Below are 57,671 nucleotides of genomic sequence, written 5' to 3'. Positions count from 1 at the left end.
ACGGCGATGCGCTCCGGCGCGCGGTCGCACTGCTGCTCGAAGAACTCGTGCGCGAGGCGCAGTTCCGGAAACGGCGTCGGTGCCGGTTGCAGACCGGCGAGTTCGCGATAGACGGCGTCGGAGACGACCGGCAGTGCGACCGCTTCGGTCATGGGCGCACGCGCCGCGTGACGCAGCAAGGTGGCATAGGCGTCGAGCCAGCCCTGCACGGTGGCGGCGTCGAACAGATCGGCGTTGTACTGGCACTCGAGACGAACTCCGCCCTGGACCTGCACGGCGTTGACGAACAGTTCGAAGTTCTCGAACTCGCGCGGGATGGCGTCCACGTCGAAACGAAGGTCCGGGAAAGCTGCCGTCGTCTCATCGAGCTGCGCATCCAGATTGAACAGCACGGCGACCAGCGGCAGGCGCGACGGATCGCGTGTAAGGGAGAGGCGGGCAAGCAGACTGCCCAGCGTGTAGCGCTGATGATCGAACGCGTCGAGCAGGTGGCCGCGTACGTCCCCGAGAACGTCCGCGAAGCTCGCGCCATCGTCGATGCGTGCCCGCAGGGGCAGCACGTTGACGCAGTGGCCCACGAGCGTGTCCAGTCCCTCGCCGGCCTGGCCCGCCGACGGTATGCCGATCACCACATCGTCCTGGCCCCCGACGCGGCGGAGCAGCACAGCGAATGCGGCGACCAGCGTGGCGTGGAAGCTGGCCCGGTGCGTCGCGCCCAGGCGCTTGATGGCCTCGACATCCGCGGTGTCCAGCAGACGGTCTTCGCGCCGGGAGGTGAACGTACGACGACGGGGACGGGGCCGGTCCACGGGAAGGTCCAGTGCGGGCGGCGTGTCGGCGAAGCGGCCCAGCCAGTACTGTTCGTCCGCGCGGGCGGCCACGCTGCCGACGTGCGTGGCTTCGTTCAGCGCGAAGGTCGAGAACGCGCATACCGGCGCCGGACCGGCGCCCTTGCCCAGGCGTTGCGCGTAAAGCGCGGCGAGATCGCGGACGATCACGCCGAGCGACCAGCCGTCGCACACGATGTGGTGCGCGGCGATGGTCAGCAGATGACGGTCGGCGGCCAGGCGAAAGATCTCCGCGCGGACCAGCGGGCCGTGTTCGAGATCGAAGGGTGTCGTGACGATGCGCGAGAATGCCGCCTGTAAACGTGCGTCGCTCTCGAACGGCGGCAACGGCGAAAGATCGTGACTCGCGATGGGCAGCGTCGTGTGGTCGGCGACGAGCATCCCTTCGCCGTCGCGGCTGAGCGTGGCCCTGAGGGCCTCGTGACGGTCGACCACCGCCTGCAGTGCCCACATGAGGGCCGCTACGTCGAGCAAGCCCTTGAACGTCAGCGAGACCGCTTCGTTGTACGCCAGCGAGGCTTCCGGCTCCAGCCGGGATGCCAGCCACACCTCGCGTTGGGGTTCGGTCGTCGGCAGCACGCGCGACAGCGGCGCGGCGGCGAACGGATCGTAGTCGACCGCTGTGGCGGCGGCCAGCTCGTTCGATATCATGCGGTCACCCTCAGGTACTTGCCCGGCGCATCCGGGTTGGGAACGAACCACGCGGGATGGCCTTCGGGATCCTTGCCCAGACGTGCGCCCGGGACGGGTGGGCGCTCAGCGTCGAAGGATGCGGTCTCGCGGCGGCGCGGCAGGAATTCGGCTTCCTGCATTTCGAGAATCGATTCGCGGAACGCGGTGGCGATGGCGGCGAAGTCGGCCTCGCCGTGTGCGGTCGTGAAGAAGCAGGGGAAGTTGTCGAGGATGTGGATGCCACGGCTGCGCATCATCGCGAACAGCAGATCCTGCAACGGATGGTCTTCCGCGAAGGTGGTCTTCCAGACGGAAGCGAAGTGCACGACGCGCACCGGCGCACCGACGCTCGCGCAGAAGGCGTTGAGCTCCTCCGCCATGGCGGTGACCTTCGCATTGAGGGTGGCCTGCAACTGGCCGCCTTCCTTCGCCAGATGCGTGAGCACGGCGTGCGCGGCCGCCAGGGCCAGCGGATGACGCACGAAAGTGCCGGCGAAATATGTGACGCCGACGGTCGGCGTGGAGTCATCACCGAACTGCCAGTGACCGCCGTCGAGCGCATCCATGAAACGACGCTTGCCCGCGATGACGCCGATGGGGAAACCGCCGCCGACGACCTTGCCGTACGACGCCATGTCGGCATCGATGCCGAGTACGGCCTGTGCACCGCGTGGATGGGCGCGGAAACCGGTGACCACCTCGTCGAAGATCAGTAGTGAACCCGATTCTTCAGTGATCGCGCGCAGCTCCTGCAGGAACTCCACGGGCTGGAAGTCCGGTCGACGGCTCTGCACCGGCTCGACCAGTACCGCGGCGATCTCGTGGGCGCGCTCGCGGATGATCCGTAGCGCTTCCGGTGTGCCGTAGTCGAGGACCAACACATGTTCGGAGGTATTGCGCAGGATGCCCGGCGCGGCCGGTACGGACTTCAGTTTCTTCGTGCCACGAACGATCACCTCGTCGAAGATGCCGTGGTACGAGCCGGTGAAAATGACCAGGGTGTCGCGACCGGTCACCGTGCGCGCCACACGCACGCAGCCCATGACCGCCTCGGAACCGGTGTTGCACAGCGCCGCGCGATCGAAGCCGGTGAGGTCGCAGACCTGTTTCGCCACGATGCCGGCCAGCGGATGCTGCGGGCCGATCTCGTATCCCTCGTCGAGTTGCTTGCGCACGGTGTCGAGGACGAAGTCCGGCTGCCAGCCGAACAGATTCATGCCGAAGCCGTTCAGCGCGTCGACGTAGCGATTGCCATCGAGGTCCCAGACGTTGGCGCCTTTGGAGCGCTCGATCACGATCTGGTAGATGATTTCCTTCAACAGCGGGCGAAAGCCGTTGACCACCCGCGGATCGGCCAGATGTGGTCGGTGTTCTTCCGTATACGCCTTGGAGGCTTTGGTGCGCTCGATGTACCGGCGCATGAAGGCATCCAGCCGCGCACGCTGGCGGGCGCTGAGGTCCGTCCCACCGTGGTGAATCCGTGCGATGGCGCCGAAGGCCTTCCTGACGTCGTACGTGGTATGCGCAAGCGCGGCCTCTTCGCCGTCGTTGGCCGCCACGGTTGCCTCAGTCGGTCCTTGCGCTCTGCCAGGAGCCGGGGCTGGCCCTGCCACAGGGCCTGCGGTTCCCGCCAGCAACGCCAACTGCTCCCGCATGATCTGCATCTGCTGGGTAATGATGTCCTGTACCAGTCCAGCCCCCGCGGTGCTCGGCGCCGCCGCTCCGGTAGGAGCCAGCCCCGCTGGCGACCCGGCAAAGCCGGCCAGACTGACGCCAGACCCACCGCCGGCCACGCTGGCTCCTGCAACAGCCTTTGAATCGGGCTCCGCCATTGCCTCAGCCGGCAACAACCGGTCGATATGCGCCGCCAGGCTTTCGAACGACGAACACCCATCCATCAGTTCACGGAAGGTGATCTTCAACGCGTACGTCCTCTGCAGCTGCAACGCCACCTGGGTCAGCGACAGCGAGTCGAGCCCCAGCTCAACGAAGTTCGACGCAGGATCGACGCCCTCGAGTTCAGCCCCCGAGACATCCTCGAACAGGGCGAGCAGCTCACCGACAAGGCGCTGGGGACGGGCGGACACGGGCGAATTGGGCATGGAGAGCTCCAGGGACTGGGGCGAGACGATGTCGTGGTGATCTGACTGGTCTGGCGAGGTGGTGTCCGGGTCGCGCGCGGGGCGCGCTCCTACGGGGCACGGTGCGTCGGATGGCTGTGCGATGCCTGCCATGCCGGCGGCAACCTGCGAAAGCGACACCCCCGCTGCGATCGCCGTCACCGAGGCCGCCACCCGCGCCTCCACCCAGTGCCGCTTCCGCTCGAACGGATACGTCGGCAAACGCACACGCCGCCGTTGCGCGCGGTGGTCGAGCGCCGCGATGGCGACCGTCACACCCGCGCTCCACAGCGCACCGGCGGCGCCAAGCAGGGCGGCGCGCTCATCGGAAGGGCCATCCCCCAGACTCGGAACGATCGTGCGACCGCGTGCCTGTGCATGCTGGCGACCCAGCACCGCGAGGCTCGGCCGGGGACCGACTTCGAGAAAGGCCGTCGAGGTGTCTTCCAGTGCATGCAGAAGCGCCGGCGAGAACCGCACGCTCTCACGCAGATGACGCGTCCAGTAGTCGGGTGAGGTCGCCTCGGCGTCGGTCAGCGGGACGCCGGTCAGTGTCGACACGATAGCGATGGTGGGTGAGGAAAGCGGCACGGCCGCGACCTCCGCATGAAACGCATCGAGCACCGGATCCATCATGCCCGAGTGGAACGCGTGCGAGGTGTGCAGGAGGCGGCAAGCGATCCCTTCCGCGTCGAGCCCGGCCCGGAACGCCTCGATCTCGCCGGAGGGCCCTGAAACGACGCTCGCGTTAGGCGCATTCTCCGCCGCAAGGGACAACGTGCCCGGAAGCCGCGCATGCAGTTCCGCCGCTCCCAGACGAACCGAAAGCATGCTGCCTGCGGGTAATGCCTGCATCATCCGCCCGCGACGCGCGACGAGGCGCGCGGCCTCGGCCAGCGGCATCACACCTGCCAGTGCGGCCGCGGTGAATTCGCCTACGCTGTGCCCGATCATGGCGACGGGATGGACGCCCAGGCTCATCCACAGGAGGGCGAGCGCGTATTCAAGCGCAAACGTCGCAGGCTGCGTGAGTGCCGTCGCCTTCAGGGCATCCGCATCGTCGTCGAACATCCGCTCCCGCAGATCGAAGCCCAGTTCGTCGCGCAAGGCGCAGGTGACCTCGTCCAGTGCCGCACGAAACACCGGCTCCGTCGCATGCAGTTCGCGACCCATGCCGGCGTACTGCGAGCCCTGGCCCGGGAACAGGAACACGATGCCGGGCGACGGATCGCTGCTGGTACGGCAGATCGCGGCAGCTGCCACGTCACGAAGCTGCGCTTCGGCTTCGCCATGCGACACCGCGACGACGTGCGTACGCTGTCCGAAGGATTTGCGGCCGCTGGCCAATGTCCAGGCCGTGTCGGCGAGATTGCTGTCCGGATGCATGGCGATGTGGTCGGCCAGCCGCGCCGCGGCGGCGGCGAGGGCGGCCGGCGTGCGCGCGGACAAGGTCAGCAACTGCGGGCCGGTCGCGGCATCCGACGGTGCACGCGCCGGCGCTTCGCCAAGGATCACGTGGGCATTCGTGCCGCCCACGCCGAACGAGCTGACGCCGGCCAGCAGCGGACCGGCGCTCTGCCACGGCCGCAGCGTATCGTTGACGACGAACGGCGATGCCGCGAGATTGAGCCGGGGATTGGGGGCGGTGAAATGCAGCGACGGCGGAAGACGACGCTCGCTCAGCGCCAGGGCCGTCTTGATGACGCCGGCCGCCCCGGCGGCCATGACCAGGTGGCCGACGTTGCTCTTCAGCGACCCGATCGCGCAGAAGCCCGTATCGTTCGTGGTCTGCCGGAAGGCCTCGGTAAGCCCTTCGATCTCGATGGGATCGCCCAGTGGCGTGGCCGTACCATGGGCTTCGATGTACGAAATATCACGCGCGGCCACGCCGGCGTCGTTAAGCGCCATCGTGATGACGGCTGCCTGGCCCGCGGCGTTGGGTGCGGTGAAGCTGGCCTTGACCGCGCCATCGTTATTCACCGCCGCGCCGCGAATGGTGGCGTAGATGGGGTCGCCGTCGCGCACCGCGTCCGACAGCCGCTTTAGTAAGACGACTGCCGCGCCATCGCTGAACACGGTGCCCCGTGCGTTCACATCGAACGTCCGCGTATGGCCGTCGGGCGAAAGCATCGAGCCCTCCTGAGCAAGGTAGCCGCTGTTCGGCGGGCAGGCGATCGACGAACCGCCGGCCAGCGCCATAGCGCAGCGACCGGCGCGCAGTGCGTCGAACGCCTGCACGATCGCTACCAGTGACGTGGAGCAGGCCGTGTTGAGACTGATGGCCGGGCCGGTGAGATTGAGTTTGTGCGCGACACGCGAGGCGACGTAATCCTTTTCGTTGCCCAGCATCACCTGGAAGGCACCGAGCTTTTCGATCAGGTCGGGGCGGCCGCTGATGTGCTTCTGAAAGTACGTCGCATTGTGCATACCGCCGAAGATGCCGACGGGTGCCTCTTGCCCATCCGGTACATAGCCGGCGCGCTCCATGCACTCCCAGCACAGTTCCATGAAGAGGCGCTGCTGCGGGTCGGTCAGCTCGGCTTCGCGCGGCGACATGCCGAAGAACGAGGCGTCGAAGTCGCCCACGCCGTCGAGGACGCCGCGCGCCGGGACGTAGCCTGGATCGTCGCGCTCCGAGGCAGGTATCGCGGCATCGAGTTCGTCGGGCGCGAAGAAGCGGATCGTTTCGCGACCTTCGCACAAGTTGTCCCAGAACGACTCCACATCGGGCGCGCCCGGAAACCGGCCGGCCATGGCGATAATCGCCACCGGCTCGCCTGCCGTCGACGTACCGCTGGCGAGCCGGCTCGACAGTGCGTGCCGCGAGGCGCGCCCCCCGATCACCGCGGCGACCGCGGCGGGCGTGGGTTCCGCGAAAAAACCGACGAGCGTTGGTACGGCGGACAACGCGTTGTGAATGCGCGTCATGACGCGCGTCGCCAGCAGCGAATTGCCGCCGAGGTCGAAGAAATTGTCGTCGCGGCCCACGCGCTCCACGCCGAGCGTCGCGGCGAAAAGATCGCACAGCGCGCTTTCGACATCGCCACGCGGTGCGACAAAGGTGGCAGCCAGTTCAGGACGCGAACGATCCGGGGCGGGCAGGGCATGCCGGTCCAGCTTGCCATTGCCGTTGATCGGCAGCGCATCCATCCGCACCCATGCCGTCGGAATCATGTAGGCCGGCAAAAGGACGCTGAGCTGATCGCGCAGGGCACGTGCGGCGATGCCCTCGCCCTGGCTTTGGTAGGAGCGAGCCTGCTCGCGATCGGAGATGCGGTCACCTCCCACCACGTAATAAGCCACCAACCGCCGATCCCCCGGCTCATCCTCGCGAGCCACCACGGCCGCGCTAGCCACCCCAGGCAACCCACGCAATGCGAACTCCACCTCACCACACTCGATCCGGTATCCGCGGATCTTCACCTGCCCATCGGCCCGTCCTATGAAGGCGAGATTCCCATCGGGAAGAAAGCGAACCAGATCGCCCGTGCGATAAAGGGTCCCGTGCTTCGATGAGACAAAGCGCTCGGCCGTCAGCTCGGGGCGGTTGAGGTAACCGCTGGCGACACCCGAGCCGCCGATATACAGCTCACCGACGTCACCGTAGGCTACCGGTTCACCCTGTTCGTTCCACACATGCAGCGAGGTCTCGCCGATCGCGCGCCCGATGGGAATCGCACCGGCATCCCCCGGAAGGTCACGCGGAATGCGATAGGTCGTAGCGAAGGTGGTGCATTCGGTCGGGCCGTAGCCATTGATCAGCGTGGTCGCCGGGAGAGCCGCGAGCGCCCTGCGCACATGAGGCACCGATAAGGCTTCGCCACCCGTAAGGACGCAGCGCAGCCCGGCAAGATGCGATGCATCGTCATCGACGATCGCGTTGAACAAGGCCGCGGTCAGCCAGGCCACCTCGGCACCGTGTCGTTCGACGGTGCGCGCGATGCCGCAGCCTGTCGGAACCCGGTCTCCATAAACCACACAGGTGCCGCCGTTCAACAGCGGCCCGAAGATCTCCAGCGTCGACGCATCGAAACCCAGCGGCGCCGCATGTAGCATTTTCAGGGCGTCGAAGTCGAGATAATGGGACTTCAGCACGAGCCGAAGAATCGACTCATGCCGGATCTCCACGCCCTTCGGCTTCCCCGTCGACCCCGAGGTAAACATGCAATAAGCCAGCGAGCTCTCCTGTAGGAGCGCGCCCCGCGCGCGACCGAAAACCGGGCCACCCACAAGATCCCTCAAGCCGAACACCGGAACCTCATCCAGCCCCGTCGTCCCGGGCCGTTCCGCGATCACGGCGGCGACGTCCGCGTCCGTCAGCGCGAAGCGAATGCGATCCTCGGGCCACGAACCATCGATCGGCAGATAGGCCGCACCCGCCTTCAACACGCCAAGGATCGCAACGATCGCTTCCGCCGACCGCTCCATCAGTAACGCGACATAGCTCCCGGATGCAACGCCGGCGGACCTCAGCCCGGCGGCGACCCGATCGCTTTGCGCGTCCAGTTCGGCATAACTCAGGCTCAGTTCGTCGGAGGCGACGGCAAGATGCTGCGGATAGAGCGCGGCAATACGCACGAAGCGCGCATGTACCGTGGTATCGGGAGTATCGGGGAAAATCGCATCATTCATGACCATGCCCTGCGCAGGTGGACGTCCGGCGCAATGGCATAGGCCGAACGGCCAGGGTCGAAGTGGTACGGCCGGCCTTGCCGGCTGGCGCGCCACCTTGCATCCCTTTTCCCCTCGTGCTCCACGCCATCCTGTCGGCCTTCATGCGATCCCCCGTGAACTACCGCAGGGCCAGAGGCACCTGCATTCGCGAGATCATTTATAGGCTTTGGAAAGCGCGGGGCCTATACAACCAGCGTGCTAGCCGGGTGAGGCATTTGGCCGATAAGCCAATGAAGACAACCCGCCGTATGGGCGGGTTGTCCTGGTCTTGTCGATCACCTCTTGAACTTGAAGAAGTCGACGTGGATCGAGTCCTTGCAGACAATTTCTATCCACTTGACCTTCTTCCCGGCAACGACGTCATTTCTCACTTCGGCGTACTGGCCGTTGCCGCTCCCCGCGTTGAGTGTCTTTTTTCCGCCGATGATGCTGCCCGATGCATCCTTGAACGAGATGTACACCGGATCGTCCATCGAACTGACCGCGAAGCGCACTTCCGTCCATTCCTCGAACAAGTTGAAGAGGACGGTTTTTAAGATAAGCTCGTTGTTTGTCGGGTGTCCGATCCAGAGGATGTCGCCCTTGTAGTAGTCGTCGAGGCCAGCGCCAGAGTAGGGCTTGACGCCGATGAACTGCTCTTTCTCGACATGGTGGTTCCTGTCGAACATGACGTGGAACACTTTGTCGAACTCAAGTTTGTCTTTCGTCTCGGACGATACGCTTCGCGTTTGCTCGCCGTCGAAATCGAACGTCGCATCCCATTGCTCGCCTCCTGCCGTGACGAACACGCTGAGCGGCGCGGAGACAGGTAAAGTCGTGCCGGCGCGCGTCACGGTGTACGTGCTCACCACGGTCCTGCCGCGCTCCGCCGCGATCATGGCGGCGGTGATCTTAAACGGATCCAGGGTCGGCGAGGCCGTCTTTGTCGGCAAGGCATGGGTACCGAATGACGCGGCTACGCTGTCACCGCTCAGCAAGGGCGCGGTGGGCGGGACCTCCAGGTCCGCGGACGTTCTGTTGCCGTCGAGCCGCGACGCGATGGCCTGCGGAATGACCGGCGCCGGGAAGGCCGGTGGCGCGACCGTGGCACGAACCGTATAGGCCAGCGAAGTGAATTTTCGTGCCGTCGCCTGCGCACCGCCATCGAAGGCGACTTCCAGTGTGAGGACGAGCGTTGTCTGGTCGGAGAGGGTGTTCAGCCACAGGCGCGGCAGCGGCTCCGAGAACGCGCTCCCGCCGGTGACCGGTTTGGCCGTGGCAATGACTTGCGAACCGTTTGCCGTCGACGCCGTAAGCCAGTACAGCTGCCCGGTGGCCATCAATGGCCATTTGGGTACGTCGATCAGCGCGTCGCCGACGAACTGGTTCAGATCGATCACGCTGGTACCGAGCGCTTGCCGGATGACCGGCTTGCCGACGCGCGGGTCGTTCGGCTGGAAGTCGAGCACGTTGAAGTTTGCGATGGGCGAGGACTTCGCTGCGCCGCCGGCCTTGGGCGTGACGCTGTATTGCACCGTGATCGCATGGGCCAGGTTCTTCGCCACGACTGCCGGCCCGATGTCGATCTTCATGCCTGACGGGTTGCCGGTTTGCGCGGCGGTGGTCTCCTGCCCACCTGGACCCGCCACGGTTACGATTACATCGTCGCTCGCGCGGATGTCGGAGGACGCCGGAATGGAGGCGGTGATTCCGTTGGGCGCCACAGCCGGATCGATCTGGCCGGCGACCGCTTCGACGATGCCGGGAAGGGGAAGGTTCGGCACCGCAGGGGGCAGGATGCCGAATTGATAGGGAAGCGACGTCGCGGAGTAGTTGGGCCCGGTTACCGTATACGTCGCCGTGGCAGGCGAGCCCGCATTCGGCGCGATGAACGCCGTTCCCGTCAGCGTGAAGTCAGGGGGTTTCGACGGATCGCTCATGGGTTTGGAATCTGTGAACGGCACAGGCGCGGCGATATTGGCGGTGACCTGGTTGCCCCTCGTCTGCGGCGGGATGACCAGGTGGGCGACGCCAAGTTCGGCGGGGATCGTGTAGTTGATCGCCTCATCCACCTTAGGAGCGGGTAGCTCGCTGCTCGCGCCGATGACACGCAGATCCCTGCGTTTCGACTGAACCGGCGTATCGCCAGGATTGGTCCGCTTGTACGCGATACTTGCCCTACCGCCGCCGGCCGTGCCGCCTAGCGCGGCGACTTCGGCATTCGGGATGATGAATTCAGGTACCTGGTAGTCGTAGGTGAGCAACTGGGGCGGCGGCGAATACGGGCGCGGCGTGGTCCCGTCTTCGGCCACGCCCGTCCATGTCACCGTGATGCTCGCGCCCTTCAGGCCGCCGTTGTTGACAGGCTGGACGGTAACGTCACCGGTACCCAGCGTGCCCAGGTCGATAACCGTCTGATCGGTGTCGGCTTCCTTCACGCGAGGCGCGGGCAGCGCACCCGGATCGGGCAGGGGCACCTCCACCTGCGTATGCGGCGCCCACTTCGAACTGTTGGTCACGCGGTCGAGGATGCGGTACGTGACGGTCGCCGTACCCGCGCCGATCTGCCTGATCTCGTCCTCGGGTATCGCTATTTCGAACGACGGCTTCGCCACGTCCGTTGACGACAGCGTGATCTCATGCTGGAAGCCATGCCACGACGCCGTGATCCTGTCGCCTGCTTCGATGTTGAGATACCTGGCCACGACGATGCGCACATTGCTCAGGTCCGCCCCCAGCGGCCAGGGGACGACTTCCGGCGGTTTGAGTCCCTCATTGATGGTTTCGGTGCTCGGGTCGGGGTCGAGGCCGCCCGGGACGCTCAGTTTGACTTCGACCGACAGGGAGGGTGAGTAAACCACCGTCCCCGATGCGCCCACATTTTCGTGCACTACATCGAAGGTGCCGGCGCCGATGGCATGGATGGCCGAAGCACGAACGGTGACCGGAATGGCCTTGCCGTTGTCCTCGGCGTTGATGAGCCGGCTCCCGACGACCGGTCCCGTCGTGCCGCCCCAGCGGATACGGGCGATGTCTCCATCGACGAAGCCGTCCCACGGGCCGACGATCACGCCAATGCTTCCCGCCGCGTTAGGGCCCACCAGGTCGTACCCGAGGCCGCCGTTGGCGTCGACCTCGTGAATGAGCGGGGGAGGTGGCGCCGCATCTGGCAGGATCGCGTGCGTGGCGGCACCACCGTCGTCGAGCGGCGGTGAATCCGGGTGTTCGTGTTCGGTTTGCATGGAACCTCCTTGATCCACCGTCGCTCGTACCGCATCAGTTTCCCGTGCGTACATCCATCAGCACGTTGTCCTGAACGGCGGCTCCCTTGCCGGCCTGGTTTTCGATCGTATAGTCGAAATAACCGTGACCGAAATTGACGGGCAGAAGAACGCCCGGGGCCAGCATGATGTCGACGAAAGCACGCTTCTCCGTGATCGGTTTTGCCGGTGGCTTGGGAAGCGAACTGTCGTCTCGTTCGACGAGATCGTTCTTTGTGATGATGTGCGATCCGCTGTCGCTTGTCGGCGCTCCCGGCGTGCCGACATCCGGCGTTCCCACGAATTCCCACGCGATGGTATCCCCTTCGCCGACATTGGTCTGGTCCAGGCGAATGCGCACGGGTGTCCCGTTTCGGGCGTCGTCAATGTTGATGCCATACGCCCGCCTGCCCGCGGCCTTCACGAAGGTGGCGGCATAAAGCGTGCCTCCTCCGGGCAGTTCGCCGGCCGTCTTGATGTTGATGGCCTGCGACGGGGAGAACGCCGTGACTTCCTCGCCGCTCTCGAGGATGCGGGTCGCACCGTAATAAAACTGGTGCGCGCCGGAATGGCTCTGGAGGTCGGCACGCTCAACCGTGATCTTGAGATCGGCAGCCTTGGTGACGTCGTCGCCGGTAACGGTGCGTGCGGCACCCACGGCGCCGCCGTCTTTCGCATCGATGTAGAGCTGAATGACATCGCCTTCCTTGAACGCTGCCACCGGCGTAGCGGAAAGGTCGAGCCAGGGCACGATGCCGGTAGCGTCCTTCTCGGCATCGTCCGCCGGAAGATCGTTGTCCGCGCCGCTCTCACCCCTGAGGGTAGGCCGTTGCAGATTCTCGTTGGGATTGTCAGGCAGGCCTGGCTCCGGGTTCGGCAGCGGGTCAGGATTGGGGTCGGGATTGCCGGGCAATGAAAGATCGAAGTCCACCGGTTTGATCTCGGACGGACTCGACAGACCGCTTCGCATGACCTGATAACGGACATCGGCGGTGAAAATCGGTGCGGGCGGGGTGCCATCGCCGGTGGACGGAAACAGCAGCGTGTAAGGGAAACCCAGCTCGAGTAACGGATCGTTGCCGATGTCTGAAGCCTTCAGCGGGCTGGTGACGACGCTTTGGTCGCCGACACTGACGATGAAGTAATCGCCTTCCTTAGGCGTTGGCGTGTACCTGGGAATCTGAATCACCATGGCGGGTCGAGCGTCGGGATCGGTGATCAGCTTGTCGTCTTCGGGGTCGAAGCGGGGGACAAGCGGTGCCGGAACAGTCTCCGGAGCGTCCTTGATCAGCATGTTGACCGGGGTTCCGGGAGCCGGCCCGTGTTGATTGCCGACGTCGTCCGTCGCGGCATAGTAAAAATCGACAATACCGGCCCCATCGACCTTCTCGAGTACCGTACGGTCGTAGGTGACCTTCGTGCCACTGCTTTTACTCGTGGTGACGACGGTTCCGGCGTCAATCTGAATGCCGTCACTACGAAGCTTCATGAAGAGGTTGATGGTGTCGCCTTCCTCCTGAAATTCGTAGCTGGGGATCGTACCTTCGAGCACACCACCGAGCTCACCGAGCAACTTGGCGAGTGTCAGGCCGTTATTGTCGATGTCCTCATCGAAATCGATCGCAGGCGGCAGATCGCCGCCCGGTGGCTGCTTATCGAAAATGACATCGGTGCCCTTATAGAGGTAGTCGATGCCGAGCACCGTATTGACTTTTATGCGCAGCGGAATCAGCGAGACGGCCCCCTCGGGGAGAGCATCCATGAACTCCTTGGACACGTAGAGTTCGATGGGGTCTGGGTACGGTGGAGCCGAGGGAAGGTCCACAAAGGTGAGTTCCTCGTCGACAAACATGACGCTGTAGCGGTCCAGCGGTTTCGATTCGGGCCACAATTTGCAGCTGATCTTGAGTGGCGCCAGCATCTTGGCGCGAGGAATTTTGTGGTTGGGCAGCGCATCGGGCACTTCCGTGGGAAGATCGATGTCTTCCGCCTGGGGATCGACCGATGCGGGAGCCGCGCTGGTCACAAGCTGCGCGCGACGGGTGGCTTTCCCTTGTGGCTTTCCTTGCATTTCGTATCACTCCTGTGATTTCGGTGATGGCACGTCATCGAGCGTACTCCGCCGCGTCATGCGGCTTCGATAGTCCGGACGTTGTAGGCGCAGCATGTCCGGAATCGGCAATGTGCGAAGCCAGGTGACAAAGCCCTGTGCGTTTCACATCGCGTGTACGCCTGCGTCGATAAGGATGCGACTCTTGCCGGATCACGCGCCGGAACCGCGCCCGGTCATCGCAACGAGATCGGAAAGGCTGGGAGGGCCGCACCACACCACATCCACTTTTAGGACCACGCCCAATAGCGAGGTCGGCCGCGAGTGGCTGTAATGCCCTCTCTCGTGGCGTCGACCTGTGTCCGCCGCGTCCGTCGTCTGGCTCTATAGCCGTCGACTCCTTGTCTTGGTTCCGAAGCAGGAAAACGCCATGCATTGCACTTTGTCCCGAGTTGCGCGCCGCGCGACGCTTTCGGCCGCGATCGTCGCGGCACTTTCGACGTCTTCCTATGCGATCGCGCGCGATGTCGGCGCGGGTCAGACCGTCGTACTCAACAACGAGAACGCCTCGCCGGAGGTCTTCAATGTGCGGGCGTCCGGTACGTTGCGTGTGCTGAATGGGTCGACCGCCGGCGCCGTGCTTACGACGTTCGGTACGCTCGTCATCGACCGATCGACGATCGCGTCCGCGTCGGGCGTCGGCGTGGATGGATACAACGGTTCGAACCTGACGATCACCGATTCCACGATTTCGCCGGGGACGACGGGTCGCTTCCAGCGAGGCCTCCTGCTGGCGGAAAGCAACCTGCCCGAAGGCAAGGGCATGGCGGCGCACGTGTCCGTCGCACGCAGCGTCATCAACGGAAACGACTACGCCGCCAGTATCGCGGGTAACGGTGTCATTGACGCTTCGGCCACCCGGTTCATCGGGCAGGGTGCCGGTTCCGCCGGTATCGCGATGTACAACGGCAGCCTGACACTGACCGACGGCAGTCTGGTGCAGGGGCAAGGTCAGGGCTTGCATGTCACGACAACGCGCGCTGTCTACGCGCCCTCCGTCGGCAGCACGCTCATCGTGGACGGCTCCACGGTACGTGGCCTGGGCGGCAGCGCCATCCAGGTGTTCAGTCAGGATGACACGCCAGTCGATCCGACGATCATTCTGCGTAACGGCGCATCGCTCGAAGGTGCCAACGGCGTCGCGCTGGGCATGAACGACGGGACGCACGCGACCATCCATCTGGACAATAGTCGAATCGCCGGTGACTTCCAGCTGGCGGGGAGTGCCTCCGCGGACGTTTCGCTGACCAATGCGGCGACGCTTACCGGTAGCGTGACGGGCGACGCGACGATGACGCTGGCATCGGGCACCGAGTGGGCCTCGACGGGAAATTCGACGATCGCTTCGCTGGCCCTGAACGGTGGCAGCGCATCCTTCACTCCGGTCAGCGGCGCGGCCTATCGAAGCACGACCGTGCGCGGCGACTTCTCGGGGAGCGGCGGCACCATCGGGCTCAACGTCCTCCTGAATGAGGGCGGCGCTTCGTCCCATCAGCAGACGGACCGGCTGTTGATCCTGGGTAACGTGACCACGACGGGCGTGACCGATATCGTTGTGACGCCGGGCGGCGTCGGCGCCGCTACCGACACCAACGGCAACGGGGTGATCGAAGCTGACGAGGGCATTTCACTGGTGCAGGTGGGCGGCGCTTCGCGGGCCGATGCGTTCAGGCTTCGCGGGGGCTATGTCGCCGTCGGTGCATTCCAGTACACCCTGCACGCGTTCGGCCCCGGGCAGGCCGATGCGGCGCAGAACCAGCTTGGTGGTGCACCCTTGAACTGGGACTACCGTCTCGCCAACCAGGTGGTGTGCGAAGGAGGCTGTACACCCGTGGATCCGGGTGGTCCGGGCCCTGGCGATGGCGGCGACCCGGGCAATCCCGAGAATCCCGGTATTCCGGGCGACGGCGGCGACCCCGGTATCCCCGAAACCCCGCGTGAGCGATTCGCCGTGGCTCCGCAGCTGCCTTCCTATCTCTCCGCCCCGGCCGCGCTGCTCACCTATGGCGACATGATGAACGACGGTCTGCACCAGCGGCTCGGCGACATTCGCCAGGGCGCATCGGACAACCCGGTCGGGGGCGAGGTATTCGCGCGCTACCTCGGTGGCCAGCTGCGCTACAGCTCCAACCTGTCGTTTCAGCGTTACGGCTACGACTTCGATCAGCAGATCAATGCGCTGCAGCTCGGCGGCAGCCTGATCGCGCTGGATGGCGACAATGGTTCGCTGCGTGCGGGCTGGGCCGCCGACAAGGGAACCACGCGCGTTACCCCCAACGCGGTCGATGGCAACAGCAGCGCGAAATACCATGCCAATGGCGTATCCGGCTGGATCACCTGGCAGCACGGCAACGGCTTCTGGGTAGACGGCGTCATCGGCGCCACGCGGTACCGCGGCGATGTAGGTACGGATCTGCGCGGCTCCGATGTCGGCAATCTCCGCGCGCACGGCTGGACCACGTCGATCGAGGCGGGTCTGCCGATCGCGATCGGTGGCGACTGGACGGTGGAGCCGCGGTTCCAGCTGAAGCACCAACAGCTGAACTTCCGGGACTTCAGCGACACCGATGGACTTGAGGTCCAACTGGGCACGGCGAAGCAGACCAGCGCCACGCTTGGCGGTCGTATTACCCGGACGGCGCAGCCGCGATTCATGCCCTATGCCAGCCTGGACCTGACACATACGAGCCATGGCGATCCGGGCGTGGACGTCTCCAGCGAAGCATTCAACACGGGCGACCGCTTCGGCTCGGGTCGTGTGGGCAATGCGTATCGTGTTGCCGCGGGTGCGGTCAGCCAGCTCGGTGAACATGTGCAACTGTATGGCGAAGGCACCTACCAGCACTTCGTCGGCAGCTACGGCATGCGCGGCTGGGCCGGCAACGTCGGTGTCCGCGTGTCGTTCTGACGCGCGGCCACAAAAGACCACGGCATGTCGCGTTGACGACATGCCGTGGAAGTATTGCGGTTCCCCAGTTCGATACCGCTAAACCGCTGACGAGCCACCCGGCGTCCGTCGCCTCTTCGTGATGCCCCGCGCCCTGCGCATCCCTGCACATCGTCGCCATCCTTCCGGCTTGCGCGGACGTGCTTCGTGCACGTCCAATGTCACATGTCACTAGCAGCGGTTCAGTGGTATCGAGAGTTCAGGCTATCTCTTTGTTCTGGTTATAAAAATAGGTCTTTGGTTGTAGGGGCGAACGTCCGGTTCCGGACACCTCGGCGCAAGTCTTGCCGTCTTCGCGGACACCGCGCCGGGGCACTTCAGCGGGGTAGCGAGGTTGCATCCGACTTGCCGTTTTTCACTGTCCGGATCCGGACGGTAAAACGCCGTCACTGGATGGCGATCAGCCACAACGCCGCGCCCTGAACCGGTGCCACGGTCCAGTGCACGCGGTAGGTGCCCGCGGCCTCCACCTGTCGCCATGCCACCGCTCCCTGCACACCGCTCTCGTCGGGCAACGTGACGAAGGCATCGATCAGCTGGAAGCCGTCGCCCGGACTCACGGTCATGCGCTTGACGCCACCGTCGCCCCACCAGAACGCCAGGAATGTGGCGGGTCCGTTCACCGTTACGGTGTCGCTGGCTACCTGCAAGGCGCCATCGGCGTAGGAACGTGCGACGGCAGCCACGCGTGTGCCGTGACGTACTTCGACGAAGGGCAGGGAGAGTTCGCCGCGGGGTTCGCCGCGTTTGTCGATCGATACCGAATGCGACGCGCCGCCTTTGCCGTCGGTGACGACATAGCCCTGTACCGTGAACCGGTCACCGTAGTTCGCGTAGGTCTGCGCCCGGCCCAGGGGCTTCCAACGGTTTCCGTAGGTATCGCGCGGCGTGGCATCGTTGCTGGCATACCCCGCGTTGAACGCGATGAACACGCTTCCACTGACCTGCGTGTCGACCGGCGCCGTGGTCGCGGGGGTAACCCCGAGACCTTCGCCCTGGCCGAGGAAAACGTGCGCGCCTAACGTGGGCGGCATGTCGGCGGCGGTGACGGCGCCGCTGCTCAGGACGAGCAGCAGCGTCGCGGGGAAGGCGACGCGATGGGGCAGGCGCATGCGTATTCTCCATAAGTTGTACTTGTCACGCCATGGTTGCTGCGCCACGCTCTTGGCTGCGGAGCGAAGGGAGCTCGACGGTGGCGGACGAAACCGATTTTCTGGATCTCTACACACGGCTCCGGCTGGAGCCTGGGTGCTCGCTGCCCGAGTTCAAGCAAGCCTACCGGCGCCATGTCGCACAGTGGCATCCGGACCGCCGTGCCGACGGGCATGCCGACGTGCTGGCGGCACGTCGCCTGCAAAGGCTTACCAGGCAGTATGGCGCGGCCATGGAATTCCACCGGCGACATGGCCGTCTGCCGGGGGGCGCACCGCTGCCAGGCGTAGCCGTCGCGACACCGGAACCCGCTGCCGCGATCGAGGACGGTACGCCGGCCACCACGGTGATCGCCGATACGGAGTCGTTGCCACGGCGACCGCTGGGCGCATGGTGGTGGCTCGCGATCGGCGCGATCGGCGTCGCGGTGCTTGCCTGGTCGCTGATGCCCGCTGCCAGCGAACCCGACGCAGAAGACAGCACGGAAGCGGCCATCGTTCGAACGGCCGGCGTACCGGCGGCGAACTCCGCCTTCGCGGTCAGCGGACCGTTGTCGCTGGGCATGAGCGAAGACGAAGTCATCGCACTCGAGGGCGAACCCACGCAACGCGCGGACGGTCGCTGGGAATACGGACCCTCCTGGGTCCGCTTCGACAACCACGCGGTCAGTGACTGGTACAGCTCGCCACTTCGCGGTCTGCACAGCGAGAGCCCGCGCCCGCGTCACTAACGCGCACCACGGCCGAACAGCACCACCTCCACCGTCTCGATCAGGATCACCATGTCGAGGAAGAGGTTGTGGTTCTTCACGTAGAACAGGTCGTATTTCAGCTTCTCGGCAGCATCTTCTTCGGAAGCTCCGTAGGGATAGCTGAGCTGCGCCCAGCCCGCCAGGCCCGGTTTGATACTGTGCCGCAAGCTGTAATAGCGAATCTTGGTTTCCAGGTCCGAGACGAACTGCGGGCGCTCGGGTCGCGGGCCCACGATGCTCATGTCGCCACGGATCACGTTCCACAGCTGCGGCAGCTCGTCGAAACGAAGCTTGCGGCAGATGCGGCCCACGCGCGTCACGCGATCGTCGTTGCTCTTCGCCCAGCGTGCCACGCCGTCCATCTCCGCATCGGTGCGCATGCTGCGGAACTTGTACAGCCAGAAAGCACGACCGCGCTCGCCGACCCGCTCCTGGCGATAGAGGATCGGCTGCCCGCGACCGGACTCGATGCGGATGGCTGCGACCACCGCCAGCATGATCGGCCAGCAGAGCAGGGCGATCGTCAGCGATGCACCGATGTCGAACGCGCGTTTCACGAAGAGCGCGAAAGGCGACGCGTTGAAGCCGCCTGAAAACACCAGCCAGGACGGATCGAGCATGGTCAGCTGCACGCGACCGGCTTCGCGCTCGACAAACGTGGTGAGATCGGTGATCTGCACGCCGAGCTGGCGGCAGGCCAGCAGGTCGTCCATGGGCAGGCTGCCACGCCGGTCGTCCACGCCGACGACGATTTCGTCAAGCTTCACACGGCGCGCATAGCCTGCCAGTGACTCACGCGTGTCGAGCAGCAGTTCGGCGGGCACCAGGACGTTTTCGTTGGGCCCTTGCACATATCCGAGCAGGCAGAAGCCTCGACGATCCGAGCGGCGGCGCATGCGATTATGGATCTGCGCCGCGCGTTGTCCGGCGCCCAGCACGATCACACGCCGTTTCAGGGCTTCCAGCTCGACCAGACGCATGAAAAGCGCACGAAACGCGGCCGTGGCGATAAAGCCCATCGCCAGCGCCATGCCGAGCACGCCGCGGCCCACGTACGCCTGCGGTACCACGTAATAACCGACCACAAGCACCAGGCCGCCCAGTGCGAAGGCGATGGCATGTCGCGCCAGCTGACCTCGCCAGCTCATGCGCAACGTGGACCGGTATTCGCCGAGTGCCGCCATGCCGAGGAAGATGACCAGCGCGAACATCACCGCGCGTGCGGTAAGCATCTGCATCGATGCTTCGAGGTCGTCCGGTGACGGTGCGAAGCGGATGTACGTGGCGACGTTGAGCGACGCGGCAAGCAGGAGCAGCTCGCATCCACCCATCAGGGTGAGCCAGCGTACGATCGGCTGTCGAAGCAAACGAATCATCGTGTTCCCCTTGCACGCCGCGTGTCGACGTGCCGATGACGGAAGGCTAGGCATGTGCGCCGGGAGTGTCGATTGCACTTCCGGTCGTGACGCGGCTAGGCCGTATGGCCGTGTGTAACGTCATCGTTACAGCGTGTGCAGACGAATGTCCCGGATTGCCGACGGAGCGGCAAGGGCCGCGACCCAGCGATCGCAGCCCTCGAGGTTGCGCGTGATGCAGGGCGGGTAGTGCGCCGCCTCCGGGGGCGGGAGCAGAAGATGCGTCGCGGGCGCCGGTGTCGTGGCGGGATCGGTAAGCAGTCCGACACCGAAGGCTTTCAGCAGCGCTTCTTTCCGCGTCCATAGTTCCATCTGTGCCCAGCGCCTCGCGACATCGTCGAGCACCGAAAGTTGTGCGATTTCCGCTCGGGTACAGAACACCGGCATCAGCGTGTCCAGATCCACGCGCGGAGGGTACGTCTCGATGTCGACGCCGATCGTCGCCGCCGGCGAGACCGCCAGCGCCACCACATCGCCGCTATGGCTGAGGCTGGTCGACAACGCGGTTCCGGGCAGGCGGGGCTGCCCATCGGCGGTGCGTGCCAGCGGCACGTCCGATGGCGCCAGGCGCAGGCACTCGCCGAGCACGATACGCCACACGGCATGCGCAAGAACGTAGACGTCGCGGTCGCGGGGGTAGTGGAAGCGAAGTGCCCGCGCCCGTTCGCTCCGGTCGAGCAGGGCGTTGGCATCGCACACCTCGTCGCGGAGAGCGAGGGCGTCGAACACGAGGACACAGGCCTGGTCGGCGCGCGGCGCATCGAAGCCAATGTCGGCAAGGCGCGCTACGACCCGACCGGAGAGGGTGTCCCTTGGGGACGCGTGGGCCAGTGCGGTCATCCGGCTATCCGAGTCCGCCCGTTTCGCAGGCTTGCAGCAAGGTCCGCAACTGACCGGCAAGACGCAGACTCAGCGCGATCAGCGTGAAGGTCGGAAACGCCCAGCCGCCGGTGGGGAAGACCGAGCTCCCCGCGACATGGAGATTGCCGACGCCGAACACCTTGCCGTTCGGGTCGACGACACCCTGAGCCGGATCGTTCGCCATGCGTGTGGTACCCATGTGGTGCGCCGTGCCATGTACATCCGGTGGCAGAGCGGGATCGATCGCCCACGCGGCCGGTTCGAACCGGCCGTCGCAGGCATGGGCCAGCCGGTCGCCGGTCAGCACGGTGAGCGTGCGATACGTGTGTCGGTCCAGGTCGGTGAGTCGCCAGTCCACGCTCACCCGTCGCAATCCGAGCGCGTCGCGGCTCGTATCCAGGGTGATCCGGCTGTCGCGGTTGGGCGCCTGCTCGAAGAAGCCGACCAGGGCGACGCGGTCGCTGTGGACGGTGGGGCGGTCGTTCGCCTTCTGGGCGACCGCCCGGACGATGTCGCCGATATGCAGGCCGAGGCGCATCGTGCTCAGCGCGAGGTTCCGCGGTGAGACGGCGACCGCGCCACCGGGCCCGTTCTGCAGCGCGGCGTTTAGACGGGCCTGGAGCAGCGAGCCTTCGTCGCGTACGGGACCACGTAAGGCGGCGCGAAGATCGCGCAGGGCGCGAATACCGCGCGGTACCTCGCCTTCCACCGCGAAGGGGTGCACGCGGCCGTTCAGGGTTTCGTGACGTTTCTGGGCCGCCATCGACAAGCCGATCTCGGGAGACACCGGTGCCCGTGCCTTGCCGATGGTGCGCTCGTAGGGCCGCGTGAGCCGGTCGGGCGTGTCGGAGCGGATGCTGCCGAGCGTGCCGCTGGGATGATCCATGAAATACCGTCCGACCAGATCGCGGTCGTTGCCCAGGCCGCGGGTCGCCACGCTGTCCGAGAGCAGCAGGATGCGCGCATTCTCGATGCCGCCAGCGGCAAGGACGTAACGCCGCGCACGGATACGGCCACGGCGGCCGTCGAGCGAGCCGATGCGCGCCTCGGTCACGTGGCTCGCCGTGTCGTTGGAACGCAGCTCCATCACGTTGGCATGCAGCAGAACGGTGATGTTGGCCGCCTGGCCGAGCGGCTCGCGGTAGGCTTCCCCGAACAGGATCGGACTCCGCGCGAAGATGTAGTTGGTCATCACGTCGGGATCGAGGTCGAGCGGCTTGCGTGCCACCGGCCCCTCGAACGATCCCTGGCCGAAACGGTACGACGCGTCGATGTGACAGAAGGCTCGCGCCTTCTCGTACCAGGGTGTCAGCTCGGCGTAGCGCAGCGGCCACCCACTCCCGGGCACCCAGTCGCGCGGGGCCATGTCGTCGTCGCCGAGCGGTATGCAGCCGCCACCCCACAGGGTGCAGCTGCCGCCGAACACGCGCATGCGCGAGGTGCCGGCATCGAAAGGCATGTCGCCGGCCGAGCGGCCGTTGTAGAGGTCCTGGCTGCGATCCTCACCCATCAGGCCGCCGCCCTCGACGAGGCAGACGGTGATCGACGACCCGATGAAGGACTGCGCGATGGCGATACCGGCCGGTCCCGCGCCAATGACGCACAGGTCCGCCTGAAGATCGGCAGGTGCCGACGGGTCGAGGTAATCGATGAGCACGGCGCATCTCCCAGGAATGTCGCGTCGCGTTGGAAAGTCTTCGTCGCCGCGCTAGGCCCGGTAATACGCGCGGTACCAGTCGACGAAATGTCTGACGCCGGAGCGGACATCCACCCGCGGCGCGTACCCCGTGGCCTGCACCAGCGCCGAGACATTGGCTTCGGTGTCGGGTACGTCGCCGGCCTGCAAGGGCAACATCTCCATGCGTGCCTTTCGGTCGAGACACTCTTCCAACGTGTGGATGTACTGCAGCAGCTCCACCGGCTTCTCGTTGCCGATGTTGTAGATGCGGTAGGGCGCGACGCCGCTGCTGCCCGGGTCGGGGCGATCGCCCGACCACTGTTCGTTCCTGCCGGGCAGCTGATCGAGTGTGCGCAGGATCCCCTCGACGATGTCGTCCACGTAGGTGAAGCTGCGCTTGTGGTGCCCGTGATTGAACACCCGGATCGGCTCGCCCGCCAGGATGGCCTTGGTGAACAGGAACAGCGCCATGTCGGGTCGGCCCCAGGGGCCGTACACCGTGAAAAAGCGCAGGCCCGTGCAGGGCAGGCCATAGAGATGCGCGTAGCTGTGCGCCATCTGCTCATTGGCTTTCTTCGACGCGGCATACAGGGTCAGCGGGTGCTCGGTCGGCTGATGCTCGGAAAACGGCATCCGCGTGTCGGCGCCATAGACCGAACTGGTCGACGCGAACACGAGATGTTCCACGTCGTGATGGCGGCAGCCCTCCAGTACATGCAGAAAGCCGGTGACATTGCTGGACATGTACACGTGCGGATTGGTGGCGGCGTAACGTACGCCTGCCTGTGCCGCAAGGTTGACGACGCGTTGCGGGCGGTAGGTGGCGAAGACATCTTCCACCGCGTCGCGGTCGGCGAGATCGGCGTGGATATGGGTGTAGCCCGGGTCGTCCGCGAAGCGTCGCAGACGTGCCTGCTTCAGCCCCACGTCGTAGTAGTCCGACAGGTTGTCCAGCCCGATCACCTCGTCGCCCCGCGCGAGGAGCCGTAAGGCGAGGTGGGAGCCGATGAAGCCCGCGGTGCCGGTGACGAGGACTCTCATGGATGCCGTCTCGCGGTCACAGGCGCCCGTCCACCGCGTCCCGCGGCAGTACGTACTTGACGTCGTAGACGACGGAGGCCGGCTTGCCGAACGCGCGGATGCCTTCCGCGCCCCATGCGATGAATTCCTTGTGGCCGACCGCGACCAGGACGGCGTCGTAGCTGCCCGCCTCAGGTACGTCGACCGGGGTGATTCCGTATTCGTGCCGCGCTTCGCTGGCCCGCACCCAGGGATCGTGTACGTCGACGTGCACGCCGTAGCTATCCAGTGCGCCTACGATGTCGACCACGCGTGTGTTGCGCAGGTCGGGGCAGTTTTCCTTGAAGGCGAGGCCCAGGATCAGCACGCGCGCCTGCACGGGGTTGATGCCCTTGCGGACCATCAGACGGACCAGCTCGCTGGCGATATACGGACCCATGCCGTCGTTGGTGCGGCGACCTGCCAGGATCACATCGGGGTGGTGGCCTACCTGTTGCGCCTTGTGGGTCAGGTAATACGGATCGACGCTGATGCAGTGCCCACCGACCAGGCCGGGGCGAAACGGCAGAAAATTCCACTTGGTACCGGCCGCTTCGAGGACTTCGAGCGTGTCGATACCCAGTTTGTTGAACAGGATGGCCAGGTCGTTGACCAGGGCGATATTCAGATCGCGCTGGGTGTTTTCGATGACCTTGGCGGCTTCGGCGACCTTGAGCGAACTCGCGCGGTGCGTACCGGCGGTGATGACCGAGCGGTACAGCGCGTCGACGGTATCCGCGGTTTCCGGCGTCGAACCCGACGTGACTTTGAGAATACTGGTCACTCGGTGTGTCTTGTCACCCGGGTTGATACGTTCCGGGCTGTATCCGACGAAGAAGTCCTTGTTGAAGACGAGGCCCGACACGGCGGCGAGAATGGGAACGCAGATCTCCTCCGTGCAGCCGGGATACACCGTGGACTCGTAGACAACGATGTCGCCGCGCTTGAGAACTTTGCCCAATGTTTCGCTGGCACGGCGCAGTGGTGCGAGGTCGGGGCGACGCGCGTCGTCGATCGGCGTCGGGACGGTCACGATGTAGATGTCGCAATCGGCCAGTTCATCCAGCGCGTCCGAGAAGCGCAGGCGCTTCGAGGCCGCCAGTTCGCCCGCGTCGACTTCCAGCGTGACGTCGCAACCGGCGCGCAGTTCATCGATGCGGCGGGAATGGATGTCGAAACCGAGGGTTGCGTATTGCTTGCCGAATTCGACTGCCAGCGGGAGACCGACGTAGCCGAGGCCGACCACGCCGATGCGGGCGGTAGCCAGCGCGCGTGGTGGCGCGGTCTCCGCGTCGGAATAGGGGCGAGCTTCGGCCGACGCCTCGTGTACGGCGCTACCGGCCTGACTGCGGCTAACGATGTCCATACGCGTCTTTCCCCTGATGGCCCGGAAACCCCGCGGAACGAGGCCAGATAAGGTTAGCAACGCGCCTTCGCCTTGCCTGTATGGCTTACGTGGGTGGACGAATGGCCGATGGCACCATGCCTGAACGTAGGGCTAGCGCGACATCGATTGACGTGTGAAGCAAGCGTTTACAAGGCTCGGTCGCCGCGATATCTTGCCGTCGGTCCCACTACGTATCGGTGGGCGTATGACTACAAGCCTCTCCCCATCTGGTCCACTCATGTCCGCGCGAAGCTATCTGGGCTCGGTGCGCGTGGCCTTACTGGACGACCATGCGCTCGTCCTCAAAGGGCTGGTCGCGCAACTGGAGACGTCCCCCTCCATCGTGATTCTCGGCAGCTTTTCGAGCAGCCGGCCTTTCCGTGCCTTGCTGGCCGAGACGCCTGCGGACGTCGTGCTGCTCGACTATTCGCTGGCTTTCGACGATCTCGATGGTGTCGCGCTGATCCGGCTGCTGCGCAAGGCGTACCCGCGCATGAAAATTCTCATCGTCTCGGCGCATGACGAAGGCCTGATCGTGCGCAACCTGCTTCAGGCCGGCGCGGATGGCTTCGTGGCGAAAAGCCAGGATCCCTCGGAGATCATCCACGCGATCGACGTGGTGATGACGGGTGGCGTCTACCGGCCGCCGCAGCGTGTCGGCATACCGGGCGAGGGCGCCGCGGGCAGCAAGACGGGGAAGCAGCTGTCGCTGCGCGAGTGGGAGGTGGTCCGCTGCCTGCTCGACGGACTGGGCGTGACGCAGATCGCGGTGAAGTTCGGCCGTAGCATGAAGACGATCAGCGCACAGAAGTCGGCGGCGTACCAGAAACTCGGCGTCCGCTCGGACAGTGAGTTTCACAGCCTGAAGGAACACATCCGCGCGCTGGCGAACCAGCCGCCGTGATGCGCCGTTTCGCATGGATGCTGGTTGGCTGCATGGTCGCAGCGGTGGCGGTCGCCCAGGACGTGCCGGACGAGGAGGCGCGCGCGCGCTGGGTGAAAGCGCACCCCGTGCTGCGCATCGCCCTGGATCCTCAGCAGGGCGCCGAGATCGGTGCCGGCAAAGCGAACCCCCTGGTGACGGAGTACCTCGCGCTTGCGGCGCGTAAGGCGGGCATGCGCTTCGAGCCGGTACGCACGCGCTCCTGGGCGGAGTCGGTCGCCGCATTCAGGGCGCATCGGGTCGATGTGCTGCCGTCCACCGCCGATCGCATGCTCACCGCCGATCTGGGCAGCTCGGCGCTGCTGTCGTCGCCTTTCTATGTCGGTCGTACGCTGATCGTAACGCGGACGGTTGGACCCGCCGAAATGGACCTCTGGCATCTGCAGGGGCGCACGGTGGCCTTCAAGGGCGGAGGCCAGTACGAGGCGTGGCTCGAGCGCGAGCATCCCTCCATCACCCGGCTTCCCCTGGCCGATATCCATCAGGTGCTGGCCGCCGTCGAGAGCGGCGTGGCCGATGCGGCGATCGGTGTGGACGTGGCCTATTACCCGATCGTGCGCCGCGATTACGCCATGAGCCTTCGCGTGGCGGGGACGGTGCCGGAGATGGCGGTGTCGGTCCGCGTCGCCGTCCAGCGCGACGAGCCCGAGCTGCTCGCCATTCTGGAGCAGAGCATGCGCGGGCTGTCCTCGGCGGACAACATGGCGGTGATCGAGCGGTGGCTCGAGACGGCGTATCTGCGTCAGCCCACCGTGTCGCAGGTGCTCTCGGCGTTTCGCGGCGAGCTGGGTCTGGGTGTCGCACTGATAGCCGCGCTGGTCTTCGCGCTCTGGCAGATGCGCCGTGCGCAGCTGGCGTCCCGTCGCGGCGAGCAGCAGAAGACCATGCTGCTCGCGGTGATGAGTCATGAAGTGCGCAACGCGGTGAACGCGGTCACGTCGTCGATCGACCTCATGGCACGCGAACCTCAGGATGGGCCCCAGCGTGACCTCATGGCGATCGCACAGGTCAGCAGCCGGAACCTGCAGAACCTTCTGAAGAGCGCCCTCGATTACACGCGCTCGGAAGTTGAGGGTTTCACCCCGGACCCGGTGCCCTGCGACGTGCAGGCGATCGCGCGTGACGCGATCGAGGCACAGCGGCTGGCGATCGAGGCCAAGAGCCTCGCGGTGCGTCTGGATCTGCCGATGGGGCCCTTGCCGTGGCTGCTGGTCGACGAAGTCCGGGTCAGGCAGCTTCTGGAAAACCTGTTCGCCAACGCGGTGAAGTTCACCGAGCGCGGCCACGTGGGAATCGCTCTCTGGCAGGGTGCCGGTGAAAACGAAGACGGGGTGCGTCGCCTGCTGATCGAGGTGTTCGACACGGGTATCGGTGTCCCCGCGAACCGGCAGCGTCAGCTGTTCAAGCCGTTCGCCCAGGTGCGTGGGCGTCTCGACGTCCGTCTTGGCGGCAGTGGCCTCGGCCTGGCGATCTGCAGGGATATCGCGACCAACCTGGGTGGCACCCTCGAATTCAACAGCGAAGCGGGCGTGGGTACGGCCGTCCGCGTCACCTTGCCGACGAGTCTGGTGCCCCGCACGACCTCGTCACCACCGTCGCCAGCCGCCGAAACGTCGATATGCGGCGAACCGGGCGGCATCGTGCTGCTGGTCGAGGATCACCCGGCCAACCGGCAGATCATCGTTGCCCAGCTCAAGTTCCTCGGTTACGCCACCGAAGCCGTGGATCATGGCCAGGCGGCTATCGACCGTTTCGTGCCCGGGCGCTTCGTGGGCGTTCTCCTGGACTGCGAGTTGCCCGACATGCAGGGTTACGACATCGCTTCCGAATTACGCGCGCGAGAGGCCGAGGCTCGCGTCACTCCCACCCGTTTTATCGCCATTTCGGCCAATCAGGGCAGCGACCATGTACGCCGCTGCGCGGAGAGCGGCATCGACATCGTGCTGGGAAAGCCGCTTTCGCTGGATGCGCTGAAGTCGGCGCTGGCCGGTCCCGTCTCGCCCATGGCGGAGCAGGCGGTTTCCCCCACGCCCGCCATGCAGGCCGCCTTTCGTGACGAGACCCGGCACGATCTTGCGCTGACCTGCGATGCGCTCGAGCGGGGCGACTTCGCCCGAGCGCTGCATCACGTCCATCGCGTGAAAGGGGCCGCGCTGGTCTGCGGCATGGTGGCGATCGCGGGCATCGCCGAGGGGCTGGAAGAATCGCTGGGGGCGGGTGGGGGCCTTGCCGATGCCGAGCCCTTCATGGAAGCCATCGCGCGGCACCTCGACGGTGACTGAGCCGCCACCACGCCCTTTAAACGTCTCATCGCGTACCAATGTGTGTCTGTGACTTTCCTCGTTCCACTCATGGAGTCATACGATGACAACCCCCAACGCAGCAGCAAGCGGCACGTTCAGCATCGGCGGTGATCTCGAGGTCAATCGCCTCGGTTTCGGCGCCATGCGTATCACCGGCAAGGGCATCTGGGGCGACCCGGCGGATCCCGCCAAGGCGCGGGCCACGCTGGCGAAGCTTCCCGAACTCGGGGTCAACCTCATCGACACGGCGGACAGCTACGGCCCCTACGTCAGCGAGGATCTGATTCGCGAGGTCCTGCACCCGTACAAAGGCCTCGTTATCGCGACCAAGGGCGGCCTTACGCGTCACGGTCCCAACGTCTGGCCCCCGCTGGGCCGTCCGGAATATCTGCGCCAGTGCGTTCTGATGAGCCTGCGCCGTCTCGGCGTCGAACGCATCGACCTCTGGCAGCTGCATCGCATCGATGCGAAAGTGCCGCGCGATGAGCAGTTCGGCGTGATCAGGGACATGCAGAACGAAGGGCTGATCCGCCACGTCGGCCTGTCCGAGGTCAACGTCGAGGAAATCGAAGCCGCCTCGAAATTCTTCAAGGTCGCGACGGTGCAGAACCTCTACAACCTCGGTAACCGCCAGAGCGAAGCGGTGCTCGACTACGCCGAGAAAAACGGCATCGGTTTCATTCCGTGGTACCCGCTGGCGGCGGGTGAGCTGGCGAAAGAGGGCTCGCTGCTGTCGAAGATCGCGAAGAAGCTCGGCGCGACGGACGGCCAGGTGGCTATCGCGTGGCTGCTGAAGCGTTCGAAGGTGATGCTGCCGATCCCGGGTACCGGCGATCCGGGCCACCTCGAGGAGAACGTCAAGGGTGCGAGCATCGAGCTGTCGCAGGAAGACTTCGAGGCGCTGGAGCACGCGGTGAAGTGACGTGCTTCGGGTGAGTTGAGGGATCCGGCCACCGCCAGCAGGACTGGCTTCCACCCAGGCCGCCCGGCCCAGGTGGAAGTCGGCTCCGCCAGCGAAGCCCGCTGGCCTCAGTGCAACTTCACCGGAGGCAGCGTCGTGTTCCGCAGCCAGTCCGCCAGCCACAGTGCCGTCGCACGGGGCCAGCCGTGCAGCGTCGCGCGATGCCTCTGCTGCAGTGACACGTACACCAGCTTCGCCAGCCAGCCGCGCATCGGGATCACCGACTTATGGCGGCCCGACGGCAATTCGCCGGTCGCCTGGCGTACGCCGAGGGAGACGAGCGTCCCCTTCGAATGGAAGACGAACGCTGCGGGCGTTTCGCCTCGCGACACCTTGATCAGCGCGTCCGACAGATACGTCGCCTGCTGATGCGCGGCCTGTGCCGTCGGCGGCACGCTGCCTCCGTCGGGTGTGGCGGTGAACGCGCAGTCGCCGAGAGCGTAGATACCCTCGACGCCCTTCGCCGCGAGGTGCTCATCGACGACGATGCGCCGGTCGCGCGACAGCTCGAAATGGCCGAGGCCCTTGACCATGTCATGCCCGGTGACGCCCGCGGCCCAGACCTTGATGTCGCAGGGAATGACGCTGCCATCGGACAGGTGGAAAGCGTCCGACTCGACGGCGTTGACGCCGACGCCAAGGCGCAGGTTGACCTTCATACGCTCCAGGATCTGCTGCGCGGAAGCCGACGTGTCCGGATCCACGGCGGGCAGCACGCGTGGCGCCATATCCATCAGGGTGACGTCGAGTTTCGCGGCGGAATCCAGTCCGCCATAGCGATGCATGTCGTTGAAGGCGTGGTGCAGCTCGGCCGCGAGCTCGACACCGGTGGCGCCCGCGCCGACGATGCCGACGCGGATGCGCTTGTCCGGGTCGCCCGCGCTACGCAGCGCGAGGGCCAGGATCTTGCGGCGTAACGCGATGGCCTGGGCCGGGCTGTCGAGCATGTCGCAGTTCTCGAGCACGCCAGGCGTGCCGAAGTCGTTCACGCGGCTGCCGAACGCCAGCACCAGGGTGTCGTACGTCAGGCTCCGCGGTGGCAGGATCAGCTCGTCCGTGTTGGGCAGGTGCACCGCCTCGAGGTCGATCGTTTTTTCCGCGGCGTTCAGGCCCAGCAGGGCCCCCGGTTCGAAGCGATAACCGTGCGCCTGCGCGTGCGCAAGAAAAGGCACCGCTTCTTCGCCGTCGCCCAGCAGGCCGGCGGCAAGCTCGTGCAGCCGCGGCTTCCAGAAATGGCTGGAATCGCGGTCGACGAGCGCGACATCGAAGGCCTGGCTCTTGCCCAGCCGGGTGGCCAGTTCGATGCCGGCGGCACCGCCGCCGACGATCACGACGCGATGTGCGCCGGGCCGCTTGGTTGAGTTCATTGCGAAGTCTCCGTATCAGTCTGAAACGAGCATACCCAGCGTATCGTTCGCGGCTTGCGAAGACCCACCGTGTCGTGTAAACAAAGCGCATGTCCCCGCGCATCCTTCTCCGACGACGAATCGCCCAGCTCGCACTGAGCTGAGCCGACGGCGCGCCATGCGCCGCCTTTCATCGTCCCTGGAGAAACCCATGTGCCTGTCCCCGGCGTCGCGGATCGACGTCCTGCTTACCGCTGCCTTCCTGTCGCTCGACCTGCCTGTGGCTCTCGCCAGGGCGGTGCCCGCCGCACGCCCGGACCTCGGCGATTTCCAGTGCAACGGCGCGCTTGCTGCCGCGGCGCTCGTCGGCCGGACGGGGCGCGCCATCGCGGAAGATATCGCCGTGTACCTGCGCCAGGAACCGGCTTTTGCCGAGGTTAGCGTTGCCGGTCCGGGTTTCATCAACCTGCGGCTATCCGCCGCGTTCATCGCGCAGGGTCTTGACGCCATGGCCGCGGATGACCGTCTGGGTATCCCGGATGAAGGCCGTGCGCGACGCGTCGTGCTCGACTTCGGTGGTCCCAACGTCGCGAAACCGCTGCACGTCGGGCATTTGCGCTCCCTCGTGCTTGGCGAGAGCCTGCGGCGGATTCATGCGGCACTGGGCTGGTCGACGCATGCGGATGCGCATCTCGGTGACTGGGGCTTGCAGATGGGCATGTTGAGCGCGGCGATACGCCGCACGGACCCGACCCTGGCGTTCTTCGATTCCGAGGCGGTGGCGCCGTTTCCCGCGACCGCGCCGGTCACGCTCCGTGAACTCGAACGGCTCTATCCCGAAGCCGCCGCGGCGTGCCGGGAGGACCCTGGCCGGATGGCTGAAGCCCGCGCGGATACGGCGGCCTTGCAGGCGGGCGACCCGGGACTCACGGCGTTATGGCGTTCGTTGCGTGCGCTTAGCCTGAGCTCTCAGGCAGCCGACTTCGAGCGGCTGGGCGTGCGCTTCGACGCTCTGGATGGCGAGAGCGACGTGCGGGATGCGATCGCGCCGCTGGTCGCCCGGCTGCGGTCGTGCGGTGTCGCGACAGCAAGTGAGGGCGCCGTAGTCATTGAAGTCGCCGAACCCACGGACAGCTCGCCGGTGCCGCCGTTGCTGCTGGCAAAGAGCGACGGCGCCGCCCTTTATGCGACGACCGATCTGGCAACGCTCGAGGCTCGTGCGTCGGTGCCCGGGTTGGCGCGTGTCGTATACGTCGTCGATCAACGGCAGGCACTGCATTTCGAGCAGGTCTTTCGCGCGGCACGCAAGGCGGGCATCGCGCACGATGTCGAACTGGTGCACGCCGGTTTCGGCACGGTGAACGGGCCTGACGGTAAACCCTTCAAAACGCGCTCGGGCGGCGTGGCGCGGTTGGCCGATCTGCTGGACGACGCCGTCGCCCGCGCCGCGGAGCGCCTTTCCTGTTCCGGCTACGGCATGGACCTGGACGGTGCGCAACGCGAGGCGCTCACGCGCCAGGTGGGCGTCGCCGCCGTGAAGTTCGCCGATCTGTCGGGGGATCGTCTCTCAGGGTATGTCTTCGACCCCGCGCGCATGGTCGCGTTCGAGGGGCGTACGGGTCCATACCTGCAATACGCCTGCGTGCGCCTGCGGTCGCTGCTCGCCAGGGCCGCCGGTGAGGTCGTGGGACCCGCGCAGGCGTCGGCGCCCGTGGAGCGCGACCTCGCGCTGCATTGCCTGTCGTTCGGTGACACGGTGTCGGAAGCCGTGCGGCTCTGCCAGCCCGGCGTACTAGCGGCCTATGCGTATACGCTCGCCCAGCACTTCAGCCGCTTCTACGGCGAGTGTCCGGTGCGGTCGGAGCCGGATCCCGCCGTGCGTGCTGCCCGGCTGGCGCTCTGCGCGCTGACCGAACGCGTGCTCACCCGCTGCCTCGACCTGCTGGGTATCGACGTGCCGCTGCGGATGTAGGAGGACCTATCGTCGCAGGCACCGCGCATCCGGCCTCCCCACGCGCGCGCGCCTGTTACCGTCCGTTCGACCTATCGCATCGGGGTAACTGAGATGACCGAGTTGCACGACGTCGCCACGCGCCACGGCTGCGTGGCCTGTGGGCTGCACGACGTCTGCCTGCCTGCCGGTATCGAGGGCGAGGCGCTCGCGCGCGTCGACCGCATGACCCGGGACCGCCGCACGCTGGTCAGGGGCGAGCCGCTGTTTCGTCAGGGCGAGGCGTTCCAGTCGCTTTACGTCCTCCGATCGGGCGCGACGCGCAGCACGATCGCCGACGCCGAAGGCGTGCATCAGGTCATCGGCTTCGGGTCGCCGGGCGATATTCTCGGCGTGGACGGGCTGCTCGACGAGGCGTACCGGACCGAGGCGATCGCGCTGGAGCGCAGCACGCTGTGCGAGGTACCGTTCGCCCGGATGGAAGCGGCCCTGACCGAAGTGCCGTCGTTGCACCGGCGCATGCTACGTGTGCTCAGCGGCGAGGTCGCGGCCGATCAGGATCATCTCGTGGCCATGGGACGGCAGTCGGCCGTCGAACGCGTCGCCTTGTTCGTGCACGGCCTGGTCGAAAAACAGGGCAGGTTGTCGCGGCAGGGCGATTGGCTCCGGCTGTCGATGTCACGTGCGGACATCGCCAATTACCTTGGTCTTGCCGTGGAAACCGTGAGTCGTGCGTTGGGGCGCATGGAGGAGACGGGGATGCTGCAGGCCAGTGGTCGCACGCTGCGCATCCTCGACCGCGCGATGCTGTCGGCGATGGTTTCCGCGGCGCCGTTGCGATCGCAGGAAAAACTGACCGCGATCAGGAAACGCGCGGCAATGAATTCCTAACCTTTGTCTGCCGACCGGTTGCGGTCGGGACAGAATGAAGGAGTTTTCCGTGCGTAACCTGAAGAACGTCGCCATCGCCGGCCTGCTGTGCATGGCTCCCGTCACCGGTACGATCGCCCAGTCCGTCGACAATCCCTGGATCCTGCACATCGGAGCGCATGTCGTCGACCCGCGCTCCGACAATGGTCACCTCGCGGGCATGAAGGCCAGCGTCGGCAGCAGCACGCGTCCGACGCTGAGCCTCGAATACCTGTTCACGCCCGAATGGAGCGTCGACGTGCTCGCAGCCGTGCCGTTCCAGCACAGCGTCCGCCTCAACGGGCAGCGCGCCGCCACCGTGAAGCAGCTGCCGCCGACCGTCGGCGTGAATTATCACTTCCTCGCTGGTCGCCCGGTGTCGCCCTTTGTCGGCGTCGGCGTGAACTACACGCGCTTCTTCGACACGAAGGGTCGCGGCGCCTTGCAGGGCGCCAACGTCGACCTCGACAGCAGCTGGGGCATCGCCTGGCACGGTGGCGTGGATATCACGCTCGACCCGCGCTGGACGCTCACGGTCGACGCCCGTTACATGGACATCGATTCAAAGGTGAAGGTCGGCGGGGCCTCGGTGGGTACCGCGCATATCGACCCGTGGGTGTATGGCTTCAGCTTTGGGTATCACTTCTGACGACAAGATCCGGATGGCTGCCTCGCCGCCCGGATACTCCCCATCAGAGCTTATAGTTGAGCCCGAACATCACCGTGCGCCCGTACGTATCGAACTCCAGCGGGCGTGCGACCTTCACGTTGTTCGGCAACGCGGCGATCTGCTGCGTCTTCATCGGCGAATCGGTCAGGTTGTTGACCTGAAGAAGAATCGACAGCCCGTTCCATGTGCCATGGTCGAAGGCGTAGCCGAGCTGCAGGTCAGTCTGCTTGTCCGCCAGCACCTGGGTGTATCCCAGCTGGTCGAACAGGGCGACGGCCTCACCGGTGAAGGACGAGCGGTAACGTTCCGCCACGCGTACCGACCAGCCGTACTTCTCGTAGTACAGGGCGAGGTTGGCGACTTTGCGGGACAAACCGGGCAGGGTCGACGGGCTGCCCGGGATGCTCGACACGGCGCTGACCGGCAGGGTGCTGTTGGTCAGCGAGAAATTGGCCTGCACGCCGAAGCCGTCGAGGGCCGGGGTGACGAGACCGCCTTCCAGCGACCCGGACAGTTCCAGGCCCTGCATCTTGCCGCCGGTACCATTTTCCGGGCGTGTGAACGAGCCGATGGTGCTGGTCGGCGTGAGTGTCGGGTTGTCGTTGACGTAACGCGAGAAGTCGTAATCCAGCGTGGTCTGGTTGTAGATGTAATTCAGCAGATTCTTGTTGAACACCGCGGCGGCGACGTAGCTCGCCGTGCCGAAGTATTTTTCCCATGACAGATCCGCACCCACGGCGATATACGGCTTGAGCTTCGGGTTGCCGCCGCTGCCGGACCAGAGCACCTGACCCGCGCCCGGACCGTCGAGGACTTCCGCAACGCCCGCCGAGGTGGCGACCTTTTCGTCGTCGATGCGTCCGCGCGCCATGGTCTTGGCCAGGCCGAAACGCAGGAACTGCTTGTCGGCGATCTCGGCGGCAAGGTTCAGGCTGGGCAGGATCTTGCTGTATTTCGCGCCATCGGAGATGCGGCCGACCAGCGTGTTGCCGTTGGTCTGGAGGGCTTCCGACGACTGATCGGTCTTCACACCCTGCACGCCGACGTTGCCGCGCAGCGGAATGTCGCCCAGATGCGTGTCGATATTGAACTTGACGTAGGCGACAGGGACTTTCTCTTCGACCGAATAGTTGCGACTCCAGTCCGATTGACCGTTGCGCTGGGTCTTGTAGTACTGGCTGTTGAGGGCCTGCAATACGTCGTAGTTGACGACGCCGGGAAAGCCGCCATAGCTCAGATCGGTGATGCCGCTGAGCGCGGACGGATCGATGGGAGCCGCGAAACCGGGGAGGTAATCGGCCGACGTCGATCCGTTACCGTTGAGCCAGGCAAAGTACACGTCGGCCTGCTTGGTCTTCTTGCGGTCGGAGTAGTTCACGCCGATGTTGACGTCGCTGAAGATCCAGCCCACGGGATGGCTCACCTCGAGGCGGAACGCCTTGATCGTGTCCTTCTGCTTGTCGAACTCTTCGCGGCCGTCATAGCCGTAGTTGTTGGGATCGGTGAAGAACATCGCCGAGGGATCGGCGAAATTCACCCCGGGACGAAAATCCGGAAAGTGCTCGTGGATCGGCGTAGCGAAATCGGTCGACGATGTCGCCTGATCCGGAAGGCCGGCGAACAGGTAGGCGTCGTGCAGGTCCTTCTTCGCGCTGGAATAAGACAGATCGGCCGTGAGGGCCCAGCCGTTGCCGAAGTCGTACTGGTTGTTCCAGCCCGCGGAGAAGAGCTTGTCGTGTTCTTTCGTGTAGTCGTTCTGCAGGATCGACTTGAGGCCGTCGATGTGGCCGGTAGTAACGATCGGATAGGGCAGTGCGGGGACCACGCCCACGTTCGAATACGAGACGTTGTCGTAAGGGCTGCTCGACCACTGCGCACCATTGAGGTACGTCTTCTGATTGAACGTCGAGTAGTACAGATCGAGCGTGGAGTGATAGTGGTCGTCCGGAGCCCACTCGAGCACGGTCATCAGGCCGTTACGCAGCTGGTTCTCCGATTTTGCACGCAACTGCGCGCCTTCCTGAGAAAGCACGTTGTCCGGCAAGCCTGGTGTATGCGGCGCGCCCCAGTTGTTCTCCGCGCCCTGCGATCCATTGTTGAGACTCCACCACCACGCCTGATACTGCTTTTCCTGTACGGGCGAATCCAGCTGCGCGAAGCCGACCGCCAGTCCGAGCGTGTGGTCGAAGTACTGGTCGATATACGAGAAGCTGACGCGATGACCCGCATCGCCCACGCCGGAGCCGTGGTTGAGGCTGCCGTTGGAATTGGTCTCCCCGCGCACGTTGGCGGCGAACGTCCGCTTCGGCAGATCCAGCGGCTTGATCGTGTGCAGATCGACGGTGCCGGAGAGGCCCTGGCCGATGAGGCTCGCATCCGGTGTCTTGTAGACGGCGGCGCCGCTGATCAGTTCGGACGGATACTGGTCGAAATCGACACCACGGTTTTCGCCGATCGTCGCTTGCTCGCGGCCGTTCAGCGTGGTGCCGGCGAAGTCGGGCGACAGGCCGCGAATGGAGATCTGGTTCGCGCGCCCATCGACACGCTGCGTCGCAAGGCCGGACAGGCGCGCCAGACTCTCGGCGATGCTGCTGTCGGGAAGCTTGCCGATGTCCTCGGCAGAGATCGCTTCGATGATGTTGTCCGAATTGAGCTTGGCCTTGAGTGCGCTCTGGATGCTGCCCTGAATACCCGTGACGACCACCGCGTCGAGGTTGCTCGCGGCATCCGGATTGGCGGCGCGCTTTTCCTTGTCGCTCTGCGGAGCCTGCGCGGCGGTAGCTGGCGTGGCTGCCGGCTTCGTGGCGGCCTTCACGGCTGGCTTCGCCGTATCCTGCGCCGTGGGCGTTTGCTCCTGGGCGGTGGCGATGCCGCCGCACAGCAGCGAGAGCGCGGCGGCGCATGCGACGGCCAATGGCCGGCGTGGGGTGGCGGGCACGGCACGGCCCTGCGTCTGTCGACGATTCATCGAGATCCCTGCGATTACGTTGAGTGAGCGGCGCACCCCTGTTCACGCCGCCGCGCGAGAATGCGCGCCCCTTGCGTCGGTGTCATCGTGCGTCGCAGCAGAATCCTGCGGCCTGGTTCATACGGGCGCAAAGTCTCGTGGTGCGTTGCAATAGGCGGACGTCTATGCATTTTTGGCCGTTGACGCCCTTTTTACAGTGCGCTATATGTTGCTCCACGCGGTGCGTTCAACGAACGTCATACCGCGTATTCCTCCGGCATCCTTGGGGTATGCCGGCACGCAGCTCGCGATGAATGACGGACAGACCGCTACGATGCGTCGCCCCGATTCCAATCAGAACGCCAGCTGCGCCTTCGCAGGTCGTCCGTTCGTGCATGTGAGGGCCGATGGCCTTCCGATCCTTGCGCGAAACAAACTCAGCGCCCTGCGTTCCCGCGGCAAGTGTGTCGCCGGCTACTCGCCCCCGCGAATCTCCCTCTGATCGTCCGACCAAACTGATCGGCACGTTCACCCGTCCGTCGTGATGTCGACGCATGCCCGCTGACGCGAGCGTGCACGAGCCTCCATGTCCGGACCGCGCGACGAACCCGCTGGTCAGCCTTTTTCAGAGCACTTTCGGGGTGGGGGTGGATCGTGGGTATCGATAAGGTTTTCAACAAGAAGTGTCTGGTCGTGGCCGTGTGTGCGGTACTGGCCAATGTGGCGTTTGCGCAGGACGCTGCGCCAGCGTCGTCAACGCCGCCGCCGGTCAAGGCGGCTACGGATACGAAGGACCCAGCCGCCAAGCCGGACAAGGCCGTGCAGATGAAGGCGCTCAGCGTGGTGGCCAACCGCTACGACGCCACAAACATGCGCATGGATTCCATCAACACGGTGGACGTGCTGTCGGCGGCCGACCTGCAGCACACCGCCGTGCACAACGTGGCGGAGGCGCTGGGCCTGATGTCGGGTGTCAACGTAACGACCACGGGCTCCGGCTACTTCGGCGGCATCGACGGCGCGGCGCGCGGCGAGGGCATGTTCACCTCGGTGCGCGGCCTGCCGTCCGAGTACAACGTCAACCTGGTGAACGGCAGCAACGTGGCCCAGGGCATGCCATATAGCCGCAGCGTCCAGCTGAGCCTGCTGCCACCGTCGGGCTTGCAGACCATCGTACTCAACAAGACCTCGACCGCCGACATGGACGGCGACGCGATCGGCGGGACGATCGACTTTCGCACGCCGAGCGCGTTCGACTTCAAGAAGGATTTCAGCGGCAGCGTCACCGCCAGCGGACGCGTGGAAAGCCGTGCGCGCGACTACGGCGGCAGCGGCCTCGGCAGCGGTCTGGCCGGGGAACTGCAAGGCAAGTTCGGTGCCGAGAAACAGTTCGGCATTTACGTAAGCGGCTATTACGACTACCGCAACATCGCCAACAGCGAGATCGGTGCGGCGGAAAGTGCGTCCAACGACGGTTCCTGGGCATTTCTTCACGCGACCGCGGAAGGCGACAGCGCGCCCGGGTACGACCCCGCTCACAACCTGACCAGCCTCGGCAGCAATGTCGGCATCGCGTCGGGGTTCGAGCGCCGCTACGGCGGCAATATCTCGTTCGACTGGAACGTGGATCCGACGCTCAAAGCCTATGCGCGAATGACTTACGCGTATGCGCTGACCGAGCAGAACACCACGTATAACCAGCTTCTGCCCCAGGACGTGACGTACGTACCGACCTCCACGCCGGGGGTGTACACGCCGAACATCGGGCGCATCGCCAATCGCTTCTGGTTCGAGACCAACCCGGAGCGGGCAGACCTGGCCACGATCCAGTTCGGTGCGGACAAGACCGCCGGCGGATGGACGATTTCGCCCAACGTCTTCTGGAGCATCGGCCGCAACGACCGACCCGAGCACGTCGAGATCGACGGGCGCGAGGACAAGTATTCGCAGGACAACTTCGCGTATAACCGCAGTTCGCTGCTGAGCTACGGCGGCAACGGCTTCCCGTACCCCGTGCTGACGCCGGGTCTGCAGAACTCCGTCAACAATGTGCAGAACATGTACGCCAACGATTATGGCGAAGTCACCGACATCCGCTCCGGCCAGAAGCGCGGCGGCGCCAAACTCGATCTGCGCTACGACTTCGACAGCGGCGTGCTGCAGTCGGTCAAGTTCGGCGTGAAGTACAGCGACAGCTCGCGTGAGTTCACCAACCGCGACTGGTCGACCGGCGGCATCAACGACGGAACGACGACACTCGACGACCTCGGCATCTTCAAGGGCTATTACAACCAGATTTTCCCCGGCAAATTCGACTGGCGGACGCCGGAAGTCAGTCGTGCCGCGGTCGCGGCTCTCATCGCCGCCCACGTCCAGCCGTCGGATCTGGATACCTGCGGCCAGCTGGACTTCAACAACTACAACTGCGACACCATGCGCGGCACGGAAGCGGTCAGTGCCGCGTACGGCATGGCCACGTTCCAGAGCGGTCCGTGGGAGATCATTCCCGGTGTGCGCTTCGAGCACACCTCCATCCACAACACATTCTGGACGACGCCGACCGATGCCGACGGCAACGAGGCGCCGGGCTACTTCTCCAATAACCGGACCATCTACAACGAGCCGCTCGGTAGCCTGTTCATCAATTTCCGCCCGGACGGCAACATCGTCTATCGCGGAGCGATCTGGCAGAGCTACACGCGACCGGCCTTCGTGCAGCTGGGCGGCGGTTCGCAGATCAGTGTGTCCGATGGCGTGACGACGATCACCAGCGGCAACCCGAACCTGAGCCCGATCAAGGCCACCAACGTGGACCTGGGCGCCGAGTGGACGACGCAGAGCGGCGGTTACGTGTCCCTGGCCAGCTACTACAAGAAGCTGCGCAACTACATCTACGACAGCGGCGGCGGCCAGGCCAATCCGAACACGTCCGGTGTGGGTACCGTCCTCACCAAGACGCCGACCAACGGCGGGGACGGGCATGTCTACGGTCTCGAAGCCACGTACAGGCAGAAGTTTCAGAATCTGCCTGAGCCCTTCGACGGCCTGGGCTTCAGCGTCAACGCCACGCGGCAGAATTCGAAGGTCGACCTGGGCCGCGACGGCTTCGAGAACGAAAGGCTGCAGTCGGCTCCACAGCGTATGGCCAACGCCGAGCTGTTCTACGAGAAGGCCGGTTTCTCGTTGAACCTCAGCTACCACTACACGGGCTCCTACCTGTCGACCTACGACTTCCTCAATCAGGGCAATCCGTGGGACGACCTGTGGATCCGTCCGATCCGCCGCGTCGACCTGCATGCGGGTTACCTTATGAATAACGGCCTGCAATTCGATTTGCAGATCAGCAACCTGACCAAGCAGTACTCCTACTGGTCGCACATCGGCAGGAACAGTCTGGCCAACTCCGATATCGTGGATGCGGGCATGACCACCCTGTTGACCGTGAAGTACTCGTTCTGAGCATGCAACGACGTCGGTTCCTCGCTCTGTCCTTGCTCACGCCGCTGGCGTTCGCCGGTCGCGCGTGGGCGGGGCCGTCTGGTGTCGCCGCTTCGGCGGTGGCACCGGACGGGCGCGGACATGCGTTCGCCTTTGGCAAGCGTACGTTTCTCCTCGACGGGAAGCCCTTCCAGATACGCAGTGGCGAGATGCATCCGGCGCGGATCGCGCGTGAGCACTGGCGCCATCGCATCCGGATGGCGCGTGCGATGGGTCTCAATACCGTGGCGATCTACGTGATGTGGAATCACCATGAGCGCGAGCCCGGCGTGTTCGATTTCGAAAGCGACAATCGCGACATCGTGGCCTTCATCCGCTTGTGCGCGGAGGAGGGGATGTGGGTGTATCTGCGCCCGGGTCCGTACATCTGCGGTGAGTGGACGAACGGCGGTCTGCCGGCATGGCTCCTGCGCGATCCGGATACCCGCCTGCGCACGCGTGACGATCCCCGTTACATGGCGGCGGTGCGTCGCTATATCGCCGCGCTCGCACCGCGTATCGCACCGCTGATGGCAGGGGCGGGTGGTCCCGTGCTGATGTTGCAGGTCGAAAACGAGTATTCGATGTTCGCCGACGACGTCGGCTACCTGGAGGCGCTGCGCGACCTGTGGCGGGAGCACGGCATCGCGGGACCGTTCTCCGTGTCGGATGGCTGGAAGGACCTGCGGCGGCGCAAGGCCTATCCGAAAGGCATGGCGCTTGGCCTCGACGGTGCGGACGTCGCGGACATGCTCAAGGGCCGGAGCTTCGCGGGCGAGTCGCCCGTGTGGCTGGGCGAGGGTTATCCCGGCTGGCTTACGCACTGGGGTGAGCCAGCCTTCGCGACCAGGGACCTCGTCGAGCCGCTTCGGGAGATCATGCGCGCCGGGTATTCCTTCAACCTGTATGTGGTGCACGGCGGGACCAACTTCGGTCTGACCGCGGGAGCCAATGCGGAGGACGACGGCTCGCAGTTCCAGCCCGTCATCACCAGCTACGACTACGGTGCACCCATCGATGAGCGGGGGCGTGCCACGCCGCACTACGCGGCGTTGCGCCGGGTGATCGTGGAGAGCGCGGGAGTCACGCCGCCCGCGATGCCCGAGGCTCCTCCCTCGGCCACGTTTTCACCGGTGACGCCTGTACCGTTCGCGTCGCTCTGGGACAACCTTCCGGGCGAGCCGGTCAGGCTGCCATCGCCCGGTCCGAACGAGATTCTGTTCAGCCAGGATCAGGGACTGGTCGTTTATCGCAAGCGGATCGCCGCCGGCAGCGTTCTGCGGCTGGAGAACGTGCGCGATTATGCCGTCGTGCATGTCGATGGGCGTGAAACGGCTATCTTGTCACGGGTCGAGCATGCGTCGCTCAATTCGCGGCCCGATGTGACGCTGCCTGCGCGTGCCTCGGGCGAGGCGACCGTCGAGGTCCTGGTCGATACCTTCGGCCACATCAATTTCGGGCCGCGGCTGGGTGACCACAAAGGCCTCATCGGGCCGGTGACGCTCGATAGTGTCGCGCTGCATGAGGTCGAGGCGTGGCCGTTGCCGCTGGACGATGCGTGGGTTCGCGGTCTCAAGCCGTTGAAGGAGGCACCGTCGCGAGGTGGGGTGTTCTTCAGGTCGGCGCTTCACGTGGATGTATCTGGCGACGTTTATCTCGACATGAGTGGGTGGGCGAAGGGGTATCTGTGGGTCAACGGGCGGTTGCTGGGGCGGTACTGGAGCGTCGGGCCGCAGCTTCGGTTGTTCTGTCCGGGTCCGTGGTTGAATGCGGGGGAGAACGAGGTGCTGGTGTTGGATCTGCATCGGGTGGAGGGGGCGGTGATTGCTGCTGCCGATAGTTTGCATGGGGTGGGGCAGGCACCGGTCGCCAGCAGGGCTGGCTCCTACCAGGAGCAGGACCTCGCAGCCCGGTGGGAGCCAACCCTGTTGTCGTCAGGTGCTTGCCGAAGCTACCCGGAAACGGGCCGCGAATCATGAGAGCGACAGCCACCCCGACCGCGAACGCGGTAGCGCCAGGAACATCCGCCATACCGCCGCGAGCCATCGGCTTCTGGGGCGGGCTTTCCGCCAACGTCCTCAACATGATCGGCATCGGGCCGTTCGTGACCATCCCGCTCGCCCTCTCGGCCCTGGCAGGACCCTCGGTGCTGCTGGGCTGGGTCGCCGGCGCACTGCTGTGCCTCTGCGACGGCCTGGTCTGGGCCGAGCTCGGCTCCACCATTCCCGAATCCGGCGGTCCCTACCATTACCTGCGCGAGGCCTATGGCCGCGACAAGGCCGGCCGTCTGTTCGGTTTCCTCTACCTCTGGCAGACGCTGCTCACCGCGCCGCTTTCCATCGGTTCGGCGGCGGTGGGTTTCGCCCAGTACGCGGGCTTCCTCATCCCGTCCCTGGGGGAAACGGGCAGGGCGCTCGTCGCCGCCGGCTTGTGTCTGCTCAACACGGCCGTGCTCTATCGGCGGGTGGGTCAGATCCAGCGGCTGTCCGTGCTGGTCAGCGCGATCGTCGTGATCGCGTGCGCATGGATCGTGATCAGTGGCATCAGGCACTTCGACATGACGATCGCAAGCCACTTCTTCCAGGCACACGTCGACTCATCTCACGGGTTCTGGCTGGGCCTCGGCGCGGTCGCCCTGATCGCGGTGTACGACTACGGCGGTTACAACAACGTCTGCATGCTGGGCGGTGAGGTCAAGCGGCCGCGGCGCACCATTCCGATGGCGGTGCTCGTTTCCATTCCGCTGGTGGCCGTGCTGTATCTGGGCCTCAACCTCAGCATTCTCGGCGTACTGCCCTGGGAGCAGGCGGCGCACTCGAAGGCTGTGGTGGCCGACTTCATGCAGGCGATCCACGGTCGCACGGGCGGCACGCTGGCCGTGCTCCTGATTCTTCTGGCCAGCTGGGGATCGGCGCTGGTGGTGTTGCTGGGCTACTCACGCGTGCCCTACGCGGCGGCGGCGGACGGCCAGTTCTTTCCCGTCTTCGCGCGCCTGCATCCGCGGGGCGGGTTTCCCACGGTGTCGCTCCTGTTCGTAGGCGCGACATCCGCCGCGGCCTGCTTCCTGTCACTGGAGCATCTGATCGCGACGCTGATGGTCACGCAGATCCTGTTTCAGTACATCGCGCAGTGTTTCGCCGTGGTGGCCCTGCGTCGACGCCGCGCCGACGCCGACGTGTTTCGCATGCCGCTGTATCCGCTGCCGCTGGTCGTCAGCGTCATCGGCTGGCTGTATCTCGTGGCGACGGCGGGCACCTCGTCCATCGTCGCCGCCGTGGTCGCGGTCCTCGCGGGCACGCTTCTTTTTCTGTGGCAAGCACGGAGGTCCCGCACGTGGCCCTTTCCCCATCGCTGAAATCATGGGATGTCGCCGTCGTCGGAGAGATCTACGCCGATCACGTCTTCAGCGGCTTTCCCTCCTGGCCCGGCCCCGGCGAAGAAGTGATCGCCGAGAACTACGTGCGCGAACTCGGCGGCGGCACGATCAATACCGCCTGTGCCTTGTCGCGGCTCGGACGCCGTGTCCGCCTGGTCGGACTGATCGGCGATGCCGATCTCGACTGGTTCGAAGGCCGTCTGGGCGAATTCGGTGTCAGCATGGACGGTATCCGGCTGGGCAGCGACGGCACCGGCATCACCGTGAGCGTCTCGACGGTGGAGGATCGATCGTTTTTCACCTATCCCGGCGTCAACCGCTCGCTCCCGGAACTGCTGGCGACGTCGGAGATCGTGGCGGATCTGTCCGCCGCCCGTCATGTGCATTTCGCCATGCCGCTGCCGCGCGACCTTGCCTCGACCCTGCTTCCGCTGTTGCGTGAGGCGGGGTGTACGACCTCCCTCGACGTCGGCTACAGCCCGGCGTGGCTGCAAGACCCTGTCAACCGGCTCAGTTGCCGCGATGTCGACCTCTTCCTGCCCAACGACAAGGAAGTCGCGCTGTTATGCGGCGACGACGCCCCCTCGTCCTATGAGGCCTGGTCCGCCGCGGCCGGTATCGCTCGTGCCGTCATGAAACAGGGCGCCCGTGGTGCGTGGATCGCCGATGCACGCGGTCTGCGCCGGGTGCCGGCGCCGCGCATCGAAGCGGTCGACTCCACCGGTGCGGGCGATGCCTTCGACGCGGGCGTCATCGACGGGCTGCTCGATGGCGAGTCCATCGATGGCTGCGTCGAGCGCGGTTGCATCTGCGGGGCGTTGTGTACGACGGCCGCCGGCGCCCTTGAATCGCTTCCCCATCCCCAGCCATTAAGGACACTTCGTGAGCAAACGTACGGATCGTAAGATCGCATTGATCGGAGGCGGCGGTGTCCGGTCTCCGCTTGTCGTGTTCGGCGTCAACGAAGCCGCCGAGGCGCTCGGCGCGGCCGAAATGGTCCTCTACGACCCCGATCCCGAGCGGCTGCGGATCATGGTCGGCCTGGGCAATGCCGTGATTCGTCGCTCGGGCGGCGCGCTGCGGCTACGTGGCGGCACCTCGATGGAAGACACCATCGAGGGCGCCGACTTCGTGCTCAACAGCATTCGTATCGGCGGTATCGCCGGTCGCGCCGCCGACGAACGCGCATCCATCGCGCAGGGATATCCCGGGCAGGAGACGACGGGCCCCGCCGGCGTCGCCATGGCCCTGCGCACCATTCCTGTCGCGATAGAACAGGCGAAACTCGTCGAGAAGCTGAGCCCGCAGGCGTGGCTGGTCAACTTCACCAATCCCGCCGGCCTGATCACGCAGGCAGTGACCGACCATAGCAAGGCCCGCATCGTCGGCATCTGCGATACGCCGACGGAGCTGTTTCACAATATCGCGCATGCGCTGGGCGAGCCGGCCGACGAGGTCGAATGCGACTACGTCGGCCTGAACCACCTCGGCTGGGTACGCGGCGTGCGCGTTCGGGGCGAGGAGGTCATCGACACGCTGCTTGCCAGCGATGATCTGCTACGTCAGCTCTATCTGGCGCCGTTGTTCGACTTCGACATGATCCGCACGCTGCGGCTCATTCCCACGGAGTACCTTTTCTTCTACTACGAGCGGCAGCGCGCGCTGGACAACCAGCGCAGGCAGGGCGGGAGCCGCGGTGGCGAAATTCAGCGACTCAACGACGATCTGCTGGCGACGCTGACCGCGCGTCTGGACGCGGGCGACGGCGACGCGGCCGTGGATATCTACGCCGCGTACCTCAACCAGCGTTCCGGCTCGTACATGAAGCTCGAAGCCGAGGGTGGTTCCGCGTTCGATCAGGGGGTCAGCCTGCAGGTCGACCCCTTCCGTGTAGCGACCGGCTACCACCGCATCGCCATCGACGTGATGAGCGCGCTGACCGGTGCGAAACCGGCGCGTATCGTCGTCAACACGCGCAATCGTGGCGCCTTGCCCGATCTGCCCGATAACGACATCGTGGAGATCGCGTCGGATATCTCGCTGGACGCGATCGTGCCCCGTCCTATCGCGCCATTGCCGGATGCGGTGAACGGTCTGGTGCGCTCGGTCAAGGCGTACGAACGTGCCGCGATCGCATCGGTGCTCAACGACCGCCGTCTCGAAGCACGCAAGGCGATGCTGATTCATCCGGCCATCGGACAGTGGACGCCGTCCGGGGACTTGCTCGACGCCTTGCTGGGTCATGCGAACGAAGACGGCGAATGTCTCTGTCAGGGACCCGTCCATCGCCATATATGACGCGATTCATCTCATGCACACATTCGGATCATTAGCTTTTGTCGGTCTTTTTGTCTGGCATCGGCATGATCGAATCCTCCGCAAGGGAGCGCCTGGACGCGCTCATGGAAGGCAGCGGACGCCGCATCCTCGGCATCGCGGGACTACCGGGCGCCGGTAAATCCACCCTCGTGGCGCAATTGCTCGCATACGCCGGCGACGTCGCCGTCGGCGTACCGATGGACGGTTTCCATCTCGCCAATGCCGAGCTCGCCCGTCTGGGCAGGGGCGCCCGTAAGGGCGCCTCCGATACGTTCGACGCGGCGGGCTATGTCGCCTTGCTGCGCCGCCTTAGCTCGCCGGTGCCGGGCGAGACGGTCTACGCACCGGCGTTTCATCGTGAAATCGAAGAGCCGATCGCCGGCGAGATCGCCGTGCCGTCCGATGTACGTCTGGTCATTACCGAAGGCAACTACCTGCTGCTGGATGAAGGTCCCTGGCAAGACGTCCAGGGCCTGCTCGACGAGGTCTGGTTCGTCGACGTCGACGACGCACAGCGCCATGAGCAATTGCTCGCGCGGCACATGCGCTACGGCCGCGACCGCCAGGCCGCGCTCGACTGGATCGAAAACACCGACGAGCCGAATGCCCGCCGCATCGCTTTGACGGCACCGAAGGCGGATTTCCGTGTGCGCGTGAGCGTGGCGGCGTGATCTCGTTCAAGAACAACTCGCGGGGGCGAGGGCTTCTTCATCCTCCCAGGAGAAACGCATGCATGCGGTAACCCCATCCAAGGTCGACAGCGAGGGCGGCAGCACCGCCCTGGTCGTCGGTATCGCGGTCATCGCCGCGCTCGGCGGCCTTTTGTTCGGCTACGACACCGGCGTGATCGGCGTCGCGCTTCTGGGCCTCGGTCGTGAGTTCGCTCTCGACGACACCACCAAGCAGCTCGTCACCGGCGCGATCATCTTCGGTGCCTTGTTCGGTTGCCTCGGTACCGGCCCGCTGTCCGACCGGTTCGGTCGCCGACGCATGGTGATCTTCGTCGGCGTGCTGTTCGCGCTCGGCTCGATCGCCTCGGCCATGTCGGGCAGCGTCGAGATGCTGATCGCGGCGCGTTTCCTGCTCGGCCTGTCGGCCGGCAGTTCCACACAGATCATTCCCGTCTACATCGCCGAGGTGTCGCCGCCGAAGCACCGGGGCAAGATGGTGGTCCTGTTTCAGTTCATGGTGGTGTTCGGCATCACCGTGGCGTACTTCACCGGATTCCTGCTCGGCGAACACTGGCGCTGGATGTTCGGTCTCGGTGTGGTTCCGGCGGTGATCCTGCTGGGTGGCATGTTCATTCTCCCGGAGAGCCCGCGCTGGCTGGTGACGCAGGGTCGCAAGAATGAAGCCATCGACGTGCTCGAGCGGGTTCGCGGCGACCGTCGCGCGGCCGAAGCGGAAGTCGTCGAGATCGAGGGCGTTTCCCATAACGAGGAAACCGGGCGCTGGAAGGATTTCGCCAAGCCCTGGATCCGTCCGGCCATCATCGTAGGCGCGAGCATTTCCATGTTCTCGCAGATCACCGGCAACAACGCGCTGATCTATTACGCGCCGACCATCCTCACCAAGGCCGGCTTCTCGGACAAATGGGCCGTTCTCGGCACCGGCGGCAGCACGCTGCTCGTGGTCGTCATGACGGTCATCGGAAGCATCCTGGTCGACAAGATCGGGCGCCGTCGTTACCTGCTGTGGATGATTCCCGGCTCGATCGTGGCGCTCGTGGTGATGGGCATCCTGTTCGAAGGGCAGGGGCCGCAGACCGACGTGAGCCGCGTGCTGGTGGTCGCCTGTCTGGCCGCGTACCTGATGTTGAACTGCGGTGGCTTCGGCGTCTGCATCTGGCTGATCAACTCCGAGGTATACCCGCTGTTCGTTCGCGGCAAGGGCGCGAGCCTGGGCGCCTTCAGCCACTGGTTCTTCGATCTGCTGGTCACCCTGAGCACGCTGTCGCTGGTGACCTGGCTGGGCGCGTCGCATACGTTCTGGCTCTACGCGGTGATCTCGCTCGGTGCCCTGGTCTTCATCTACTACCTCGTGCCCGAGACGATGGGCAAGAGCCTGGAGCAGATCGAGCACGAACTGCGCGAAGAGCGGTTCTACCCGTTCCAGCAAAAGCGCATGAAGAAGAGCTGAGCTCAGTTCCGGTAGCGGCTGTTGTAGGAGCCAGCCCTGCTGGCGATGGGTGCTCGCCGTACCCCCCCATCCCCAGCAGGCCTGGCTCCCACAACAGCCGCTGCCGGCCAAAGCTCCCACCGGCCCCCGATTTGCCACCAAAAACGCAGAACCATGCGGCAGCATGGCGCCTCGGTCATCCCCCCCAAGGCGCTCCCATGCTGAAGCACACCTTCCTCGCGTTATCGCTGGCCCTGGCCGCCGGCTCGGCCATCGCCGCCGACAAGTCCGCGACGCTGCAGGCCTCCCTGCAAAAGCTCGCCGATCAGGCCAAGCCCGCCAAATTCGGCATCATCGTCGTCGATCTGGATGGCAGCGCCTCGGCTAAGGTCAACGACGACCGGGCCTATATGCTGATGAGCACCTTCAAGGCACCCGTGTCGGCCGCCGTTCTGCATCAGGTGGATGCAGGCAAGCTCCGCCTCGACCAGAAAGTGCACGTCACACCGGCCGACGTCACGGCCGGTTCCGCCGTCCCGTCGATTGGCGCGCGCGCCGCTAAGGGCCCGATCGATGTCACCGTCAGCGAACTGATGACTGCCGCGGTTACGCAGAGCGACAACACGGCCGTGGACGCGCTATTGAAACTGGTCGGTGGCGGCCAGGTGGTCACGGCATACCTCAAGGACAAGGGCGTCGAGGGCATGCGCATCGATATGGATGAGCGCGCGGTGGGGCATGTGTTCGAAGGTCTGGCCCAAGGCGCGGAGCCACCTCTGCACGAAACGACCGTGCAAGAATCGACGCGGCTGCTGAAGGGCTACGAGGCCGCGATCGTGATGCAGGAGAACACGACGACGCTGGACGGCGCCGCGACGTTCCTGCGCAAGTTGCAGGCTGGCGAGTTGCTCTCGGCTGCATCGACCAAGCGCCTGCTCGACATGATGCAAGCTCAGGTCATTCCGAATCGCATCCGCGCGGGGCTGCCAGCGGGCTTCAGCATCGCGGACAAGACGGGTACGGGTGCCAGCAATGGCGATCGTATCGCCGCGTGGAACGATATGGCGATCATTACCGCGCCCAACGGCAAGCGTGCCGTGGTCGGCGCCTTCCTCCGCGACACCACCTCAACGGATGAGCAACGCGCCGCGTGGTTCAAAGAGCTAGGTACCGTTGTTTCGAAGCAGCTGTAGCAGGAGCGAGCCCGCTCGCGAACCCTCACGGATAAACGTGGCGAATGAGGCTTTGCACCTCATCGCGCCAGCGTTATGCCCTGAGGGTGTCGCGGGCGGGGCCCGCTCCTACAGAAAGCGCGTGACGTCAGGCATGTCGCGTGACGTCACGCTTCGCGCCACATCAGGCCTTGATGAAGTCCAGCAGGTCTTTGTTGAGGACGTCCGCGTGGACGGTCAGCATGCCGTGCGGGTAGCCCTTGTACAGCTTCAGCTGCGCGCCCGGCACCAGCTTGGCGGAGAGTACGCCCGCGTCCTGGTAAGGAACGATCTGGTCGTCGTCGCCGTGCAGCACGAGCGTCGGCACCGTGATCGCCTTGAGGTCTTCGGTGAAGTCGGTTTCCGAGAAGGCCTTGATGCAGTCGTAGTGGGCCTTGGCACCGCCCATCATGCCCTGGCGCCACCAGTTGTCGACCACGCCGTCGAGGGTCTTCACGCCCGGACGGTTGAAGCCGTAGAACGGGATCGGCACTTCACGGTAGAACTGCGCGCGGTTATCGGCGAGCGCCTTGCGGAAGCCGTCGAACACCGAGATATCCAGGCCACCCGGATTGGCCGCGGTCTTGAGCATGATCGGCGGCACGGCGCTGACCAGCACGGCCTTGGCCACACGGCCTTTGCCATGACGGGCGACGTAGCGCGCCACTTCGCCACCGCCGGTCGAGTGACCGATATGCACGGCGTTCTTCAGGTCGAGGTGCGCGGTGAGTTCCGCGACGTCGGCCGCATACGTGTCCATGTCGTTGCCGGTCGCGGTCTGCGACGAACGGCCGTGACCACGACGGTCATGCGCGATCACGCGGAAGCCATTGTTCAGGAAGAACATCATCTGGGCATCCCAGTCGTCCGAGCTCAACGGCCAACCGTGATGGAAGACGATCGGCTGACCGGTACCCCAATCCTTGTAATAGATCTCGGTGCCGTCTTTGGTCGTGATGAAAGACATGTCGCCTACCTTCTTGCTGGTTTTGGAAGAGGAATGGGTCGTTGCGGCCGGCGCGGCATTGACGCCGGAGGCAAGCACGCTCGCGCCAACGAGCGTGCCCGCGGCGAGGGTCCCCGCGCCGACGACGAAATTGCGGCGGCTGGCATCGTGGCCAGCGCCGAGGGAGGTTGAATCGCTCACGGGGTGTCTCCTTGATTGTCCCGTGACATCTTGCGGAAGCGGGAAACGTTCCGGCTAGAACGCAATTGCCTCCATTTTGACGAGGCGTGACTTTTGATCAACACAAAGTGTCGCCGCAGACGATCAGCGCTGGGCGAGGCGCTCGCGCTCGGCCATTTCCTCGACGGTGTAGCGGGTTTCCGGAACGGCTTCCAGGCGCTCGCGCGGAATGGGCTCACCATTGCCATCCGAGATGCCATAGGTGCCATCGGCGATCTTCTCGAGGGCGCGGTTGATGTCGCCGAGGCGGTTTTCGTTGTGCGACAGCAGGGCTTCGTCCGCATCCTGCTGGGCGAAGCGATCGCCGTCGTCGCCTTCGTCCTGCGGCTCGCCACCGGCGGCGGTCTGAAGCGCCGACTCGTCGGCTCCCGCCGCATCGCCCGTGGCGATCAGCTGGGCGCGCAGGTCTTCGAGGCGCTGTTTCTGGTGTTCGATAAAGGCGGCATCGAGCTTCGACATGAGTGGATCCTGTCCGTGTGGGAATCCTCCATGGTGTACCCCTTGCCGCGTTCAGGGATTGTGCAATCGTGCGTTTCAGCGGCTCGCCGGTCGGCCGCTTTGTCAACGCACCGCGGCGACCCCTCGATCCGAAAGGACGGTCGCTACGGCGGATACCCGCGTGGCGCTGACGAAACATCCAAGCCCGGGTGTGGTGCAATGCACGATCATTCACACGGCACCACCGACCCGGAGCTTTCACGATGAGTAACGCCACACAGGGTAGCGGCCTGCCGCGTAGCACCCTGTATGCCATGGCACTGGCCGCCGGCCTCGCCGTCGCCAACATCTACTACAACCAGCCGATGCTCGGCATCATGGGCCGCGACCTGCACGACGGCGCCGTCGAGCGCTGGGTGCCGATGCTGACGCAGCTGGGCTACGCGGCGGGGCTGTTGTTCCTCGTGCCGTTGGGTGATGCGTTCGAGCGCCGCCGCCTGATCGTCCTCCAGTTCATCCTGCTGGCGATCGCGCTGGTGATCGCCGCGCTGGCGCCCGGCCTTGCGACACTGGCCTTCGCCTCCGTGATCGTCGGTGCGGCCGCGACGGTGGCGCAGCAGATCGTTCCGTTCGCGACCATTCTGTCCGAGCCGTCGAAACGTGGTGCGGCGGTGGGCACAGTGATGAGCGGCCTGCTCACCGGCATCCTGTTGAGCCGGACGATCGCCGGCTTTGTGTCGAGCGCGGCCGGCTGGCGAGTGATGTTCTGGATCGCCGTGCCCATCGCGCTCCTGGCGGCCCTGCTCATGGCGCTGCGCCTGCCGGAGCACCGCCCGCCACGCCGTGTGGGTTTTGCCGAGCTGTTCGGTTCACTGGTCGGTCTGTGGCGCGGCGAACCGCTGCTGCGTCGTGCCGCACTCACGCAGGCCATGATCTTTGCCTCGTTCTCGGCGTTCTGGACGGTCCTTGCGCTCCGCCTAGAACAGCCGCCGCTCAATCTTGGCGCCGCCTCCGCCGGCTTGTTCGGCGTGGTCGGTGCCGTGGGTGTGGCGATGGCACCCCTTGCCGGACGCGTCGCGGATCGTAAAGGTCCGTGGATCGTCATCTCGCTGGGTGCGGCAGCGACGGTCGTGGCGTGGGGCATCTTCGCGATCTGGCCGACGCTTGCCGGTCTCATCATCGGCGTCATCGTGCTCGACTTCGGCGTGCAGATCGCGCTGGTGTCGCATCAGCACCTGATCTACGGTCTGCACCCCGAGTTCAAGAGCCGTCTCAACACGCTGTTCATGACCACCATGTTCGTTGGCGGAGCGATCGGTTCCTTCGCGTCCGCCGAGGCATGGCGCCGCGCCGGGTGGCCCGGCGTGTGCCTGCTCGGCGGTGGTTTCGCTTTGATCGCGCTGGTGGCGCGGCTGTTACATCGGCCGACATCTCTCCCAACGCATTGAAAGCGGTCCCATTCCATCTTTACATGGGCGCGCGCCGCACACTGTGCGCCCGCTCGCATCCGGATCAAGGCACAGGCTGCCTTCACCCACCGTTCCATACTTTTCCATCTCTGTCTCCCTGATGAGTGAGCACTAGACAGCTCTGGTGGGAGCCAGCCCTGCTGGCGATCCCACCCGCCCCGAGTGGTGGCATGCCTCAATTCCACAGACATGCCACCATCGCTCAAACGATGACTCTCATCGGCCTGCCCGAGACCGGGCACCGGGCGGTGTGATCGAGAAGTGGATTGCGACGTCCGTCACTGCCAGCCGGCCACACGGCTACGCGCCGGATGCTGTCGGCAAGAAAAACCTCAGTGACAACGTTCCGCGCTCTCACCGCTCTGAGCGATGGTTGCCTGCGATGCGTGGAATGCGATTCCGCAGGCAACAGGCATAAGCTAGTAAAAAAGCTACGCGGTGTATTGAGAATCGCGACCAATATTCCCTTTTTTCGTTCTTTGAGAATAGCTGTGTCAGCGTCCGCGGCTTGACGTGTTCCCATAGACTTCTTCATCCTTCAGCCCCTTGGAGAAAGGGAATGCACCGTACGCCGCGAGGCGACTGGAAAGGGATGAAGAAGTCCGAGTACAAATTCGCTACGTGGCCGCTTGCGTGCCTCCTGCTGTTCGCCAGTGCGTGCAGGCAAGAAACGACTGCACCAGCACCTGGGGATATGCCGGTACGGCGCGCGTTCTACCTCGACAAAGCCGGAAGCACATTGACGGTCGACTTCTGGCTGCGCGAAGGCGACGCTGACCTGTCACGACATTTCATGGTTGCTGTCGAACATCCGCACATACTGCGGAATGTTACGCGTCTCATTGGGACGACAACGCCTACAGTGCACGCGGAAATCTGGCGGGTGAGTGGCGAGAAACATGCGCCTATCGATATCTTCAACGCGGTGCCTCTCACGGGGGCTTGTCGCGTGAATGTGGCGAAGACGCGATTGCCATCGGGTTCATTTCCATCGGAATTGCACCTCCACCCCTTCGTTGGCGATGAGGTGCGTGAGGGGAGTGTCTTGGGCTCTTTCTGCGCCGACGGTTATGGTCACTACGTGGCACGAATCAAAACCGTGCTTGACTTGGATTGGTTGAAAAATGTACCTACAGAAATCGTGATTGGCCAGGCGTACAACACAGCGAAGTAGGAGATAGGGATGTCAGACACATCACTTAGAACTAGCCGTCGCACGCATTTATTTGGGAACCTTTTCTGCTGGTTAGTGGTTTTGATGCTTGGTGCACTTTGTGCTGGTTGCGGTAATCGTTCAGCAGCGCCGGTAGCTGGCGGCATACCCATAAGACAAGGCTTTTCCTTGGCCAAATCAGGGAACACAACGACGATCGATTTCTGGTTGCGTGAGGAAGAGGCGGATCTGAGTCGGCGCTTTATGCTGGCGGTCGAATTTCCGGTCGCGCATCAGGCAACGATTGAGTTTGTAAGAAAGGCGAGTCCCGCGATACGTGCTCAGGTGTGGAAGGTCGACGGTGATGTTTTATCGCCGATGAATGTCCTGGACATGAGCGGCATGTACGCTGCTTACGGCAAGTCGAGGCTATGGCATCCGTCGACGTCACGGCCAGTGCAGTCCCTGCTTCATCTTCAACCCGATGGCAACGACGGGAGCATGGAATACGTTGTTGCCGGAGGCTTTTACGCGGAAGGCTACGGGCACTACAGGGCGAGAGTGGAAACCGCCTTCGATTTGCCTGTCTTCGAAGGCGTTCATGCGGAGCTTGTAATCGATCAGTTCTACAACACAGGAAAGTAGGAGGAAATGGATGCCAGAAAGAAAGTATGCCGTGACGATTTATGTTGCGGCACCCGGAACGCCACTGTTGCTAGATGGCGGTACATCGTTGCCGGGACATATGTATTTCAGTACCGAGGACGCAACGGGTAACAAGAGAAGCTTTGGATTCGCGCCCATCGAGCATGGAAGCGCTTCAGGCCCGGGTCGCCGTTATGACAGCGATGTCGATAACTACAGCAAGCCGGTCTATGCAAGGACCATGGAGATCACAAAGGACCAGTTCGATCGCTTGAACGAGTTTGGCCATGATGCTGGAAAATTTGGTTTCAACATGCAATACCAGGACGTCCGAAACAACTGCGTCGACTTCACCTGGGCTGCCTTGAATCACGCCGGAATCCACCGCGAGAAGCATATTGTTTTACCCGGAAGTGGTGGCCCTGGCTCCGAAGTTCGGGTTCGTGCGCCGGTTGATGTGTCGGGAAAAAACGCACTTCGTCCCACCCATAATATCGAAGACATTCAGAGCATCGAGAATCCTGTGCCGCACAGCCCGGTGAACACGGAGAAGCGGAATCCGATGCCGAAGGACCAGTCTCCGATGCAGTGGCTTCTGAGCGATAAACACCGGCTCGACCAGCCCGCTCATCCAGCGAACGGTATGTTCCGCCAGGCGATGGATGGCGTCGCCAAGCTGAACGCGGAGCACGGTGTTGCGCCCAGCCCTCGCGATTCGCGCTTTGCAGGCTCACTGACCGTGGCCGCCACCGCGGAAGGCATGCGCGGGATCGATCACGTTATGCTGAGCGACGACGCGAGCCGGGCGTTCGCGGTGGAAGGCAACCTGCAAAGCGTGCATGGCCTCGACCGGAAGATGGCGTGGGTAGAGACGATGCAGGCTTTGGAGACGCCGTTGGATCGAAGCAGTGCGGCGTGGCCGCAGGCCGAAGAGCAGGGCAGGGCTCTGGTGCAGCAGCAGGAACAGCAGCAACAACAACAGGCTCAGCAGGAAGTAGCGCAGGCATCGAAGGCGCCGTTCATGAGCCTGAGCTAAGACAAACTTTCCGCCTTGGCTCAGTAGTCCCCAAGGCGGACCTTCAGGTAAACCGGCTTCTGGCCCAGATTGATCCCATAGTCCGTCTCATCGCCATTCCACCAGCGACGCGCCTTCCAGATCCCACCTTCGTAAGCGCCTTCCTCCACCCGCAGCACCTGACCCATCCGCTTGTCGGAACGATCCCGCTCGAACTCCACTCGTGCATGGAACCCAACTAGCAAATACGCGTCCTTACCCAGCGGAATAAACAGCACATGCCCATCGGCGGCGGGGTTACCCGGCAACTCCGGCGGTGCGTCACCCCACGCAGGTGCCCCATACGACACATGCGCCGTCCAGCCACCACCCAGCGACACATCCGACTTCGCCTGCCCACGTTGCTCGACGGCAGCTTTCAGTGTCCCGCGAAACGCTGCGTCGGCAACCAGCCCCTGAATCGGCCCAACCAGCGCGAAGTTCCGCGCATGCGCCTCGATAGCCGCCTTGACCTCAGGCGTATCCGCCGGATGATCGATACCGAAGATCGAAAAACCCACGCCGCCCTGCGCAAGTACATGGAACAGGTAAGGCGCATTCGCCGCCTCGAACCCGGTCTCCGAGATCCACGGCGGGTTGTCCGCCCGCGTGTACTGCCCCACGACCTTCGTAAACTCGTTGTAGTCGGTGCTGTAGAGATCGGTGCCGATGAAATCGATATGGGGCGCGCTGGCCTTCCAGGTGTCGAGCACGTTCCAGGTGGCGCCGCCGCTGGGGTAGTCGTAGCCGGGCATGTGTTTGCCTTTGTAGCGCAGCCATGTGTTGACGTACATCGGTAACGGGTAGCGCGCCTTCCCGGCGGTGGCGACCTGATCGATGTAGCGCGAGATGCCATAGGCGTTGAACTGCTCGTCGGCGTCGGCGCCGAACGTTGCCATCCAGTTGCCACCGGGAGGACGACGGAGCGCCCGCGTCAGTGCATCCGGCACCGGCGCGGCAAAGGCCTGCTCAGCGGCCGGCGAATGGTCCCGGATCGCACCGATGCTTCCCGGTTCGTTCTCCACCTGCACCATGATGACCGTATGCCGGTCGCCGTCGACCTTGCGCAGGTGATCCATGAGTGCGGCGAATGCCGTCTCATCAGCATGCAGGTTGGATTCCGCGTACGGCGACATGTCTTCCTGCGGCGTGCCGTGTTCGTCGAGCGCCCTTGGATAATGCACCGGGTCGGACTTCATCCATTCCGGCACATAGTGCATCTGCCCGTTCTTCCAGCTGCCGAACCAGAGCACTACCAGACGAAGCCCATGCGAGCGAGCGCCCGCGATAAGCGCATCTAGATTGGTCGTATCGTATTTGCCGGGTGATGGCTCGAACTGCTCCCAGTACACCGGCGCCTCAAGTGTATTGGGATGCAGGGCAAGCACGTCGTCCCAGACCTCGGGCAGCACGGCCGGCCACGCACTGGAGTTGTGCAGCTGCACGGCGAGCACCGTAAACGGCTTGCCGTCGACCTGCAGCGCATGCCGCCCGTTCGCGTGTACGACGCTGGGCATTTCCGTGGCGAGCGCGGAAGCGCTCGCCACGGCAAGGCAACACCCGGCCAGAAAGGTGCGGATCAAAACGACACCGTCGCGCGGACCCAGTAATAGCGGCCGAGCAGGTCGTAGGTGGCGACGTCGGTATTGGCGTTGGTCACGTTATTGGAATAGTAGAGGGGCGGCTGTTTGTCGGCGACGTTGTCGATACCCAGGTCTAAGCGGGTATGCCATGGCTTCACGTTATAGCCTACCTGGATGTTGTGGTAGACGTACGCGCCCACTTTACGCTCGACGCCCGCGACATCGGAGTCGGCCGAGAGACCCTGGGTCAGATCGTCGCTGCCGATCTGCGAGCGGCCGACGTAACGCATGCGCCATGACGCGCTCCAGTCACCCATCGACCAGTTGAGGGTGCCGAGGCCACGCCACCGCGGGAAGTTGCCATACGAGTACGTGTACATGCCCGCGTTGTGGATCACCACCGAGCTGGGATCGGTCGTATCCGGGTTGACATCGTAGCGCTTCATGTACGTGCCGTTGAGCGACGCGTTGAACTTGCCGAAGCTCGTTTCAGGAAAGCGATAGGCCAGGCCGAAATCGGTTCCCGCCGCCGACAGCTTGCCGAGATTGACGGTGGGCTCGGCGATGTAATTGATCGTACCGTTGCCGTTGCGGTGGATCAGGGCGCAGAACGCGCTGGACGGGTTGGAATAGCACTGGTTCATCACCGTCTGCGCGGACACCGTGGAAATCGTGTCTTTCAGGTTGATCTTCCAGCTG

At 64.7% G+C, this 57,671-nt stretch carries 35 protein-coding genes and 1 pseudogene (2 of these 36 only partly in view); 20 read left to right on the top strand and 16 right to left on the bottom strand.

Going from position 1 to position 57,671, the window contains the following annotated elements; genetic code table 11:
* The 4 genes from B5X73_RS12420 to B5X73_RS12405 form a co-directional block, all read right to left on the bottom strand.
* On the bottom strand, positions 1-1,499 hold the beginning of the coding sequence (locus tag B5X73_RS12420) for a non-ribosomal peptide synthetase (RefSeq protein ID WP_079521941.1). Its footprint begins 4,879 nt before the window's first position; the window shows 1,499 of its 6,378 coding nt (coding positions 1-1,499); the start codon lies at positions 1,497-1,499; the stop codon falls past the left edge of the window.
* Complete coding sequence (locus tag B5X73_RS12415) at positions 1,496-8,272, bottom strand: polyketide synthase (RefSeq protein ID WP_254857287.1); 6,777 nt, start codon at positions 8,270-8,272, stop codon at positions 1,496-1,498. Before B5X73_RS12415 ends, B5X73_RS12420 begins: the two co-directional genes overlap by 4 nt.
* Positions 8,273-8,589: 317 nt before the next feature.
* The gene (locus B5X73_RS12410; protein WP_079521939.1) at positions 8,590-11,535 is read right to left on the bottom strand and encodes a hypothetical protein; all 2,946 of its coding nucleotides are present in this window, start codon (positions 11,533-11,535) and stop codon (positions 8,590-8,592) included.
* A gap of 34 nt (positions 11,536-11,569) precedes the next feature.
* Positions 11,570-13,624, bottom strand: a complete 2,055-nt coding sequence (locus B5X73_RS12405; protein ID WP_079521938.1) for a hypothetical protein — start codon at positions 13,622-13,624, stop codon at positions 11,570-11,572.
* Positions 13,625-14,033: 409 nt separating this feature from the next.
* On the opposite strand from B5X73_RS12405, the gene B5X73_RS12400 reads away from it, so the two are divergent.
* Complete coding sequence (locus B5X73_RS12400; protein WP_079521937.1) at positions 14,034-16,571, top strand: autotransporter family protein; 2,538 nt, start codon at positions 14,034-14,036, stop codon at positions 16,569-16,571.
* A gap of 425 nt (positions 16,572-16,996) precedes the next feature.
* Here B5X73_RS12400 and B5X73_RS12395 read toward each other — a convergent pair whose 3' ends face one another.
* The gene (locus B5X73_RS12395) at positions 16,997-17,722 is read right to left on the bottom strand and encodes a hypothetical protein (RefSeq protein ID WP_079521936.1); all 726 of its coding nucleotides are present in this window, start codon (positions 17,720-17,722) and stop codon (positions 16,997-16,999) included.
* Positions 17,723-17,802: 80 nt separating this feature from the next.
* Here B5X73_RS12395 and B5X73_RS12390 point away from each other — a divergent pair, with 80 nt between their 5' ends.
* Positions 17,803-18,492, top strand: coding sequence for a J domain-containing protein (locus tag B5X73_RS12390; protein ID WP_079521935.1), 690 nt, complete (start codon positions 17,803-17,805; stop codon positions 18,490-18,492).
* Here the strand turns inward: B5X73_RS12390 and B5X73_RS12385 are convergent.
* From B5X73_RS12385 to tviB, 5 genes are all read right to left on the bottom strand, one after another.
* A complete protein-coding gene (locus B5X73_RS12385; protein WP_079521934.1) occupies positions 18,489-19,889 on the bottom strand; it encodes a TIGR03013 family XrtA/PEP-CTERM system glycosyltransferase in 1,401 nt (466 codons plus the stop codon). The two genes, B5X73_RS12390 and B5X73_RS12385, sit on opposite strands and share 4 nt — an antisense overlap.
* Positions 19,890-20,015: 126 nt before the next feature.
* Positions 20,016-20,768, bottom strand: a complete 753-nt coding sequence (locus B5X73_RS12380) for a 4'-phosphopantetheinyl transferase family protein (RefSeq protein WP_079521933.1) — start codon at positions 20,766-20,768, stop codon at positions 20,016-20,018.
* 4 nt (positions 20,769-20,772) lie between these two features.
* On the bottom strand, positions 20,773-22,446 hold the full coding sequence (locus tag B5X73_RS12375; RefSeq protein WP_079521932.1) for a GMC oxidoreductase: 1,674 nt from the start codon (positions 22,444-22,446) through the stop codon (positions 20,773-20,775).
* Positions 22,447-22,497: 51 nt separating this feature from the next.
* Complete coding sequence (locus B5X73_RS12370) at positions 22,498-23,508, bottom strand: NAD-dependent epimerase (RefSeq protein WP_079521931.1); 1,011 nt, start codon at positions 23,506-23,508, stop codon at positions 22,498-22,500.
* A 16-nt stretch (positions 23,509-23,524) separates the two neighbouring features.
* Positions 23,525-24,793: a Vi polysaccharide biosynthesis UDP-N-acetylglucosamine C-6 dehydrogenase TviB gene (gene tviB, locus B5X73_RS12365; RefSeq protein WP_254857292.1), complete on the bottom strand. Its 1,269-nt coding sequence runs from the start codon at positions 24,791-24,793 to the stop codon at positions 23,525-23,527.
* Positions 24,794-25,151: 358 nt separating this feature from the next.
* On the opposite strand from tviB, the gene B5X73_RS12360 reads away from it, so the two are divergent.
* From B5X73_RS12360 to B5X73_RS12350, 3 genes are all read left to right on the top strand, one after another.
* Positions 25,152-25,817 carry a response regulator transcription factor gene (locus B5X73_RS12360; protein WP_036113486.1) on the top strand — a complete coding sequence of 222 codons (666 nt, stop codon included), beginning with the start codon at positions 25,152-25,154 and terminating at the stop codon, positions 25,815-25,817.
* Positions 25,817-28,138 carry an ATP-binding protein gene (locus B5X73_RS12355; protein ID WP_079521928.1) on the top strand — a complete coding sequence of 774 codons (2,322 nt, stop codon included), beginning with the start codon at positions 25,817-25,819 and terminating at the stop codon, positions 28,136-28,138. Before B5X73_RS12360 ends, B5X73_RS12355 begins: the two co-directional genes overlap by 1 nt.
* An 82-nt stretch (positions 28,139-28,220) precedes the next feature.
* Complete coding sequence (locus B5X73_RS12350; protein ID WP_043693829.1) at positions 28,221-29,081, top strand: aldo/keto reductase; 861 nt, start codon at positions 28,221-28,223, stop codon at positions 29,079-29,081.
* Between the two features lie 107 nt (positions 29,082-29,188).
* On the opposite strand, the gene B5X73_RS12345 is transcribed toward B5X73_RS12350, so the two are convergent.
* The gene (locus B5X73_RS12345; protein ID WP_079521927.1) at positions 29,189-30,487 is read right to left on the bottom strand and encodes an NAD(P)/FAD-dependent oxidoreductase; all 1,299 of its coding nucleotides are present in this window, start codon (positions 30,485-30,487) and stop codon (positions 29,189-29,191) included.
* A 190-nt stretch (positions 30,488-30,677) separates the two neighbouring features.
* Between B5X73_RS12345 and argS the strand changes: the two genes are divergently transcribed.
* The 3 genes from argS (at position 30,678) to B5X73_RS12330 (ending at position 33,975) form a co-directional block, all read left to right on the top strand.
* On the top strand, positions 30,678-32,438 hold the full coding sequence (gene argS / locus B5X73_RS12340) for an arginine--tRNA ligase (RefSeq protein ID WP_176167830.1): 1,761 nt from the start codon (positions 30,678-30,680) through the stop codon (positions 32,436-32,438).
* Between the two features lie 93 nt (positions 32,439-32,531).
* Positions 32,532-33,308, top strand: coding sequence for a cyclic nucleotide-binding domain-containing protein (locus B5X73_RS12335; RefSeq protein ID WP_079521926.1), 777 nt, complete (start codon positions 32,532-32,534; stop codon positions 33,306-33,308).
* Positions 33,309-33,357: 49 nt separating this feature from the next.
* On the top strand, positions 33,358-33,975 hold the full coding sequence (locus tag B5X73_RS12330; protein ID WP_254857286.1) for an OmpW/AlkL family protein: 618 nt from the start codon (positions 33,358-33,360) through the stop codon (positions 33,973-33,975).
* 43 nt (positions 33,976-34,018) lie between these two features.
* Here the strand turns inward: B5X73_RS12330 and B5X73_RS12325 are convergent, their stop codons facing one another.
* Positions 34,019-36,964: a TonB-dependent receptor gene (locus B5X73_RS12325; protein ID WP_079521924.1), complete on the bottom strand. Its 2,946-nt coding sequence runs from the start codon at positions 36,962-36,964 to the stop codon at positions 34,019-34,021.
* Positions 36,965-37,597: 633 nt separating this feature from the next.
* Here B5X73_RS12325 and B5X73_RS12315 point away from each other — a divergent pair.
* The 8 genes from B5X73_RS12315 (at position 37,598) to bla (ending at position 49,426) form a co-directional block, all read left to right on the top strand.
* Entirely contained in the window at positions 37,598-40,402 is a 2,805-nt protein-coding gene (locus tag B5X73_RS12315; RefSeq protein WP_254857285.1) for a TonB-dependent receptor, read from the top strand.
* A gap of 2 nt (positions 40,403-40,404) precedes the next feature.
* Positions 40,405-42,399 (top strand): beta-galactosidase, encoded by a 1,995-nt coding sequence (locus tag B5X73_RS12310; protein WP_079521922.1) that lies wholly within the window; start codon positions 40,405-40,407, stop codon positions 42,397-42,399.
* On the top strand, positions 42,396-43,775 hold the full coding sequence (locus tag B5X73_RS12305) for an APC family permease (protein ID WP_036113464.1): 1,380 nt from the start codon (positions 42,396-42,398) through the stop codon (positions 43,773-43,775). The genes B5X73_RS12310 and B5X73_RS12305 overlap by 4 nt, the downstream gene beginning before the upstream one ends.
* Positions 43,754-44,701 (top strand): carbohydrate kinase family protein, encoded by a 948-nt coding sequence (locus B5X73_RS12300; protein WP_254857284.1) that lies wholly within the window; start codon positions 43,754-43,756, stop codon positions 44,699-44,701. Before B5X73_RS12305 ends, B5X73_RS12300 begins: the two co-directional genes overlap by 22 nt.
* Positions 44,679-46,094 (top strand): family 4 glycosyl hydrolase, encoded by a 1,416-nt coding sequence (locus B5X73_RS12295; protein ID WP_036113462.1) that lies wholly within the window; start codon positions 44,679-44,681, stop codon positions 46,092-46,094. Before B5X73_RS12300 ends, B5X73_RS12295 begins: the two co-directional genes overlap by 23 nt.
* A gap of 65 nt (positions 46,095-46,159) precedes the next feature.
* Positions 46,160-46,786 carry a nucleoside/nucleotide kinase family protein gene (locus tag B5X73_RS12290; protein WP_079521921.1) on the top strand — a complete coding sequence of 209 codons (627 nt, stop codon included), beginning with the start codon at positions 46,160-46,162 and terminating at the stop codon, positions 46,784-46,786.
* A gap of 58 nt (positions 46,787-46,844) precedes the next feature.
* Entirely contained in the window at positions 46,845-48,254 is a 1,410-nt protein-coding gene (locus tag B5X73_RS12285; RefSeq protein WP_079521920.1) for a sugar porter family MFS transporter, read from the top strand.
* Between the two features lie 197 nt (positions 48,255-48,451).
* Positions 48,452-49,426 carry a class A beta-lactamase gene (gene bla, locus B5X73_RS12280; protein ID WP_079521919.1) on the top strand — a complete coding sequence of 325 codons (975 nt, stop codon included), beginning with the start codon at positions 48,452-48,454 and terminating at the stop codon, positions 49,424-49,426.
* Between the two features lie 163 nt (positions 49,427-49,589).
* Here bla and B5X73_RS12275 read toward each other — a convergent pair whose 3' ends face one another.
* Complete coding sequence (locus tag B5X73_RS12275) at positions 49,590-50,411, bottom strand: alpha/beta fold hydrolase (protein WP_036117681.1); 822 nt, start codon at positions 50,409-50,411, stop codon at positions 49,590-49,592.
* Positions 50,412-50,714: 303 nt separating this feature from the next.
* Complete coding sequence (locus B5X73_RS12270) at positions 50,715-51,089, bottom strand: TraR/DksA family transcriptional regulator (protein WP_036113460.1); 375 nt, start codon at positions 51,087-51,089, stop codon at positions 50,715-50,717.
* Positions 51,090-51,331: 242 nt separating this feature from the next.
* On the opposite strand from B5X73_RS12270, the gene B5X73_RS12265 reads away from it, so the two are divergent.
* The 4 genes from B5X73_RS12265 (at position 51,332) to B5X73_RS12250 (ending at position 55,371) form a co-directional block, all read left to right on the top strand.
* Positions 51,332-52,516: an MFS transporter gene (locus B5X73_RS12265; protein WP_043693854.1), complete on the top strand. Its 1,185-nt coding sequence runs from the start codon at positions 51,332-51,334 to the stop codon at positions 52,514-52,516.
* A gap of 613 nt (positions 52,517-53,129) precedes the next feature.
* Positions 53,130-53,711: a hypothetical protein gene (locus tag B5X73_RS12260; RefSeq protein WP_079521918.1), complete on the top strand. Its 582-nt coding sequence runs from the start codon at positions 53,130-53,132 to the stop codon at positions 53,709-53,711.
* A 9-nt stretch (positions 53,712-53,720) separates the two neighbouring features.
* On the top strand, positions 53,721-54,335 hold the full coding sequence (locus B5X73_RS12255) for a hypothetical protein (protein ID WP_139382771.1): 615 nt from the start codon (positions 53,721-53,723) through the stop codon (positions 54,333-54,335).
* A gap of 10 nt (positions 54,336-54,345) precedes the next feature.
* A complete protein-coding gene (locus tag B5X73_RS12250; RefSeq protein WP_139382770.1) occupies positions 54,346-55,371 on the top strand; it encodes an XVIPCD domain-containing protein in 1,026 nt (341 codons plus the stop codon).
* A gap of 20 nt (positions 55,372-55,391) precedes the next feature.
* Here the strand turns inward: B5X73_RS12250 and B5X73_RS12245 are convergent, their stop codons facing one another.
* Entirely contained in the window at positions 55,392-56,906 is a 1,515-nt protein-coding gene (locus tag B5X73_RS12245) for a DUF5597 domain-containing protein (RefSeq protein ID WP_139382773.1), read from the bottom strand.
* Between the two features lie 62 nt (positions 56,907-56,968).
* A pseudogene (locus B5X73_RS12240) lies at positions 56,969-57,671 on the bottom strand (TonB-dependent receptor); it runs 2,098 nt beyond the window's last position.

Source organism: Luteibacter sp. 22Crub2.1, assembly GCF_900167995.1.
GTDB lineage: Bacteria > Pseudomonadota > Gammaproteobacteria > Xanthomonadales > Rhodanobacteraceae > Luteibacter > Luteibacter mycovicinus.
This window is presented reverse-complemented; position numbering and strand designations above follow the sequence as displayed.

Coding starts and splice junctions, on each gene's coding strand:
- B5X73_RS12265 (WP_043693854.1), top strand. CDS start 51,332: ATGAGTAACGCCACACAGGGTAGCGGCCTGCCGCGTAGCACCCTGTAT.
- B5X73_RS12250 (WP_139382770.1), top strand. CDS start 54,346: ATGCCAGAAAGAAAGTATGCCGTGACGATTTATGTTGCGGCACCCGGA.
- B5X73_RS12405 (WP_079521938.1), bottom strand. CDS start 13,624: ATGCAAGGAAAGCCACAAGGGAAAGCCACCCGTCGCGCGCAGCTTGTG.
- B5X73_RS12350 (WP_043693829.1), top strand. CDS start 28,221: ATGACAACCCCCAACGCAGCAGCAAGCGGCACGTTCAGCATCGGCGGT.
- B5X73_RS12275 (WP_036117681.1), bottom strand. CDS start 50,411: ATGTCTTTCATCACGACCAAAGACGGCACCGAGATCTATTACAAGGAT.
- B5X73_RS12285 (WP_079521920.1), top strand. CDS start 46,845: ATGCATGCGGTAACCCCATCCAAGGTCGACAGCGAGGGCGGCAGCACC.
- B5X73_RS12410 (WP_079521939.1), bottom strand. CDS start 11,535: ATGCAAACCGAACACGAACACCCGGATTCACCGCCGCTCGACGACGGT.
- B5X73_RS12305 (WP_036113464.1), top strand. CDS start 42,396: ATGAGAGCGACAGCCACCCCGACCGCGAACGCGGTAGCGCCAGGAACA.
- argS (WP_176167830.1), top strand. CDS start 30,678: ATGTGCCTGTCCCCGGCGTCGCGGATCGACGTCCTGCTTACCGCTGCC.
- B5X73_RS12345 (WP_079521927.1), bottom strand. CDS start 30,487: ATGAACTCAACCAAGCGGCCCGGCGCACATCGCGTCGTGATCGTCGGC.
- B5X73_RS12355 (WP_079521928.1), top strand. CDS start 25,817: ATGCGCCGTTTCGCATGGATGCTGGTTGGCTGCATGGTCGCAGCGGTG.
- B5X73_RS12385 (WP_079521934.1), bottom strand. CDS start 19,889: ATGATTCGTTTGCTTCGACAGCCGATCGTACGCTGGCTCACCCTGATG.
- B5X73_RS12260 (WP_079521918.1), top strand. CDS start 53,130: ATGAAGAAGTCCGAGTACAAATTCGCTACGTGGCCGCTTGCGTGCCTC.
- B5X73_RS12380 (WP_079521933.1), bottom strand. CDS start 20,768: ATGACCGCACTGGCCCACGCGTCCCCAAGGGACACCCTCTCCGGTCGG.
- B5X73_RS12400 (WP_079521937.1), top strand. CDS start 14,034: ATGCATTGCACTTTGTCCCGAGTTGCGCGCCGCGCGACGCTTTCGGCC.
- B5X73_RS12415 (WP_254857287.1), bottom strand. CDS start 8,272: ATGAATGATGCGATTTTCCCCGATACTCCCGATACCACGGTACATGCG.
- B5X73_RS12255 (WP_139382771.1), top strand. CDS start 53,721: ATGTCAGACACATCACTTAGAACTAGCCGTCGCACGCATTTATTTGGG.
- B5X73_RS12310 (WP_079521922.1), top strand. CDS start 40,405: ATGCAACGACGTCGGTTCCTCGCTCTGTCCTTGCTCACGCCGCTGGCG.
- B5X73_RS12245 (WP_139382773.1), bottom strand. CDS start 56,906: ATGCCCAGCGTCGTACACGCGAACGGGCGGCATGCGCTGCAGGTCGAC.
- B5X73_RS12335 (WP_079521926.1), top strand. CDS start 32,532: ATGACCGAGTTGCACGACGTCGCCACGCGCCACGGCTGCGTGGCCTGT.
- B5X73_RS12270 (WP_036113460.1), bottom strand. CDS start 51,089: ATGTCGAAGCTCGATGCCGCCTTTATCGAACACCAGAAACAGCGCCTC.
- B5X73_RS12290 (WP_079521921.1), top strand. CDS start 46,160: ATGATCGAATCCTCCGCAAGGGAGCGCCTGGACGCGCTCATGGAAGGC.
- B5X73_RS12325 (WP_079521924.1), bottom strand. CDS start 36,964: ATGAATCGTCGACAGACGCAGGGCCGTGCCGTGCCCGCCACCCCACGC.
- B5X73_RS12360 (WP_036113486.1), top strand. CDS start 25,152: ATGTCCGCGCGAAGCTATCTGGGCTCGGTGCGCGTGGCCTTACTGGAC.
- B5X73_RS12370 (WP_079521931.1), bottom strand. CDS start 23,508: ATGAGAGTCCTCGTCACCGGCACCGCGGGCTTCATCGGCTCCCACCTC.
- B5X73_RS12395 (WP_079521936.1), bottom strand. CDS start 17,722: ATGCGCCTGCCCCATCGCGTCGCCTTCCCCGCGACGCTGCTGCTCGTC.
- bla (WP_079521919.1), top strand. CDS start 48,452: ATGCTGAAGCACACCTTCCTCGCGTTATCGCTGGCCCTGGCCGCCGGC.